We start from the raw sequence: 45,879 nt of genomic DNA, 5'->3' as shown, positions 1-45,879 counted from the left end.
TTGCGCATGAGGCAGTCGATGGGACGTGTCGGCTCTTGTTACGATAATGCTGCTGCGGAAAGCTGGTTCGCTGTCCTCAAAGCGGAGATCGGAACGACCGTCTGGGAGACCCGCGAGGCCGCCAGGGCCGACGTCTTCCGTTACATCGAGATCGAATACAACCGCAGCCGACTCCGCAGACACCCCGAGTACGGGTACGTCACCCCACTCGAAACGAGAACCTTGCTCAGGCAAGACCTCACCCCCGCAGCGTAAACACCCGCTGTCCAGGACCCGGGGGGAACTTCACCCGTCGTGGGGACCGTTTTGCGTACGACCGCCCAGAGGGTGCGGCCGTTCAGGCTGGTGGCGACGAGGCCGAACCGATCGGCCTCGGCCACCACTTCCAGGACCTCCCGCCATGACTCGGCGGAGAGCGACTTCGGCACCTCCGCTTCGACCGACGTGTGCCGGGCGTGCTCCTCCAAGCGCGCGAGGAGCCCGACAGCGGTCAGCCGGGCAGCGATGGCCGCCGCGCTGACTCCCGAGGTGGGCACAGGACAGCCTCCGTCACTGACAATCACTTTCAGTGAAGCTAGTTAACTAGATTAGAGCTAGTGGACTAGATTTTCCATATGCCTGAGCAGCCGCCCTATCTCCGCATCGCCGACGAACTCCGGCAGCGCGTCGCGGAGCACGTCTGGGAGCCGGGGGACCGCCTCCCCTCCCGCGCCCAGATCGGCCAGGAGTACGACGTGGGCGAGAACGTGGTGCGACGGGCCCAGGAGTTGCTGATCTCCCAGGGCGTGCTGGAGGGCCGCGCCGGTTCCGGCACGTATGTCGCCGAGCCCAGACAGCGCGTGCGAGTCGTCCGCTCGATGGCGCGCGAGCAGCGCGACGGGTCCCCGTTCCGCGCGGACATGAAGGCCGTCGGCAGGCAGGGCGATTGGGAGAGCAGGACCGACGCCAAGGTGCCGCCCCCGACGGAGATCGCGGCGCGTCTCGGCATCGCCGAGGGCGAGTTGTGTGTGCGGACGGCATACGAATTCCTGGCGAACGGCAGGCCGGTGCAACTGTCGACGAGCTGGGAGCCGTACGACCTCACCGCGGGCACACTCGTCGTCCTCCCTGAGGGAGGGCCTCACGCCGGGGCCGGAGTCGTGAACCGGATGGCCGCGATCGGCATCATCGTCAGCCACGCCGTCGAGCAGCCTGAGCCGAGGACGGCCACGGCCGAGGAAGCCTCACTCCTGGGCATCCAAAAGGCCGCACTCGTCACGCACATCCGGCGGACGTACTACAGCGACCAGGGACGGCCGGTCGAGACTGCGGACATCGTGGTGCCAGTCTCGTTGTGCGAGATCGTCTACGAGATCCCGATCAATCGCTAATCAGTCGCCCCCAACACTTCACGGCGGGCATCATGACGCGCGTGGGGATCGATGTGGAACTGCACTCTGCTCGGCCGGCACGCGGCTGGAAGAAGGCGCGTGCGACGTTCCTTCAAGGGTGCTACGGGCACGCGGAAGCGTTGGCCGACGCGCTGGGGTCGCTTCACTATCTCGGCGTCCCCAGCCGGCTTACCGCCGTCGACCTCTACGGGGACACGGTGATGAACGAACAGGAAGCCGCAGCAGCCCTCAGCGAGTTGCCCGGCTTGAGGGAGCTGTGCGCGGACGAGCGACAACGCGCGGCACTGGATGATCTCGCAGCGGTACTGGAACAGTGCGCGGCCACCCCGGGTAGCTACGTATGGCTCGCGGGCGACTGAGGTGCAGATGCCAGCGTCACAGCGTTTCCCACGAAGGACCGTGCCAACCTGAGCGGTCAGGCCTTTTGTAATCTTGTGAGAGAGATGAGGGGAGAGGCAAATGAGTCGCCGCAGAGAGACCCGTAAGGTCGCCGCAGTCGTGACCGCGACTGTGCGTGAGTGGAGCGACGAGGAGGGCTGGGGTGTCCTCGACTCGCCTCAGACTCCCGGAGGGTGCTTCGGCCACTACGCCGACATTCAGGCGCCCGGCTTTCGCACGCTGTCATCAGGGCAGCAGGTCGATCTCATCTGGGAGGCACCCGGATTCAAGCAGGACGGGTACGACTACCGCGCGGTAAGCATCGTCCCCCGCCCCGTCTGACATCCACGGCTGACATCAACGAGGCCGGACGGCGGCATACGGCAGCACCCCCGAACGACCGCTGGACCAGCCGTCGACGGCGCCCGGGGCGGGTGCAGATCGAACTCCTAAAGCGGGTGTCGCAGGTTCGAATCCTGCCGGGGGCACCAGGGAAAAGGCCCCGGACCGATCATGGTCCGGGGCCTTTGACGGCGAAGTTTGACGGCAAGCGCGGCTCGCTAGCTACCCCTGACGCTGCCTGCACGCTCGGAGCTCTGAGCTGCATCGTGCACAGTGAGCTGCCCTGCGGTGCCAGGCTCCCATCTCGGTTGCCTCAAATGGTCATGAGCGTGAGGCGACCGAGAGAAGAATGCGGGGACGGCCAGCTGCTCATGCCTGGCCACTGTGCGGCACGGGGGTGGGTGTGAAGGAAGATTGGTACGGCACGTCAACTTCCGGCGGTACTGATCGCGTCGGCGTACTGCAGCGAGCCTTACGCTCCCCCGTCGGAGCCACTCTGGTAGTAGGCCTTGCGTGCGCCTTCGCGGCGATGCTGATCACCTTGCTTTTCGGTGATGGTACGCCTACGACCCAGCCGAAGCCCCCTCCGACGTCTATCACGAAAGAGCCCACTGGAGACCCCCTGGCGACCCCGAAACAGACGATGTTCCTGGAGGACGTCAGCAACGACAGGAAGACTCTGGTGCCGGGAGGCTTCTTGTTTCCCGATTCCGCTAGCTCCGCCGTGGGGGGATCAACAAGTGTCTCGGTGGAGCTTTGGATGGATGGAAAGAGCGTTGGCCATACCGGCCCATCGGTGTCTCCACCTGCGGGCAGCGAGATCCGTCATATCCCCGTGGGCGGTGTCGAGGGAGCGTCCCTGACCTCGCTTAGCAGTGAGGTCAAGATCCGGCCGCTCTTCGACTCCAGCGTGAAGCAGATAGTCACGCAGCCCACGGACTCGGCGGTATGGGAGTGGGCAGTCAGCGCGACCGAGCCGGGCACATACAAGTTCGTGCTGCGAATCACCACGTATCAAGGAGAGTCGAACCGAGCCCTGGCAACATCTCATCCCGTTACGATCTTTTTCCATGTGACGAATACTGTTTCTCACAGGGTGAGTTGGGTGCGCGGTGAGCTTGTGGCGTGGGGTGGCGTTGCGGCAGCCGTCGTCGCTCTTCTAGCGTTTAGGACCCCGCTGCTGGCCTTTGCGCGGGCTCGGCGGGACTCGGTGCTGGAACGGCGGCGTCGGGGCGGTGACGGGTACATGTAGCCGCGCGACTTTGTAAGACTTCCTCCAGGTGCCGCACCAACTCCGGCATCATGTTCCTGGCTGCCAGCGCTGGCAGCCAGGAAAGGGCCGGCTCAGGAGAAATTTTCTCCCGGCTGGCCCTTTGTCGTTTCCGACTCCGTGCCACTCGCGTGCCACAACGCCCTGAGCTGCCTTATGGCACTCCCCCGCCGTGCCCAGCATGTGGAGGTGGACGACATACAGGTTCCCGACTCCCCGGTGGCCCTGCAATCCGCTGCCTACGCCGCTCGCATGTCTTTGGCTGACCATGTCCGAGCGAGCGGTCCGGTCCGCGACTGGACCGACGGGACGCGGGCCGAGGCAGCCCGGCTCCAGCAGACACTCGAGTCGGTGGAGACCGCCCTTCAGGAAGCCTTCGAAGCGAGCGACTTGCTGCGGGTACACAGCGGACGCTCCCTGCGCCTGTCCCTCATGAGGGCAACGGCCCTCCTGCTCCCCTCACTTGGAGCTCGTAGCAGAATCATGGGTGGGCCTTCTTGAGGCGTCGCCAGCAGGTGAGGCTGCATGCCAGGGAGACGAAGGCGTCGTGGAGTTCGAGGCGTCGTTCCCATCGGATGGCGAGGCGTTTGAACTGGTGGAGGAGGGCGAAGGCCTGCTCCACGACGTATCGGAGTTTGTGAAGCTCCGCCTGTCGTTCGCGAAGTTCAGCTGTGTGGCGTGCCTGCTACCGGTTGGCCGCGAGAAAGTCCTCCAGGATCTCGACAAACCGCGCCGGCTGCTCCTCGGCCGGGTAATGGCCGCAGTCGTCGAGGACGACCCCCGTGACGTCGTCGGCCGCCAGCCCCATCGTCTGGGCGGCATTCGCGCCGCTCCACAGCGCGCCGCCGAGGGCGAGCACCGGCAGCGTCAGCCGGGTCTTGCTGCGCTGCTCGTTCTGCGCGATCGTCTCGTCCAGCGCCCGGTAGTACGCGAAGCTCGCCCGCAGCGCGCGAGGATCCGCGGTGATCGCGTCGACGTAGACGTCGACGGCGTACGCGGGGATCGCGGTCCGCGTGGCGGCCTTGGTGGCGAACTGCCAGCCGAAGAAGAGCCGCTCCCGTCCCCGGACCAGTTCCTCGTTGAGGTCGGTGAGCCGGTTGAAGCCGAACTGCCAGAGCTTCAGGTTGACCGCGTCCGGGCCGAAGACCGGCGGGGACGGCGTGAGACCTGGGATCACTGCTTCGAGGACGGCGAGCCGGCCCACCCGCTCGGGGTGATCGGCGGCGAGGGCGTATCCGGTCCACGTACCGATGTCGTGGCCGACCACGTCGAACCGGTCGTGCCCGAGCTCGGCCATCAACGCGACCAGATCGGCGGCCAGCGTGCCGGCGTCGTACCCGTCGTCGGGCTTGTCGGAGAGCCCGGCCCCGCGCGAGTCGACGGCGACGACGGTGTGCTGTCGGGCGAGCGCGGGCATCACCTCCCGCCAGGCGTACCAGGTCTGGGGCCACCCGCCGATCAGCAGCAGCGCCGGGCCGTCCCCACCGGTGACCGCGTGCAGCCGCAGTCCGTTCACCTCCACGAGCCGGCTGGTGAAGACGTCAAGGAATCCGTCAGGCAGCCGCAGCGAACTCAAGCTTGTCATGCCAACGACCATACACATCTTTGAACGATCGGTACAAGATGTGTAGACTGACGGACCATGGCAGGCCGCAAGCAATTTGACGTGGACGAGGCGCTACGACGTGCGATGCACGTCTTCTGGCGCTGGGGTTATTCGGAGGCCTCGATCGATCGCCTGGCCGAGGGCACGGGCCTGGGCCGGGGCTCGCTCTACGGCACCTTCGGCGACAAGAGCGCCCTCTTCCGCAAAAGCCTCCAACGGTACGCGCAGACCTACCACCCGCTGTACGAGCAGGCACTGTCCGGCCCCCACCCGAGCCCGAGAGCCGTCGTGGCCGCCTTCCTGCAGGTCGCCCTGAACCGTATCGCCGACCCGACGGTCCCGGATGGCTGCCTGCTCACAGTGTCGGCAACGCAGTTCCCGGCGCTTGACCCGGAGGGACGGGCGATGGTCCGCGCCATGATCGACGGTTTGCGGGCGATGCTGGAGCAGGCGTTGCTGGCGGCGGGGGCCGGTGAGCAGGAGGCTGCAGAGCTGGCGTTGTGCACGCTGGCGACGAACAAATCTCTGGCAGTGCTGAGCCGCGCCGGCTTCTCGGGCGAAGACCTGGCAACCGTCGCGGCAGCCGCCGCAAAGAATGCCAAGGCTCCGCCGAACCGGCCGGCCGAACCGTCGGGGCCGCGATAGGCGGGAACGACTATGTCGCCAATGGATCTGCGGAGACCTTGGGGCAGCCGGCGGCTCGGCAGGAAGTGACTCGGCCAGCCCTCATAGGGGCTGAGCCGACCCTGGCGACGAAATCGTCCCACCGGGGGAAGAGGCTGACCTGAGCCGCCTCGGTCTTCGGGCACTTGAGGGCCGACGGCAGACGGCAGACGGGATGGGAGCTGAGGAGGGTGGCGGTTTGAGGAATCGTGGAACTCGACCGCCGGGTTCACAAGAATGAGGACCCCGTGACGACGCTGCGTCTGCTGTCGGACGTACAAGACACGGAAACAGGGTCCGTCATCAACGCCACGAGCAGCCGCAGCCAGTCACGCCGCACCCGCGGTGCGCGGGTGGGTAACCTCTGGGGTCAGCTTGACACTCCGACAGGTGGTCGAAGGGCAGGGGGCCATGGGGGTTGAGACGCGGGGCAGGTCGGTGGCGGAGTCGGAAAGAGATCCGAGTTTGCTGCCGGTGCTCGGGGTGTTCATCGCGCTGGGCGCGGTGCTGGAACGCTGCCTGTCGCTGCTCGACGGACCGAAGACGTACATACTCTGCGATGACCTTGTCGAGCTGTCCAAAGAACTCGACCGGGAAGCAAGTGTGAACCGGTGGCTCCTGCTGGCCGGCCTGGTGCTGTCCGCGGCAGCACTGGTCGTCTCACGTGTACGCCACTGGCGGGCTCTCCCCTTGCTGACGCTGTCTGCGGTTCTGGCCTTGGTGGTTCTGGCGGACGGTTACGCGGCGCGCGTGGATGCCGTCGCCTCGCAGATCTCGACATCCCAGACCTGCGACGAACCCACGAACCCGTACAACACCTCGCGGGGCTGGTTCAACTGGAGTCCGCTCGGCCCGTGATCTGCCAGGTCCTGACCGAACCCCCAAGGCGGTGACCCGCTGCGCGGCGTGCAGTGCAGCAGCGAAGTACAGCGACCGCTGCCGACCGGCCTCATCCCCAGAGTGACTCAGCCGTTTTCCGCGACCAGCGGAACTGCACCCCCGCTCTACCGGCGGCGCACTCGATCAGACCGGACGGCGGTCTTGGACCGTTGCTCATCAGGGCTATGACCTGCGATGATCCGAGGCCGATCCATGATCACGGGGGAGTCCGGGCATGCAACCTCTGAGGCCAGGCAGTCCCAATACCGCGTCCTTTCGGAAGACGAAACGACCGCGTACTTCCCTGCTGGCCGCGCTCGCCATCACCGCCATCTCCGTTACGGGGTGCGGCAGTTCCGACGATGAAGGACTGCCGGTGCGGGTGGTCAATGAGTCGGCATGGGATGCCCACGTGGTCGGTTGTCCGCTGTGCGGAAAGAGCAGTGTTCTGCTCGAGGGGGATCCCGACCGAACGCCGGGCGAGAGCGGCGGTCAATACTTTGGGTGGTTCGAAAAACGCCCTTGGCCTGTGACGTACAAGATTGTCGTCCGAGGCGTGGAGTCGGTTTGCCCGGTCATCGACCCGGAGCCCGGCAAGACGGAGGACCCGGACAGCGTGGGCACCCGTGACGTCATCTACCTAGTGGACGAGACCGGGAAATGCATCGCGGGCCCAGGGGACATGGACGCCTTCTGACGTCAGCGGCCGGCACCAACAAGGACGAACAGTGGCGGTCGAGGCCGGATCGGGTCGAAGCCGGATCGGGTCGAGGCCGGCTCGCTGCTCGTCTGGATCACCGGTGTCCGCCCCTGGCACGGCAGCAGCCTCCTGGCGTGCCGCGCGCACGGTCGCGTCGAGTCCGGCGGCAACCTACCGCCGGCACTCCTCGTGAGAAGCCGTTGTCGTACCTGGTGCCGTCTCGGCGCACGATCCGCCGCAGCTTCTAGCGGCTGCGGCGGCGGCCCTTGGAGCGGCGAGGGTAGGGGAAGAGCCGCGGGCGGCGCTTGGCAGCCACGTCCTCGATCCAGCCGAAGAGCAGGATCGCCAGGCAGATCAGCGGAACGGCGATCACCAGCGGGGTCCACTGGCTCGCCAGCAGCCACTGCGCGTGGTCGTAGAAGAAGCTGTTGCTCCACAGCGGGTCGATCAGTGGCTCGGTCAGCACCAGTGCGAAGGAGTGCCACAGGTAGACGGTGACCGCGCGGGAGTTGAGCAGCGTGATCACGCCGTTGAACCGCTCCAGCGGTTTGGGCCACTGCTCCCAGGACGGACTCAGGTGGAGCAGCAGCAGCACCGCGCCGAAGGACCAGATGGCCTGGGCGACCGGTACCGCTTCCAGGTCGTGTCCGATCCGCGGGTTGTCCACGGGTGACTGCATGAGCCACCAGTAGCCGAACATGAGCACCAGCGGTGCGATGGACGGCACGATGTACTGCGGGATCCTGCGGAGCAGCCCTTCCTGGTGGGCCATGCCGAGCAGCCAGCAGGAGCCGAAGGTGGTGAAGTCGGTGACGGTTTCCATCAGCCGTCCGGACTGGTCGACCAGTCCGGAGTTGATGAAGACCGCGAGCGCCAGCGGCACCAGCAGGGTGACCCAGGGCAGCTTCCGCATCGCCTTGAGCATGAGCGGCGACAGCAGTACGTACCAGAGGTAGGCGCGCAGGTACCACAGCGGCACACAGATCTGTTCGGCCCAGGAACTCGGCAGGTGTCCGCCGAAGGTGTGCAGCGAGGCCCCGAACGGCGGCTCGCTGAACGGCAGGATCCAGTACGCCAGGTCGCCCCACCACCAGTTGGGGTGATGGCCGACGTCGGGCCTCCAGCCTTCCAGGAGCATCAGCGGCACCACGACCGCGCCGAACAGCCACATCGGCGGCAGCAGACGGCGCAGCCGGCCGCGGATCACGCTCAGCGCCGGCCGGTTGAGGGACCGCACCATCAGCGACCCTGCCAGCGCGAACATGACGCCCATGGAGGGGAAGACGATCGGCAGCCAGTTCCAGCTGAAGTTGTGGTAGACCACCACGCGGACCAGGGCAAGTGCCCGCAGGAGGTCGAGGTAGCGGTCGCGGCCGGGCTTGTGCGCGGCCACCGGGGCGGCTTCCTCGGGCTGCGGGGCGCGCGGCGCGGGAATCACGGCAGGGTCCATCACCCGCAGGGCCATGGTCTCGGAAGAGTTCCGGGTGCCGAAGGCACCTCGTTCCGCGGTACTCATGAAGACGTCGCCCCCGTTGTGACCTGAAGCCCGACCTCACCGGTGCGCTTCAGCTTCTGCCAGCGCAACCGGCCCCCGGTCAGCGCGGTGATGGTGGACTGCAGCAGCACCATGTACATGAGCACCCGGTAGACCACCTGCTGGGCCGGCAGCGTGATCAGATGCCACGCCTTCTCCTTGTCGAGGTGGAAGGACCACCAGGCGCAGACGGCCTGCAGGGTCATCACCGCGAACCAGGCGGCCAGGGTCCTGTACGCGTCGACGAAGACCACGCCGTAGACCATGCCGATGTCGATGGCGGGTGCGAGCAGCGGGGTGACCACCATGAACAGGGCGACGAACGGCAGACCCACCCGGCCGAAGTGGCCGGCCGCGCCGCGCTCCAGCACCGAGTGCCGGTGCTTCCACATCGCCTGCATGGTGCCGTAGCTCCAGCGGTACCGCTGCGACCACAGCTGCTTCATGCTGACGGGCGCCTCGGTCCAGGCCCGGGCGTTCTCGGCGTAGACGACCCTCCAGCCGGCCCGGTGCAGGGCCATGGTCACGTCGGTGTCCTCGGCGAGCGTGTCGTCGCTCATCCCGCCCGCCTGCTCCAGCGCCGAACGGCGGAAGCCGCCCACGGCGCCGGGGATGGTCGGCATGCAGTTGAGCACGTCGTACATCCGGCGGTCGAGGTTGAAGCCCATCACGTACTCGATGTGCTGCCAGGCGCCGATCAGCGTGTCGCGGTTGCCGACCTTGGCGTTGCCGGCGACCGCGCCGACGCGCGGGTCGCCGAAGGGCTGCACCAACTCGCGGACGGTGGACGGTTCGAAGACCGTGTCGCCGTCCATCATGACGATCAGGTCGTACGAGGCGGCGGCCACACCGGTGTTGAGGGCGGTCGGCTTGCCGCTGTTCGGCTGCCGGATCAGCCGCACCATCGGCAGGTCGAGCTCCTCCACGATTGCGGACGTGTCGTCGGTCGACCCGTCGTCGACCACGATCACTTCGATGGGGTAGTCGCTTGCCGCCAGGGAAAGCAGGGTGTTGGTGATGCACTCCTGCTCGTTGTACGCGGGTACCACCACGGTGACCGGTTCGGTGACCGGGTCGCCCCAGGAGAAGTCCTTCTTGCGGGTGCGCCGCACGTGGACGGCCGAGAGCACCAGCATCAGCGCGAAGCGCAGCATGACCAGTACACCGACGACGGCGAGCAGGCCGACCAGCCACGGCAGCAGCCCCACCGAGAAGGTGGTGCACCACAGGAACGCCTTGCCGACCCACAGGCTGTAGTTGCCGACCTTGGTGTTGGCGGAGCCGGTGCCGAGCGCCTCGGCGGTGGTCTTGAAGGTGTAACCCTGGGCCTTGAGCTTGTCGATGATGACCGGCAGCGCGGCCAGCGTCTGCGCCCGGTTGCCGCCCGCGTCGTGCAGCAGGATCATCTCGCCCTGGCCGGGGAGGTCGGGCATGGCGGACTTGACGATGGAGTCGACGCCGGGACGCTTCCAGTCGTCGGTGTCCTTGTCGATGAAGACGGTCAGGTAGCCCTCCGACCCTGCCTGCTTGGCCACCGGCCACGACCAGTCGTCCAGCGCGTCCACGGTGGAGGAGTAGGGCGGGCGGAACAGGCTGGAGTGGATGCCGGCGACGCCGGCCAGCGCGAGCTGGGTCTCGCCCAGCTCCCAGGTGAGCCGGCTGCCGGAGTGCAGCGCGAGGTCGGGGTGGGTGAAGGTGTGCAGACCGATCTCATGGCCGTCGGCCACGATCTGGCGGATCAGCGCCGGGTTGCGGGTGACCATCGAGCCGGTGACGAAGAAGTCGGCGCGGACGTTCTCCTCCTTCAGCACCTTGAGGACCTTCGGCGTCCACTGAGCTGACGGCCCGTCGTCGAAGGAGAGGACGACGGTCTTGTCCGGGATCGTGTAGCTGACCGGCTTGCTGTTCTTGCCGCCGCGTGCGTCGACGACCGGGCCGCCCTCCAGCACGCTGGTCGGGACGGTGCCCTTGTCCACCGAGATGGCGATGCGCTCGTCGTGGAAGACCTCGTTGTTCGCCATGCCCCGAAGCACCATCAGCGCCAGCAGGGTCGCCAGTACGGTCACCGGCAGAAAGAAGCGCAGAGGAGGTGCGGCGAGTCGGCGCGGCCGCGCGATGGACTGCCGGGGGCGTTGGTGCCGGGTGCGGGACATGGACTTCCTGGTCGATCGCGTCCGGCTACTGCGCGGTGACGTCGGACACGGAGCTTGACGCTGCCGTACCGGCCGCAGGGGTAGCGGTGACTGACGCGGTGGCGTCGGACACGGAGCTTGACGCTGCCGTACCGGCCGCCGGGGTAGCGGTGACTGACGCGGTGACATCGGACACGGAGCTTGACGCTGCCGTACCGGCCGCCGGCGTGGCGGTGACTGACGCGGTGGCGTCGGATGCGGCCGCTGGGGCGGTGGTGCTCTTTCCGGGCTTGGCGGCGCCGGGAGCCGCGGGCAGCGGCGCGTTCAGGTACTGGCTGGGCGGTGTGGTGTTCGCGGTGCCGGGGACCATGAGCGCGGGCGCCTGCGAGTGGGTTCCGATCAGGCCGGAGATCATCGCCACCACGAACCCGGTGCAGATGATGCCCAACAGCCAGCCGAGACCGCGCAGACGGCGGCCGCGCAGACCGGACTGGTCCACAAAGACGGGAGCCGACTCGACCTCCGTGGAGGCACTGGTCATCGACAGCCTCGAGCTTCCTTCATCGTTGCCAGCTCGGCGCTGCCAAAAGTAGTGAGTAGTGCGGAAAAAAATGATCAATGTGCGAGGAAAGGGAGATTATCCGACCCACCCTCGATCTTGTAACAAGATTAGTATGAAGATTCGGTGAATGTCACGCGGGTCTCGTAGAGTTCCGGCGAAGTAGCTTGCCTTCTGCTTGAACGGACCTTCACCCATGGCCATACCCCGCCGCCGCAGCCGCCTGACGCTCGCCGCGACCCTCATGGTCGCCGTCGCGTTCCTGGTGAATGCCTGCGGCGGCGCGGCAAGCGAGGGCGGCGTCAAGGCGGGTACGGCCACCGTCCCGGCCGCGCGCTTCCAGGTCTCGTCCATGCTCAGGCCGTCCGGCCGCGCGCTGGGCGTTGTCGACGACAAGACACCCTGGCAGTACGGCATCGTCACCGCCTTCACCAAAGAGGCCGGGCGGGCCCCCGACATCCGCGAGTACTACAGCTCCTGGGGCGACGACTTCGACGCGGAGGGCAACACCTTCCTGTGGCGGCACGGCCAGCTGCCCATGATGGCGCTGGTGCCCTCCGCCATCTCGCTCGCCGACATCGCCAAGGGCAAGGACGACGCCTACATCCGCCGACTGGCGGGCCAGATCGCCGCCTACGACGGCCCATTGGCCCTCTCCTTCGCCGGCGAGATGAACGGTCCGTGGAACTCCTGGGGTCCCAAGCACACCAAGCCCGCCGACTTCGTCGCGTCATGGAAACACGTGCACGACATCTTCACCGCGCAGGGCGTCACCAACGTGATCTGGGTGTGGACTCCGCACGTGGTCGACTCGGGCACCACCGCCAAACTGCGTCCCTACTACCCGGGCAACGCCTACGTCGACTGGGTCGGCCTCATCGGCTACTACGGGCCGATCGACGGCGTCGCCTTCTCCAGCCTGTTCACCCCCACCCTGCGCCAGATCTCGGGCTTCTCCGGCAAACCGGTGCTGATCGCGGAAACCGGAGTGGCGGAGAGCGAAGGCAAGGAGGCGCACATCCGTGACCTGTTCCGGGGCGCCACGAAAGCCGGCGTCATCGGGCTCGTCTGGTACGACCAGCGCAAGGACTGGCCGGGCGGCAGGCAGCTGATGGACTGGCGGATCAGCACCTCGGTGGGTGCGCTGGCCGCGTTCCAGGTGGAGTCGGCCCGGAGCAGCTTCGGTCATTCGTTCAAAAACGGCTGATCCAGAGCAAGCAGGGGAAGCCGGGCGCAAGCCCGCAAGGAACGACATTTATCATGGCGCATCACTGCGGCTGGCGCTCGCGGATGCCCGACCAGGGGAGATCACGGAGATGACGACGGAATCGTCGCCGGGCCAGGGGGCTCCGCAGGAGGAGCACGGCTGGGCCTTCCGGCCCCGCCAGTCGGCTGCCCGCCCGCAGCCGTACCGGGAACAGCAGCAGACGGAGCCGGACCTGCCGTGGGACGTCCGATCGCCGGCCGAGCCGCACGGCAGATCCTCCGGCACGCGGTGGGATGCCACCATGCCGCTGCGGTTTCCCGAGCCCGGCGCCGACGCCCACGAGGCCATGCGCGGCCCCCGCGCCGACACCCACGAGGCCATGCCCGAGCCGGGGCGCCGGATACCCCCGCACACCCGGCGCGGCAACGGACCGGCGGACCAGGAGTCCGGATACCCGTCAGCGGCGACCGCCGTCCTCGACCGGGCGGCCCTCCGCCGCCCCGAGCCTGTCGCCGCGCAGCCGCAGCCCCCTGCGGGCGCGGGCGGCAAACGGGCCGGGAAGACCAAGTGGGTGGGCAGGACCGCGCTCGCCCTTGCCGTCCTCGCCGCAGGCGGGGCCGCCGTCGTGCTCAAGCAGGAGGACGACGCCACCGTTGCCTCGAGGCAGCTGACGCAGGCGTGGCAGATACCGGCGCCCGCCACCGACGACGCGCTGATCGGCAGCTGGCTCACCGACAAGCTGCTCGTCCGGGCCGGCAGCCGAGGCGGCCTGCGGGCCTACGACCTCACCGACGGCAAGCAGGTGTGGCGCGCCGCGTCCTTCGCCGGCGCCGCCAAGCTCGGCACCGTCCCCTGCGCGATGTCGCCGACGCTCAGCGCCCGCGGCATCGGCACGGTCGCCTTCGGCAAGGACGGCAGCACCTGCACCTGGCTGGCCGGCGTCAAGGCGTCCACCGGCAAGATCCTCTGGTCCATGCCGCTGACCAGCACCAAGCACCGTTCGGCGGCGACCGCCGCGACCTACCTGCAGGGCGATGTCGCGACCATCGTCAGCGAGAACTTCCTCGGCGGTGTGGACGTCCGCACGGGCAGCCGCGTATGGGGCTACAAGGCCCGCGGTCACTACTGCAACGCCTACGACTGGGGCACCGACGGCGCCGTGCTGGTGGACGACTTCTGCCTCGACCAGAAAACCAGGTTCACCCTCACCGCGTACGACGGCAGGACCGGGAAGGTGATCTGGCGGAAGCCCGAGAGCGCCCACTCGGATGTGACGCACTTCCTGTCCGGCTCTCCGCTGGTCGCCGCCGTCCACACGGCGCGCCAGGACGCCGTGCGGGTTTTCGACACCACCGGGACCGGCCGCAAACTGGCCGTGGGCGACGACGAGCTCACGACCGGCAACAACACCGGCGCCGACCACTCCGTCCGGCTCTACGGCAACGTCCTGGTCACCCCGGCCTCGTCCGCCGGCAGCACGGTGATCGACGGCTTCGACACCACCACCGGCGCCAAACTCTGGACCCAGCGCTCCGCCGCGCTCGCCATCCCCGCGTCCGGCGCGGACGACAAGGTGTACGCCGTCACCACGTCCGACTCCCCGCAGCTCATCACCATCGACCCGCGCACCGGACGCACCACCCCGGTCGCGGGCCTGCCGGTGGGTACCGGCAAGTGGAGCTTCACCTCCGGCACGGTGTACGTCACCTCGGACGGCGACGTGCTGGTACTCAACGCCCTCGGGTCGAACGGCGGCGTGCGGCTCTACCAGTAGGGCCTCTCCCTGATCATGGGGAGGCGTACCAGGCCGGCGTCGGGGGACGCGAGTACGTCCGCGAACCAGGTGCGGGGCAGGACCGGTTCGGCTCGAAGTGACGGACCTCGATCGGGACCGCGGTCACGCCTCAAGGCAGGTGCACTGCGAGCCGCCGTCCTGGACCGGTGGACGGCGCCTCGCCGAGTGACTCGGTCCTGTCGCTTCGTCAGTCGCCGGTTTCCGCGTTGTCGTAGGCGGCGGTCATGGGGACCCAGCCGGCGGGGTTGCGGTACCAGTAGTGCGGTAGCCCCTCGATGCTGGTGGTGCGGAACGGGCGGCCGTGGTCGTCGATGCGCACCGTGCCGGTCCGGCCCTGTGAGGACCAGTCGAGGTCGAGGTACCAGTCGCAGGTGCAGGCCTCGGTGAGCGCGGAGAGCTGCAGGACCTCCGGCTCCTGCAGGGACACCCGGTAGGGGAAGTCGAGCGCGGGGGCCGGCCTGTCCGGGTCGTTGCCGGGCATCGAACGGGCCACGGGTCGGTTCGCGTCGAGGTCCACGGAGAAGTAGCGGGGGATGAGGACGGCGCCGCAGCCTTCGTACATGGAATAGGCGATGCCCCGGCGGGCGTCGGGGGTGGTGCGGTTGACCACGCGCACATGGAGTGCCTCCAGGACGACTGCGGCGGAGCCGCGTCCCTGCACCGAGATCCGCAGATCGGTGGTACGCCCGTGCACCGCCCGCTGGGACGCGGCCCACGCCGCGGCGTCCCCCGGCGTCGGCGGCGGCGGGACCTGTTGCGGCGGCTTGGCGATGACGTAGTTGTGGTCGCATTCGAGTTGCCAGATGTGGGAGTTGGCCGTCCAGGTGAGCGGGGCCGACGGTGGGACCGCGCCGGTGCTCGCCGGGTCCTTCCGCGGGCCGCCGCCGCTGAGCGTGGCCGACGCGGAGGGTTTCGGTGTGGTGTGAGCCGAGGCTTGCGGTGGGACCGCGCCGGTGCTCGCCCGGTTCTTCCGCGGGCCGCCGCCGCTGAGCGTCGCCGACGCGGAGGGTTTCGGTGTGGTGTGAGCCGAGGCCGACAACTCACCGCCGCCAGAGGGGGGTCCGGCAGCGGATGTGGTGAGGCCGGCGAGCGCGACGGCGAGCGAGGCCGCCAGCGCTATCGATCGCACGCGCCGTCGTCGGGGGCCCCCGGCATGGGGCTGCCGGTCGGCCGACGAGGCCGGCCCCGGGTGCGGATCGGCCGACGAGATCGACTCGGGGCACGGATCGGCCGACGAGGCCGGCTCGGGACACGGATCGGCCGACGAGGCCGGCTCGGGACACGGATCGGCCGACGAGATCGACTCGGGGCGCGGATCGGCCGACGAGATCGACTCGGGGCGCCGGACGGCCGGCGAGGTCGGCTCGGGGGCCTCGGCGGCCGGGCTGCTGTGGCTCGCGGATGCGGTCGGTGCCGCGGTGCTCGTGGTGTCGTGGGGCGTCGGCGCCCGCCGGGCATCGGACGGGCGTGGTCGTTGCCGTGCCGCGACTGCCACGATCCACCGGCGGTGCATCTCCACGCGTTCCTCGGAGGAGGCTCCGCAGAGGGCGGCGAACCGCTCGATCCCGGCGAAGTCCAGGGGGACCGTCTCTCCGGCGCAGTAGCGGTGCAGCGTGGAGGCATTCATGCCCAGACGGCGGGCCAGCCCCGCATAGCTGCGGTCCGTGCGCTCCTTCAGACGCGTCAGCAGTAACGCGAACTCCGCTACGTCATCGTGGATTGCATCCATGTGGTCCGTACTCGCATCCATCCGTCGGCCTGTGCAGTCATGTCCCGATCCGGGGCGGCATCCCAGGCACTCCCCGGTACCTGCACGTCAATACGGCTGTGACGGTTCCAGGGTTGCGAGACGTGAGGAGGACCTGGAGGCGTACAGGGAGCGCTTCGGCGGTGAGAGCGAGCGCCTGGGGCGGGCCAGGATGCGGGACGGCCCCGGCGCGCCGTGCGCCGAGGTCCTCCCGTACCCCGACCTGGGCCGGTCCGGGTGTGGGGTTACTTGGTCATCGAGCGGGCGAAGTAGCGGTATTTGGCCGCCAGTCCAACGGTCTTGGGGCCGATGGAGACGACTTGGTTCGTGGTCAGGCCCTTGGTGCCCGACCTGAAGTACCAGAGGTTGCCCTCGTACCAGTTCTCGCTGTCCGTGCCGGTGGCAAGCTCGCTTCGTCCGTCACCGTTCATGTCGAGGAGGGAGACCTGCGAGCCGAACATGTCGTGCGACTCGTTGACTCCCGGCACTCCGGCGGTGTTCTGGTGCCAGGACACGGCGCCGGTCGCGGTCAGTCCCCTGGACGAGCCGCGCAGCACGGTCACCGCGCCGGTCGTGCTGACGCCGGAGATGCTTTCCTGCATCACTCCGATCGCGACGTCGGCGTAGCCGTCGCCGTCGACGTCGCCGGTGTCCAGGCTGTAGCCGAACCGGTCGTACTTCTCGCCGGTGCCGGGCACGCCGACGGTGTCCTGGCTGATGCGCACCGGCTTGCGGGTGGTGCTCACGCCCCCCGCACTGCCGTACTCGACGACGACCGAACCGCCCACGACACCCTTCGGCTGGTACCCCTCCAGCCCGGCACCGAGGACGACGTCCCCGTAGCCGTCACCGTCGACGTCCGCGATGCTCCCCGAGTTGACCATGGTGTAGAACACCTTGGCGGGCCCGAAGCCGTTCTTCGAACCGAGGACCAGGGAGGCGTCGGCCCTGTCGCCGCGTCTTCCCACGGAAAGCAGGTCGGGCACGTGGTCGCCGTTGACGTCCCCGGCCGCCAGACTTCCAGGATCGATCTTCGTGTCCACGACGCTGGTCGAGGCGTTCGTGCCGTCCCGGCCGAACGGGCCCCGGAACAGCCTGGTCTCCTCGCTGCCGTCGCCGCCCACGCTCCCGGCGGCGACGAGGTCGTTCTCGCCGTCGCCGTCGAAGTCGCCCACGATCATCGGGCTGGAGTGCTTCGACGTGAACGAGAGGGGCGTGCGGCCGGACAGTGCCTTGGGGCCGCCCCAGAAGATCGACACCGCCGGGGCCAGGCGGTCGAAGCCCACCACCAGGTCGTCGTAGCCGTCGCCGTCCAGGTCCCCCGTTGCCATCGAGTCGCCGAAGCCGGAGTTGTAGCCTCCGTCGCTGGAACCCGGATTGGCCACCAGCACCTGGTGCCGGGAGGCGCTGAGACCTGTCTTCGTCCCGTACATGACCGCGACGTAGCCGTTCGCCGAGACGGCCAGGTCGCCGTAGCCGTCCCCGTTGAAGTCGGCCGACTTGCCGGCCGCCGGTGCCTTGGAACCCGGCACGGCACCGGCGGGAGCGCCCGCGCCCAGCACGGCCGTACCCAGCGACGCGGCCGTGACGGTGGCCAGCACGGCCAGCTTTCGAACTCTGCTCATACGTCCGCCTTTTCATCCCTCATCAGCCCACGGACATGTGTCGTTCAGATCAGGGCTGCGCCACAGTGACCACCGAAGGTGGCGAACGGTTGTACGACAGGGCGGCGTCGGTAACCGATCCGTCGCCCCAGGCAGAGCCGAGCAGACGCGGCCCTGGCAGCCCCGAGGTGCAGGTGGCCCCGGCTCAACGCCTGTTTCAACCCCTCCACCGGACCCGGCTTCTCCCGAAGGCGCAGGGGAAAGGCCCCGGACCGATCGTGGTTCGGGGCCTTTGGCATCCGCGGTCGACACCCGCGGGCGGGTGGGTGCGGGAGACCCGGGGAGCGGCGACCGGCATCCCCGGCAGCCGGCGATCCGTCCGGGTTCCCGCACTTGTCGCGGCGGTTCGTGCGACAGGGGCTCCTGTCGTCAGCGCCGGATCGTCGTCAGCGCCAGATCGCCTGGACCGAGTCGAACTGGACCCAGGTGATCGGGTTGCCACTGTTGGCGCCGTAGATGGTCACGGAACCGGCGGTGTTCACCTCGAAGCGGCAGGCGTTGATGCCCTGGCTGTTGTTCCGGGGGGCCGTGGCACGGATGTATCCGGTGGGCAGCGTCATCGACGCGGGCAGCGTGGCGATCTTGGTGTCCGCGCTGAGGCTGCAGGTGATCGCGCCGCGGGCCTGGAGGAACGTGGTGCCCAGGATGGTGACGGTGCGGACCTGCGGAGTCGCACCGGTCTGCGGGGTGATGCCGGACTCCAGCACCAGATCGGTCCACGCGGTGGCGTCGACGGCGGCCGCGGCCGCGGGGGTGGCGGTGGCGAGGCCGGTGACGGCGACAGCGGCGGGCAGGCCGAGGGCGGCACCGAGGATGCTACGGCGGCTGTGGGACATGGTCGTTGGTCTCCTTGACGAGGCCGTGTGCGGAAGAAGGGCGGGTGGTGAGCGGCGCGGTCAGCGCCAGACGGCGCTGAAGTTGTCGAGCTGCGCCCAGGTGATGACGTTGCTGGAGTTCCCGCCGAACAGGCGCAGCTGGCGGTCGATGCCGGCCTCGGCCCGGGCGACGCAGTAGCCGCCGACGTTGTTGCGCGGAACGCTGCAGCGCGTCGCCATGCTCGGGGAGAGGGTGTCGGGCAGGGTGCCGATGACCGCGTCGGCGTCGAAGCTGCCCTTGATCCCGCCGCTGAGCTGCAGCGTCGTGGTGCCGCTGACGCTGATGAGGCGTCCCTTGGGGGCGTTCTGGTCGGCGGTGACGCCGGAGGCGAGAGGGATCGTCTGCCAGTCGGTGAGCACCTTGACGCCGTCGACCTCGGGGGCCCCGGAGAACGACGCGATGGTGCAGGTGCGCGGTCCGGTGTCCTCGCAGGCGAAGCCGAAGTGGAGATACGGCACGCCGCTCACGACCTCGACGGTGATGCCCTCGGGCTCGCGCCATTCGAGACCCGGCGCGGCGGTGATGAACTGCCGGTCGAGGACGTTCCCGGTGGCCCACTCGAGGGCGGTGATGTAGGTGTTGCCCGGCGCCGGGTTGGTGCTGCTGTAGGCCTCGCCGTTGAGCAGGTACAGCACGCCGCTGTGGGACGCGTACCCCTGGAAGGTGCCCAGTCCGGTGGGCTGCGCCAGGCGCTGGAGAGGCGTGAAGACCCCCGCCGCCGCCTGCGTCAGGTCGTACCGCTCGAAGTACGTCTGGTTGCCGTTGATGGTGAACCGGACGATGAGTTCGTTGGTGCTGCGGTCGATGGTGGGGGTGACGAAGAGGGCCCCCGTCGCGGGCGTGTACGGCGTGCTGTGCAGGGAGGACCCGTAGTCCAGCACCGTCCCGGACCGGAAGTCGAAGTTGGTGACGGCCGTGCCGAAGCCCTCGTTCTTCGAGTTCTTCACGGACGCGGTCTCGGTCCACAGGCGGATGACTCCGCTGCGGTTCTCGACACCCAGGTTGACGCCGTGGCCGAAGCCCCGCAGGTACATGTACCCGGTGATCGCGCCCGACCGGTTGAGGCGGGTCACGCACATGTCGCCGTGGAGGTTCCGGTCGTCGTAGGACACCGGACCGGACTCACCGCTGAGGGTCAGCCCCCCTTCCATCAGCTGGAGGGTGAAGATGTCGCCGGACACCGGGTCGATGCCGAACGACTGCATCACGGTCTCGTTCTTGAGCGGGCGCCGGTGGAGCAGCTTGCCCACCGGTCCCGCGATGTCTATCTGTCCTGCAAGAGTCACGCTCAACGACGCCGCTCCATCCGCACGTTACCGTGCCGTCACATTCAAGGTGGCGCAAGTGTCGCATGGGTGCTGTCAGTTCAGGCGTGCGGTGGTGGCGCGCCATGGTGTCCGACCGGCGGCCGGGCCCCCGCAGTCGGCCGGCAACCCGCGGCCACCACGACAGTGACGGTTAGTCATGAGCATGCTGTTAGGCTCCGGTCACGCGTGTGGGGGGAGCGGCCGGGGGGCCGGGGAACGCCAGGGCAACGTCGTACGTCCCGCCATGCCTTCTTGTTGCCTTCAGGAGGAACCGTGGCCCGATTCGGCCGTCGCCGACACGGAAACCGACTCAGAGCGGCTCTCGACGCAGGCTCAGCACGTCGCGGTGCTCCAGTGGCACGTACCGCGGCCGTCCTCGCGACGGCGCTGGCCCTCAGCATCCCGCTCGCCTCCGTGCCGTTCCCGGCGGCGGCCGCCCCGCAGCCCGGTGCGGCCGGAGAGCTCGTGCTGCCCGCCGCTCCGCGTGCCGTCCCCAGAGCCACACAGATCCTCAACGCGGGTGCCGGCGGGTTCCTTTGGGCCCAGGAGGGCGACGACCGGCTCCTGTGGACGGACTACGCGACCGGCGCCACGACCGCACTGGAGCAGCGGCTGGACGTCCCCGTCCAGTACGACATCGACAGCGGCCACTTCAGTGCGGCCGCCTCGTTCCGGACCGGCTACTACGGCAAGGGGTCCGACACCGTCGCCCTCTACTCCGAAGAGGACGCACAGGTCACCCTCCTCCGCGGCGCGGGCACCTCGCAGGACACCCGTGTGGTGCCCGTGCCCGAGGGCCACACCTACCAGGGCACCTTCGGCGACACCGTCCTGACCAGCAGCAGCACCGGCGGCAACGGAAACCCGAACGCCTACCAGTTGTGGCGCGTGCAGGGCGGAGGCGAGGTCGCGCAGACACCCGTGACCGGGCTGCCGGACGGCGCGGGAAACGTGTTCGTCGAGGACGGCGACGCCCGGTCCGTCATCCTCCGCTACGACACCGGTGACAACGAGTCGGGCTGGAGCCACTGGGGCATCGTCGACCTCGCCACCGGCGTGTTCAGCACGCTGCCCGACCGGGTCGACCCGGAGAACGGCTGGGAGGTGACCGGCTTCCGGCTGGGCACCGACTCCGTCCTGCGGCTGCGCGGCGGGCGCAGCAAGGCGGACGTGTACGACCGTGACGACCTGTCCGCCGCGCCGCGTACCTTCGACACGGGTTCCCTGAGCTACCAAGCCGCGTACGGGATCATCGGCGACAAACTGCTCGGTGTCGAACCGGTGTCGCCCGGCGACAACAAGTACCGGGGCCAGCCGCTGTGGGCCCTGACCTCGGACGGTACGGACACCGACCTGACGAAGGTCATGGATCCGGCCGCCCAGCAGATCGTCCAGGCGCCGGACGGCTCCGTCCTCGTGGCGGGCGCCGATCGGTACGTCGAGCAGGGCGACCTCGACTGGGGTGTGTACCGGATCGGCCGGGCGGCCGACGGCTCGGTCACCCGCAGCCGTCTGACCGCCGTGCAGCCGATGCCCGCGCAGATCAACGGCCTCTCGCTCGGCAGCGGCATCCTCACCACCGCCGACAACAGCACGCTGTACGAGCCGAACACGATCCTCGGTGCCTATCGCAGCACCTGGCTCACCACGAGCGGCACCCCGAGCGTCGTCAGGACCAGCGTGGACGGGTTGGTCAGCGGTTGGGACGGCGACTGCACCGGCGGTGCCACCCGCTGCATCAAGATGTTCGCCGACGGCACCGGCCGCCACGGCCGGCGCGACTCCACCGAGTCCGGCCTCACCATGCTGCGCGCCAACGGCGCCACCGGCTGGGGCCCGACCCTCGACACGGGCGACGACAGCCCTGAACTCCAGGACCTCTCCGGGCGGTACGCGGTCGTGGACGGCGCCTCCTCCGGCAACCAGTACATCGGTGAGTTCGCCGACGGTTCGGCGGGCAAGGTCCTGCAGAAGCGCGACAGGGTCGCCGCGGCCGTCTGGGGCGACACCCTGTGGAGCGGCGCCGGCACGGGAGGCAAGGTCACGGCCACCCGGCTACCGTCCGGCACCGCGGTGGAGTCCTTCACCACCCGCAACGGCTGTACTCCGTCCAGCCTTCAGGCCGTGGGCCGCTGGGTGTACTGGACCTGTGTGGACGACTGGGGCACCGTCAAGGGTTCGGGCGTCTACGACCGTACGGCGAAGCGCACCGCCACCGCCCCGGCGGGCAGGGTCCTGCTCGGTGACGGCTACCTCGTCGAGCGCGTCGGCAACACCCAGTCGGTCAGCGGGCTGAAGCTCGTCGACCTGCACGGCGGGCTGCCGTCCAGCGGCGACTACACGGATCTGCCGAGCCGCAAGCTCGCCGACTGGACCGACCTCGGCCGGGACAACGTGGGGGTGGGCACGACCTGGACCGTGGACCGTTTCGGCGGTGGCGTCGCCTACGCCGACCGCGAGCAGCGCGTCCACCTCGTACCGACCGGCGTTCCGGCATCCGCGCTGTCGGCCATCGACTCCACGGTCACCGCCGGGGCGGCGAGCTGGTCCGGCGCCTGGTGGCTGTCGAAGCCCGCGGCCTCCTGGAAGGTGACCATCCGCCGCAAGTCGTCCGGCGCCACCGTGCGTACCGTGTCGGGGTCCGCCGCCGGCGGTTCGCTGAAAGCGGCCTGGGACGGCAAGGACTCCGCGGGCCGTCTCGTCACCAACGGCGCCTACACCTGGACGCTCACCGCTCAGCCCGCCGACGGACAGGGTGCCGCCCTCGCCCTCTCCGGGGCCATCGGGGTGACGGCCGGAGCGGCGGCACCGCGCGACTACGCGGGCAAGGACGGCGTCGGCGACCTCCTCACCCTCGACTCCTCCGGCACCCTCACCATCCAGCGCGGCACCGGCACGGGCACGCTGGGCAGCAAGGTCTCCGGTTCCGGCTGGCCGACCACCGCGAGGTTCGTGCCCTTCGGCGACCTCAGCGGTGACCGCTGCAACGACGTCCTGGTCCGGCTGAGCAGCGGAGCCCTGCGCGCCTACCGCCCGGCTTGTGGAGCGGCACCGACGCCCTCGACGCCGTACACCTCGCTCGGTACGTCCGGCTGGAGCCAGTACGACGTGCTGACCTCGCCGGGGGACGTCACCGGCGACGGCCGTCCCGACCTGATCACGCGCGAGACGTCCACCGGAGCGGTGTACCTGTACACGGGGACGACCGCGGGGACCCTGTCGGCGCGGGTGAAGCTGTACGGCAACTGGAAGACGTACAAGAAGGTCGTCGGGGCCGGTGACCTGAACGGGGACGGCATCGGCGACCTTCTCGCCCAGGACACGTCGAACAACCTGTACCGGTACTACGGCAAGGGCAACGGCACGTTCGGGGCCGGCGCGAAGGTGTTCTCCGCCTGGGGTTCCTCCTACAACGCGATCGTGGGAGTCGGCGACATCACCGGCGACGGCAGGGCGGACCTCGTCTCGCGCGACACCGGCGGCAACCTGTACCGCAACGGCGGCGACGGCAAGGGGTCGTTCGGCGGGCGTACGAAGATCGCGACGGGCTGGCAGGGGTACCGGGCCGTCATCTGACGAAGATCGACCTCCTGACGCCCGCCGGCGGCCCCGGGCAGGTCGGTGGTGGAGTCGACGAGCGGCCCCGACAGCATGCTGTCGGGGCCGCTCCACGAAGCGTCGGTTCTTCTTCGCGGGTCGGAAACGGCGTGCCGTGTCCCTATGCGGCACCACTGATCTCGGGGGCGATGAAGCGCCGGTGGAGCGGGCTGAAGGCGGTCTCGGGTTCACCGGTCAGGCCGGCCTTCTGGATCGCGGGTGCGAGCCGTTCGGCGAAGAAGGCCTCGAACGCCTCCTGGGATTCCCAGACGTCGGTGACGTGCAGTCCCTGGGCGTCGAACCAGGCCACATGCATCTGACCACCGGCCGCCGGCACCTGTTCCCAGTCGACCGCGTCCCGCACGGTGTCGTACTGCTCCGGCGTGACTCCTGCCCAGTGCATCGACATCACCATTGCCATGTCCAGCCCCTTACTGCTCGTAGTGGCCTACGCCGTTCTCGGACCAGCAAACATCCACTCGGGGCCGCACACACCTCCACGACGGCCAAAGGCGTTCCCCCGCCGGTGCCGAGCACCGAGATCGTTCCACCCGCCGAGCCGCACCGGACAGAGCGCGCGGAGGCACACCGGCGCCTGCGAAAATCCCCGTACGCTCCAGAACAGGATTCGGACAAAAGGAAGTTGGGGTGGGATGGGAGACGGACGGCGGCGTCCTGACGCAGCGGATCTCGTGGTGGCCGGCTGCGGATGGCTGCTCATCGTGGCCGCCATCGCCTCGCCGGGGCTCCTGCTGAACGACGGGCCGCTGACGGCGTACATGGTTGTCGTCGGCGCCGTGACCGGGCTTCTGTGGGTCCGCAAGAGGCTGTATCGCTGACGGCTCCCGTCGGCCCTCGGCCCCACCGGGCCCCGCCTCCGTGCGGAGAGGGGACCGGGTCCCTGCGCCGGAGAGTTCGACACCGGCGGGGATGGGCGGTTGTGGCCCCCTGTCGTACAACTTTCCTTGATTCAGGGAGAGTTCACCTCTGGCTGCCGTCCTCCTGGTGCGGACGGCTCCGGGCGCCGGCTCTCCGGAGGGACGGCGCGACGACGGAGCAGCGAGGGGGCCAGGCTCAGCGTCACGGCGACCGAGGCGGCGGCCATGACTGTCATCGCCGTTCCGGGCGAGGCGAGTTGGGCGATACCGCCCGCCAGTGCCGCGCTCACGCCCTGCATCGTGAGCATGCCCGCCGTGTGGAGTCCGAGGGCGTGGCCGCTGAGCTCGTCGGGGATCAGGGCCACCAGCCGCTCCTGCTGGATCAGACTCGACCCGAAGCCGATCGAGGCGACGGCGACGAGGCCGGCCGCCACGGCCACGCCCGGACGAAGGACGAAGAAGAGGTACGGCGTCGCGAGCAGCAGCAGGAACGGGACGCCCAGACGGGCGCGTACCCGTGGTGACAGCAGACGGCCTGTCGTCACGTCCCCGACGAACATGCCGAGGGCCGCGAAGGCGAACAGCGCGCCGGCCCGGCTCGGCGCGTACGACACGTACAGCGATTCGCAGCCGACGACCAGGCCGTTCGGCACCCAGAGCAGGAGATAGAGGGTGCGGCGTTCCGGTGAGGAGAAGAGGCGGGCGTTCGTACGCCAGGTCCGGGCGATGGACGGGCGGCCCAGGGCGCGGGGTGCGCGGGGTGTCAGGCCGAGCCGCGCCGTCAGGGCCGCCGCGAGGTACAGCCCGGCCGCCAGCAGGAGCGTGACGCGCGGGGACAGCAGGGCCACGAGGACGCCACCGGTCGCGTATCCGGTGATCTGGGCGATCCCGCTCATCATGTTGAACACCGAACGCCCCAGCAGATAGCCCTCCTTGGCGAGGATCTCGTTCAGCAGGCCCCACAGGACCCCGCCGCCGAAGGACTGGATCAGGCCGAGGAGCAGGAGAACGGCGAAGATCGCCCAGATCGGGAGACCGGGGATCGCCACGGCCGCCGTGCCGAGCCCGAAGAGGAGCGCGATGCCCGCCACCGTCGCGCGCGGCGGCAGCCGGTCGGCGGCCGAGAGCATGGTGGTCGCGCCGACCATCTGGGCGAGCGAGGGGCCGAACATGCTGAGCGCGGTGAGCAGCGGCGAATCGGTCGCCCGGTACACCAGGGTGCCGAGGGCCAGACCGCTCACCGTCGAGGCGGCGGTTCTGAAACAGGAGGACAGGAACAGCGGGGTGAACTCCCGCGTGCGGAAGAGCTCGGAGTAGCTGCGCATGCGGGGAGTCTGGGGGGCCGTACGAGCGGTCGATATTGTTTCGCACAGGGGCGAAACATCGAGGAAGCAGGGTGCGGGCATGGGCTGGTGGCAGGTGAACGCCGACACGCTCGCCGGCAGCCGTTTCGTGCTGTCGCCGCTCGCCGAGACGTTCGCCTGTCTGAAGCTGCTGCACGCGGGGGCCGCCACGCATCCCGGTGAGCGCGCCTGGCTGGGCGTCCATCTGCCGGCGTACCGGGAGCGGCTGGCCGCCGACCCCGTCACCGCGCTCCTCGTGCGCTGCGGGCTCGGGCCGGAGTGGATCGCCGACTTCCTGACCCCGACCCCGTACGGCGACGAGACCTTCGAGGCCGAGGTCGCCCGGGTGCGGGAGGCCTCGAACCAGGACGCCCGTGCCCATCTCGCCCGCTCGGTGGGCGGCCCGCTGCCCGCCGGTCTCGCGGACCGCGACGATCTGCCCGAGCGGGCCGCCGCGCTGCTCACCGCCGTCTGGGAGGAGTCCGTACGTCCTGACTGGGAACGGCGGCGGCGCGTCCTGGAGGCCGATGTGGTGGCGCGGACCGCGCAGCTGAGCCAGGGCGGCTGGGCGGCGGCCCTGGACGGGCTGCGGCCGGGGACACGCTGGCTCGGCGGCAACCGGCTCCAGGTCAACCTCCACGAGTACCCGCCGCGCGAGATCTCCGGCGCCCAGCTCGTCTTCGTGCCCGTCACACCGAAGGCCGGATGGGTGTCCTGGGAGGAGTCCCGCCGCTACGCCGTCGTCTACCCGTGCACGGGGGCGCTGGCCGACGTACGGGCGGCGGCGGTGCCGGAGAGTCTCGGGGTACTTCTCGGGACGGCCCGCGCCGGTGTGCTGGTCCGCCTCGACTCGCCCCTGTCCACCAGTCAGCTGGTCGCCGTGACCGGGCAGGGTCTGGGGTCGGTCGGACGGCATCTGCGGGTGCTGCTGGACGCGCGACTCGTGGAGCGGCGGCGGGCCGGACGGTCGGTGCTGTACTCGCGGACGGCCGCCGGTGAGGTGCTTGTCACAGCGCAGGGCGAGGGACGGACCGGCGGGACCGGCGGGACCGCCATCTACCGGAGTTAGCATCCGCTTATGACTACTGACAACTCTGTGCTCGACGTCGAGATCGGAGCCCTCCAGGGGGGCTCCGCCGATCTGTCCCAGTACGCGGGCAAGGCCGTCCTCATCGTGAACGTGGCCTCCAAGTGCGGACTGACCCCGCAGTACGCCGGTCTTGAGCAGCTGCACGCGCGCTACGCCGACCAGGGCTTCACCGTCCTCGGCGTGCCCTGCAACCAGTTCCTCGGGCAGGAGCCCGGCAGCTCCGAGGAGATCGCCGAGTTCTGCTCCGCGACCTATGGCGTGACCTTCCCGATGACCGAGAAGGTCGAGGTGAACGGCGACGCGCGGCACGGGCTGTACGAGCGTCTGGTGGGCACCGCGGATGCCGAGGGGCACTCCGGCGACATCCGCTGGAACTTCGAGAAGTTCCTGATCGGGCGGGACGGCAGCGTCGTCGGCCGCTTCTCTCCGAAGACCGAGCCGGAGTCGGCCGAGCTCGTCTCCGCGGTCGAGAAGGCGATCGGCTGAGCCCTGCCGTTGACCTTGCCCCTGGGGCAAGGGGGAGCGTCCTTGTCACCGGGCGGAAGGCGCCCGGTGACGGAGGATGACAGGGTGGACAAGGACCTGCTCACCATCGGCGCGTTCGCCTCGCGGGCGCGGCTCTCGGCGAAGGCCCTGCGGCTGTACGACCGGCTGGGGCTGCTGCTTCCGGCATACGTCGACGAGGTCAGCGGCTACCGCTACTACCGCGCCGAGCAGACCGAACGGGCCCGGCTCGTCGCGCTGCTGCGCCAGCTGGACATGCCGCTGGCCCGGATCGCGGACGTGGTGGAGGCGCGCGGTGCCGACGCGGCCGCGCTGCTGGCCGCGTACTGGGACGGTGCCGAGGCCCGGTTCGCTTCGCAGCGGGCGCTCGCCGACTACCTCCGTGGACGTCTTTCCGGGAGGAGTTCCGAGATGTACGAGAAGTTCGCCGTCGAGACCGCCGAGGTGCCCGAGCACGTCGTGCTGACCGAGAAGCGGCACGTCCTGGCGCCCGAGCTGCCGGTGTGGATCCCCGGGTCGCTGGGGCGGCTGGAGGAGGGCGCCCGGGAGGCCGGCGGTGTCACGGGGCCGCCCTTCGTCGTGTACCACGCCGAGGTCGGCGTGGAGAGCGACGGACCGGCGGAGGCGTGCGTGCCGGTCGCCGACGAGGCCGCGGCACGGGCCTGGGCACAGCGGCAGGGCCGGGCCACCGGGGTCGAGGTCCGGGTCGAGCCGGCCCGGCACATCGCCTACGTCCGCATCAGCAAGGCCCAGGTCGCCCACCCGCAGATCCTCGCCGCCTTCGAGGCGGTCGAGAGCTGGGTCACCGAGCGGGGACTGTCCGTCGACGGCCCGTGCCGGGAGATCTACTTCGCCGACTGGGACGCGGCGGGGCCCGAGGACGCGGTGTGCGATGTGGCGTTCCCGGTGAAGCGAAGTGACCGAAGTGACGCGAAGTGAAGTGGCGTGAGGCGGCGTGAAGTGAAGTGAGGCCAGGGCGTGGCGTGGCGCGACTGCCGCGCCGCGCCCACCTTCGTGTGGTGCAGCACCCACCTTCGTGTGTCATTGCGGCGCCTCACCCGGTGTCCGTGTACGAGTGGGAGTTTCGGTGGTCTCGTCCGCTCTCGGGAGTTCGCTGTGCCTACTGTCACTTCCTCGGTCAACGTTCTCGCCCCGCCGCCGGGAGGAGGGGAATCCACGGAAGTGGCGGAACACCGGCTCTGGTGGGAGGGCTACGCGTACACCGCCCGGATCGCCCGGCACGGCACCCCCGTCACGGAGCCGCTGCTCGTGCTCGGCGGGTCGGACCAGACGCGGTACTCGTGGATGCGGCACGAGCGGTGGCTCGGGGAGCTCGGCACCGTCGTCACGGTGGATCTGCCCGGGTTCGGGGACGCGGACTTCCTGCCCGCCGAGCACGGGATCGACTTCCTCGCGGAGTGCGCGGGGCACATGCTTCGCGAACTCGGGCTCGGCCCGGTGAACCTCTACGCGGGGTGCTACGGCGGTGCGGTCGGGCTCCGGCTCGCCCAGCGGAGTCCGGAGCTGCTGCGCCGGGTCGCCGTGCAGGGGGTGTCGGACCACATTCCGGGCTGGTTCGCCGAGGCGCTCGTGGGATGGGTGCGGCTCTTGGAGGAGGGCCGCGTCGAGGAGACCGCCGAGGAGTTCGTACGGTGCTTCGTGCCGCCGCCCGGCGACCGCACCGTACGCAAGCACGCCGCGCTGACCCGGCTGATGTACCAGCAGTTCGCGGCGCAGACCCCGCGCGACGTCGCCGTGACGGTCGAGCGGAACCGGCGGCTGCTGGCCCACGAGTGGTACCGGCGCGCGCCCGTCCCCGCCGTCCCGTATCTCGTGTTCACCGGCGAGCACGACACGCTCGCCACGCCCGACCTGGTCCGCTCCGTGGCGGCGGACCTGCCGGGCGCGTGCTTCACCACGATCGCGGAGTGCGGCCATCTGGCCCATCTCCAGCGGCCCCAGGACTTCTGCGACCTGCTCGTCCGGTTCTTCCGCGACCAGCGACCGGAGGACGCGGGCCTGCCGTACTGCGGGCCGTTCGAGCGGTTCTAGTGCCTGTTGCGGCACCGGCGGCAGGGGCTCAGCGCAACTCCTCCGGGCACGGTGTCCCGCGCGGGAGCTGGTACGGCGCCGCGAGCCGGTAGGTGCCCGGCTTCGGGGCCAGCAGCTCCGTCCACGTGTCGCCCGCCGCGGTCTCCTGCGTCGCCATCAGACAGCCGTTGAGGTTGTCGTACGTCTTCGGGGTGCCGTCCGCGCGGCCCTTCGACGCCTTCGTCTCCTGCGGCGGCTTCAGGCTCTTTCCGTCCTCGTCGACGATGCTCAGCCACGGCGAGTACGGGATGCGGATGAGGATGCGGCCCGCCTCCTTCACCTCGATGGTCAGCTCGCCCTGCTCGGCCAGGTCGACGACGGCGTGCGGTTCGGCGAGCGGGGTGGGGTCGGTGACGGTGAAGAGCTGCCAGTTGGCGTCGCCCCAGATCTGCCGGAGATAGGGCATGCCCCGCTGGACGAGCTCACGTTCGCGCTGGCCGCCGTCGCCGTCCGGTTCGCCCTTGGGCAGCACGACGTAGCGGATGGCCCAGCGTTGCAGCCACTCGTGGTAGTTCGCGGAGTTGAGCGTGTCGTCGTAGAAGAGCGGGTTGCGCTCCATGTCGGCCTGACGGTTCCAGCCGCGGGCGAGGTTCACGTAGGGGGCCAGGGCGGACGCCTCGCGGTGCGAGCGGGCGGGGACCACCTCGACGCGGCCCTTCTCGGCGTCCACCACCTGGAGCTGGTTGACGAGCGGGGCCAGCTCGCGCGCCCAGGACGCCGCCGGGGTGGTGTGCACGATGTCGTCGACCGTCTTGAAGCCGATCCATCCGTTGAATCCGACGAAGGCGACGACGACGGCGTACCACTTGCGCGACTTCGGCACGGTGAAGGGCAGTGCGGCGATCAGCGCGACGCCCGCGAAGAGCATCGCCAGGCGGGTGATGTTCGAGCCGATCTGGGAGCTGATCAGCCAGACGAGGACCACTGAGAGGCCGTACACCGCCGCCGTGATCCGGACCGTCGTCCACTCCTTGGGGACCAGGAAATAGACCGAGACCGCGCACGCGAGCGGCAGGATGACCGAGAAGAAGGTCATCGGCTGGGTGCCCGAGAAGGGGAACAGCAGGGCCGAGAGCCCGACCACGATCACCGGAGCGATACCGAGGGCGTAGGCGCCGGGGCGGCGCTTCTGGAGGAACATCGCCGCCGCCAGCAGGCCCACGAAGAGTCCGGCGACCGGCGAGGCGGCCGTCGCGAGCGCGGCGAGCGGCGCGGCGCACAGGGCCTTCGCCCAGCGTTTGTAGCGCCAGCGGTGCGGCCAGCAGAAGACGACGGCGACCGCGGCGAGCGCGAACATCGTGCCGAGACCGTAGGTCACGCGACCCGAGATGGCGTTGCAGAAGAGTGCGAAGACACCCGCGAGCACCGGAGCCATCGGGTTCCGGACGGCTCGGCTGCGGACGAGGATCATCGTCAGCAGGCCGGCCGAGAGCGTCCCGGCGATCATCATCGTCGTGCGGACGCCGAGCACCGACATCAGATACGGCGACACCACGCTGTACGAGACCGGGTGCATCCCGCCGTACCAGGCGAGGTTGTACGCCGAGTCCGGGTGCCGGCCGACGAACTCCGCCCACGCGTCCTGAGCCGCCAGGTCACCGCCACTGTTCGCGAACGTGAAGAACCACACAATGTGGAGTACGCCGGCGAGGGCGGTGAAGAGAAGGACGGGATAGCGGCGGAAGAGGTCCAGCAGCTTGCCGCCGCCCGGCGCGAGCGCCTCGGTCCCACCGGGACCCTCGGCATCGCCACCGCCCGCGGCCGCGTCTCCGGCTGCATCTGCGTCTACATCTGCGTTTACGCCTACGCCTACGTCACGGACCGCCTCGCGGGTGCCGCCGTGCAGCGGTATTCGCGGGCCCGTTCCCTGGCCCGGATCGGCGTCGTCGGCGTGTGTCGGCTCCGCTGTCGCCACTGCAAGGTACTCCCCGTGTCCCGTTGTCCGTTCTGGGCCGGGACCCGCGGCTCGCGAGCAGCCCCGATTAGCGCGACGCTAGCACGCACACCGCCGGACGGCTCCCGAGTGGGGCGCCGTCCGACGGAGTACGGTGCGGGTGCCGCTCCCCGCTGTACGTCACCGATGCGTGCGCTCGTACGTCATCGGTGTGCGCGTCCGCTCAGCCGACGCGGGTCAGCTTCGCACCGAGGCCGGGCTCGGCGAGGTCGGACCTGAGCGCGACGGGGATCGTCACGGCGTCGCTGGAACCGTCGCCGACCCTCAGCTCGCCGACGACCGTGCCTGCCTTGCCGGTGTGCGGAACCGCCGACCTGCCCTCGCCGATCGACAGCTCGGTCTTCAGACCGGGCCAGCCGACCGCCGTCATGTTCCTGGTGGCGACGACCGGGGTCCGGCCGCCGAGCTGGTCGTCCACATAGCCGACGACCTGGCCCTTCTTCACCACCATGGCGGTGGTCAGGCTCTTCTGGACCTTGTCGATCAGCTTCTGGCTGTTGACGAGCGCCAGGTGGAGGCTGTCCCAGACCTTGCCGGTGCCGGCGTTCTGGTTCATCACCGCGCCGTAGATCGTCTGCGTCTTGCCGTTCACGGTCTTGGTCGCGGCCCACACCAGGTTGCCGCCCGCGGGCGTCGACGAACCGGTCTTCAGGCCGATCACACCGACCTGCTGCACCAGCAGGTCGTTGTTGTTGTAGATCGGCGTGTCAAGACCGGGGATCTTCGCGCTGGCCATCCCGACGATGCTGCGGAACACGTCGTTCTTCATGACCTTCTTGGCCAGCTTGATCTGGTCGGTGGCCGTGCTGACCGTCGTCTTCTGCAGACCGCTCGGGTCCGTGTACGTCGAGTTCGTCATGCCGAGGTCCTTGGCCGCGGCGTTCATCTTGGCGACGAAGCTCGCGTTGTCGGAGTCCCAGCGGGCCAGCAGCCGCGCCACGTTGTTGCCGGAGGGGATCATCAGCATCTGGAGCATCTGGCGCTCGGTGAACTGCTGGCCCTTCGACATGGCCGCCGTCGACTCGTCGGGCAGCTTCGACTCGTCCTCGGCCTGCTGGTCGACCGTGATCTTCTCGCCGTCCTCGTTCCCCTTCAGCGGGTGCTCCTGAAGGACCACGTACGCCGTCATGATCTTGGCGACGCTCGCCGTGGGGGACGGGGTCTGCTTGCCGTCGGTCCCGAGGCTGCCCACGCCGTCCACCTCGATCGCGGACTGACCCTGACCGGGCCAGGGCAGGTCGAGGGTGCCGCCGTCGAAGGTGTACGTCTGGTCGGCGGTGAGCGCGAGACTCGGCGTCGGCAGCGGACGGAAGGCCTGCGCGACTGCAAAGATCACCACGAGCAGCAGGACCAGCGGCGTCCAGATCTTGACCCGCCGCACGAGCGTCCGGACCGGGGTCTGCGGCGGCGGCGGAGTGTTCGTCAGCTCGGCCAGCAGGTCCAGCGGAGGCTTCGGCGGAAGCGGCAGCTGGGTGGTGCGCTCGGGGCCGACCTGCTGGATCGCCGCGGTGGCCGCCGCAGGCCTGTCGGTGCTCCCAGGGGCGGGCGCGGGCTTGTCGACGGTCCCCGGGGCGGGAGCGGGCCTCGGCCGGGCCGGGGCGCCGGGCTCGTCGAGCGGCTTGAGGGCGACGAACCTGCTCGTGCGCTCGGGATCATCTACGGGCTTGGCGCCCCGCTCGTCGGCCGGCCGCTCCGTGGCCTTGGCGGCGGGCTTGGCGCCCCACTTGGCCGCCGGCCGCTCGGTGGCCTTGGCGGCAGGCTCGACGGAGGCGTCCGTCTCCCCGGACGTGGGCTTCTCCGCTGCCGGGCGCCGGGTGGCGCCGCCCAGCTTGAGCATGGTGGTGGGCTGGTCCACGGCCGGAGGCCGCGGGGCCTTGAAGATGGCGGTCGGCTGATCGACGGGGGGCTCGGGGGCGGATTCCGTGTCCGGGGTCTCGTCGGTCTCCGTGTCCGGGGTCTCGTCGGTCTCCGTGTCCTGGGTCGCGTCGCCGGAGCCGGAATCCGAGTCGTTGTCGGCCCGACCCTCGGGCGCGGTCCGAGGCTTGTCGGCGGCGGACTCGGGCAGGTCCTCGGTCGCGGATACGGCCACTCGTGCGGAGGGGGCCGCGGGCCGGTCCTCGCGCTCGTCGTCCGGCGCGGCGTCGGGCTCGTCCTCGGGGGCGGCCTGGATCTCGTCCTCGACCGCGGGCTCGGGGACGTCCTCGACCTCGGGCGCGGCCTTGGAGGCGGCTTCGGCGGCCTCGGAGGCGGCCTGGGAGGCGGCTCGGGACGCGAGGGCGGCGTCCAGCGCCGACTTCGGGCGGGGCTCGTCCTCGGGCCCGTGCGCCACGGGAGCCTCGCCGGAGGCGGCTTCCGGCTCCTGGTCGGCCTCGGGCTCCTCGTCGGTGTCGATATCGATGTCGAGGTCGGCGGCGGGTTCGGCGGCGGCCTCCTCGTCCGTGTCGGACGCCACGTCGGAGGCGTCGGAAGCGTCGGACGTGCCCCCGGCCCTCCCGGACGTCGCGGGCTCGCCCGACTCCTCGGCAAGCTCCGCCTCGGCGTCGTCAGCCGGCTCCGCGCCGTCCGTGTCCGCCTCGGTCCCGTCCACGTCGGTCCCGTCGGCGTCGGTGTCTTCCGTGTCGGTGTCTTCGGCGTCGTTCGTGGCGCCGTCACCGCCCTCGGCTCCGTCGGCGCCCTCGGACCCGGCATCGGTGTCGGACCCGGCGTCGGTGTCGGTCGCGTCCGCCGGAGCGGGCTCGTCCGGTCCGGCGACCCACGCGGCCACCGCCGCGCGCAGCCGGGTGTCGCCCTCGACGGTCCTGCCGCCGGCCGCGTCGGCACCGTCGGCGGACTCGGAGGTCCGCTCCGGCTCCGCCGTGCGGGAGGCGTCCACCGTGCGGGAGGCGTCCGCCGACAACGCCTTCGTGGAGAACACCGCCGTCGCCTGATCCACCCGTACCGTGGCGGCTCTGTCACGGGCCATCGCCATTCGGGGGTCGGCCGAGGCCGAGCTCTGGGTCGACGTCGACGCCGGCACGCCCGACCGCGCCGGACTCGGAACCGACGCCGGGGTCACCGGCGTCGCTTCTGCCGACGACGCCGACGACTCGTGCTGCTTCGACCTGTCGGGGGACTCGCCCGCCACCGATGCCTCCTCCATGCGGCGCACGCCCTCCGCGCGCCGAAAACGAACCGTCAAACCCTTGAACCGCCGCCCGGACACCGCTGTCCGAACCATGTACCAGTGTCCTGTGTGAGGGCTTGACTCCTGCGGTAGACGAGAACGACATACCTGCCGGTTCCCTCATATTCCGGTCACGCGCCCTCGACAGACCAATGTGAGAGGGGTCACCCTGTCATTCATCCACGCGGGGAGGCATGGATGGGCAAGAGCCGCAGAACAATTCCGGAGGAGCTTCTGCTGCTGGCGTTGGACCCGACCACGGGTACCACCGCGCAGCCGCAGTCGCTCGACCTCGGCCTGGCCGGAGCACAGCTAGTGGAGCTGGCGCTGGCCGGACGGATAGCCCCAGACGGGGATCGTATCGCCGTGGTGGTGCCACGGCCGACCGGAGATCCAACACTGGACTGTGCGTTGGAACTGCTTCGCCGACGCGGAGCACCCGTACGCGCGGTCAACTGGATTGGCGGACCCCGCCTGGGGCTCCGCCAGACCTACCTTTCGCATCTGGAGAGGTGCGGCATGGTCCATGCCGTGGCCGGCCAGATGTGCGGGGTGCTTCCGACGACTCGCTACCAAGCGACGGACACGGATATCAGCCGGGAGATCAGAACCCGGCTGGACAACGCGATCCGCACCGGCGTCCCGCCGGACCCGCGGACCGCGGCGCTCGCCGCGCTGGCCCATGCGGTCGGTCTCGGCAAGCACCTGTATCCGGGGAACGAGGGACGTTCGTCCCGCTCCCGGCTGCGGGACCTGATCAGGCACGACCCCATGGGCGGCCTCGTGGCACACGCCGTGATGGACGTTCAGAACGGTGTGGCCGCACAGCCACGCCGCAGCCCGGCACCGGCAGGCCGTCCGGCCACCGCTGGAGTCAGGTCCGCACCGGAGACCGCGCGCGGTGTTCCGATGCAACCGCGTCATGGTTCGATGGCGCGCGCCGTGGCGCACTGAGCCGCAGCCCCACGGCGGCCCGCACCACAGCAATGCCGGCAGTACCGCAGCACCCGCAGTTCCCACAGCACCCGCACCGCCAGCACCGCCGCAAGACATGAGCGCCGCACCGCAGTCCCCATGATCCGGTTCGGGAGCCGGCGGCTCGCGCGGGGTGGCTGGGACCGTACGTCCGGACGACGACACGGTCCCAACCGCCCCGCGCGACCGCATCCGAGGGGAGCATGTCTCCAAGGGGACCGCGTCCGCCTCCGCAGCCAGTAGGCCCGGGTGGCCTCAGCGGCGATCTCCCGTATCTCTCAAGGGAGTTCGCGGGGTCCGGGAGGACCGCGCACGGCCGCGTATACACGCCGAATCTGCGAACTTGCGCCCACCCGGCGCATATACGCCGTTTCCCAGCGGTAGAAAGCACCTTGGTGGCAATCTGCTCAACAGCAGATACGCAAAGTACAGGCCCGCAGCCGGAGGTGCACGTCCCGTGGCGTCAAGTGTCAATCCCACCGTCCGGCGACGCCGGCTGGGCCAGGAGCTGCGCCGGCTCCGCGAGCTCAAGGGCATGACGGCCGAAGAGGTCGCCGAGCGCCTGCTGGTCTCGCAGTCGAAGATCAGCCGTCTGGAGAACGGCAGGCGCAGTATCAGCCAGCGCGACGTCCGCGATCTGTGCGGGGTCTACGAGGTCGAGGACCACCGGATCGTCGACTCGCTGATGCAGATGGCCAAGGACTCGCGCCAGCAGGGCTGGTGGCACTCCTTCGGCGACATCCCGTACAGCGTCTACATCGGCCTGGAGACCGACGCCGCGAGCCTGCGCGTCTACGACCCGCAGGTCGTCCCGGGTCTGCTGCAGACCCGGCAGTACGCCGAGGCCCTGATCGCGGGGGCGCTGCCGGAGACCGCGCCCGCCGACATCGACAAGCGCGTTCAGGTGCGGCTGAAGCGGCAGGAACGAATCTCCGCCCCGGACAACCCGCTGCGCCTGTGGACCGTCCTCGACGAGTCCGCCCTGCGCCGGGCGGTCGGCAACCGTTCCCTGATGCGCGACCAGCTGGAGTACCTCGTCGAGCAGTCCCAACTGCCGCACGTCACCGTGCAGGTGATCCCGTTCGACATGGGGGCGCACCCGGGCCTGAACGGCCAGTACGCGATCCTGGAGTTCCCCGACGCGGCCGACTCCAGCGTCGTCTACATCGAGGGCGTGACCAGCGACCTGTACCTGGAGAAGGCGAACGACGTCCAGAAGTACAGCGTGATGTACGAGCACCTGCGGGCCCAGGCCCTGAACGTGGAGCAGTCGCGTCACTTCATCGCGGAGATCGCGAAGGACTACGCGCGCTGAGCGGTCCGGGGCGGCCTCGCGAGGCCGCCCCCGCCGATGAGCGGCCGGACCCTACACTGTCGCCGCCCCGGCACGGAAGACCCCCATGGAATATGCCATCCAGTCGAGTGAATAGTCGCTTCGTCGGCCGATGTTGGCGAGTAGCGTCGATCACGCCACCGAGCAACAACGTTGGCGCAATCCGGACCGCGGCTTTCCTGACGGATCCGCAGTCCGGTGACAGCGCGTCGACGGCTTCGTGGCGGCAACTCATCGAAGAACGACTGTTTTCTGGAGCGATCATGGCAATTCAGCAGGGCGCCACCGACACCTGGACCAAGTCTTCCTACTCCACCGGCAACGGCGCCTGCGTCGAGGTCAAGTCCCCGGTTCTCTCGGCAATGGCCGTACGGGACTCCAAGGTCCCCGCCGGACCCACGCTCGCCTTTCCCGCGGACGCGTGGAACACCTTCGTGGCCGAGGTGAGCCGAGGGTCTTCCGACCTCGTCTGACCCCACCATGACCGACACAACTTCATACGCTCCACCGACAGAGCCCTCTCGACCGGCCCGCCGTCCTGGCCGAGGGGGCTCGGCCCCCTTTTTTTGGGCTCGGTTCGCCTCCGGGGCGCAGAAGCCGGTGCGGACGCGCCCCTTCGGCTCACTCGCCGTAGGGCACCCTTCTAGCGCAGGCGGTCCACGTACGTGTCCGTTCCGGGCACCGTGGGGATGAACGGGGCCACCAACTCCACTCGTCCCAGGCCAGATTCGGCCACCGCCTCGTCCAGGCCCTTGAAGGCCTCCCAGCACTCGCGCGGATCCGTCTCCAGGAACCACAGCAGTGTCAGCCGGGTATCCACGCCCTCGACCTGCTTGACGTAGGTCATCCGGTCGCCGGGGAGCGGGGTCGGCCGGAAGAGGGTGACGAGGGCGGTGGGTGAGCCGGCCAGTCGCCCGGGGAGGTGGCGAGAGCGCAGCCATTCCAGCAACTCGGCCCGCCGGTCGATGGATTCGGCGTCGACCACCTCGACCACGAGGCCCGCGTAGGGGTGGTCGAGGGCGTGGAAGTCGCGGGGGCCCGCGGCGCCGTCGCGGTAGACGGTGGCCTCGTGGTCCTGGAAGGCCGTGAAGACGTGCGTACGGTCCTGGTAGACGCGGCCGTCGCGGTTCAGCCGCTTGTTGATGCCGACGGTCCACTTCATGTGGTCGTCGTAGCGGCCGTCGGTGACCCAGTAGGTGGAGAGGTAGCAGCCCGCGGTGACCGGCTGGGCGACCGCCGACTTCTCGGGGTAGCGCAGCAGTTGGAGGTCGCGGGTGGCCACCCAGCGGCGTCCGGCGTACATCCAGGGCATGGCCATCGCGCCGGCGTAGTAGTGGTCGTCCTCGTACCAGCGGTTGTAGGCGTACTCGTGGCCCGGGTGCGGTTCGACCATGGTGATCAGGGCGTGGCCCGGGTGGACGCCGTACGGGCCGAGGGCGGCCAGTTCCGCGTAGGTCTCGCTGCGGGTCTCCTCCGACATGACGAACCCCTTCCTCGGTTCAACGTGCGCGGGACTTCCTTCCTCCGCCGGACGCCCATACTCTGACGCTCCGTCAGACAATGCGCCAGAGCTGGGGAGGTCTCGGATGTCACTGCTCACCGGCAGGACCGTGGTGGTGTCGGGCGTCGGGGCCGGACTCGGCCATCAGGTCGCGGCGGCCGTGGTGCGCGACGGAGGCGACGCGGTGCTCGGGGCGCGCACGGAGGCGAATCTGGCCAAGTCGGCGGCCGAACTGGACCCGGACGGCGCGCACACGGCGTTCCGCGCGACGGACATCACCGACGAGGGACAGTGCGACGCGCTGGCGGCGCTCGCGGTCGAGCGTTTCGGGCGGATCGACGCGGTGGTCCATGTCGCCGCCTGGGACAGCTACTTCGGCGGTCTGGAGGACGCCGACTTCGCGACCTGGCAGTCGGTCATCGACGTGAACCTGCTCGGCACACTGCGGATGACCCGCGCCTGCCTGCCCGCACTGAAGGAGCGCGGCGGTTCGGTCGTCATCATCGGCACGCAGTCGTCGGTCGCCGCGCCGAGCCAGGTACGGCAGGCGGCTTACGCGGCCTCGAAGGGCGCGCTGACGAGCGCGATGTACTCCCTGGCACGGGAGCTCGGGCCGCACCGGATACGGGTCAACACCGTGCTGCCCGGCTGGATGTGGGGCCCTCCCGTCGAGGCGTACGTGCAGTTCACGGCGTACACCGAGCAGGTGCCCGAGGCGGACGTCCTGAAGCGGCTCACCGAGCGGATGGCCCTGCCCGAGCTGGCCACGGACGGAGACGTCGCGGACGCCGCGGTGTTTCTGGCGTCCGACCGGGCGCGGGCGATCACGGGCCAGTCGCTGCTCGTGAACGCGGGCGAATTCATGCGGTAACGCGGGCGAACCCATCCGGTTACGTGGGCGAACTCGTGCGGTAGGCGGTACGGCCGGCGCGACCCCTCTCCCAGGCGCACGGGACCCGCATCCCGTACGGCTGTCGACTTGTCCTTGCTGTTGTGGGTCTGACGAAGTGCCCGCTCATGGTGTGGTCCACGTCACGAGCACGACAACCGCCCGACAGGTAAAGTGGAAGCAAAATCGTTCTGCTTTCTGATCTGTGTTCATATCTGTGACCGCGCAAGGTCTTGACCGGCCGGTCGGACCAGCGGTTCAATCCCCGAAGTCCCCGCTCCCGCACGGGGCGCCGCTCGCCCCCAAGCTCTCGGCTTCGCTCGAGCAGGGGGACCCCCAGGCGTACTGGCGAAGTGCCGTCCGGTATCTGCAGGTTCACAAGGCGGACCCCTGGAGGGGGCACATGAACGGTCTCGACTGGGCCGTCCTGGTCGCGTATTTCGGTGTGATGACCGCGATCGGGGTCTGGTCCCACAAGCGTGTGGACGATGTCAGCGACTTCTTCACCGCGGGCGGCAAGATGCCGTGGTGGTTGTCCGGCATCTCGCACCACATGTCGGGCTACAGCGCGGTGATGTTCACCGGCTACGCCGGCATCGCGTACACCTACGGCATCACCTCGTACGTCACCTGGGCGCTGCCCATCGCCATCGGCGTCGCCATCGGCGCCAAGGCCTTCGCGCCCCGGCTCAACCGGCTGCGCTCACGGCTGCACGTCGCCTCACCCCTCGAATACCTCAAGGACCGCTACAACGTGCAGACGCAGCAGGCGCTGGCGTGGTCCGGCATCCTGCTGAAGATCGTGGACGTCGGCGCGAAGTGGGCGGCCATCGCCACCCTGCTCAGCGTCTTCACCGGCGTCACGCTCACCCAGGGCATCATCATCACCGGCGGCATCACGGCGGTGTACTGCACCATCGGCGGGCTCTGGGCGGACGCCCTGACCGAACTCGGCCAGTTCGTCATCCAGTTGCTGGCCGGTCTGTCGATGCTGGTCATCGCGCTGAACAAGATCTCCGACCAGGGCGGTCTCTCCAAGGCACTGGACTCGCCGAAGCTGCACGGTCACGCAAACGGGTTCGCGGGCCCGTATCTGACGGTGTTCTTCATCGCGTACCTGTTCATCAAGCTGTTCGAGTACAACGGCGGCATGTGGAACCAGGCCCAGCGCTACATGGCCACCAAGAACGCCAAGGAGGCCACGCGCTCTGCGTTCCTGTCCGCCGGGTTGTGGTTCGTGTGGCCGGTCATCCTGTTCATCCCGATGTGGCTCTCGCCGCTCCTCGTCACGGCGCAGAAGCCGGACGGCTCCGACGCGTACGGCCTGATGGCCGACCAGCTGCTGCCGCACGGCCTGTTGGGCCTGGTCGTCGTCGGGTTCTTCTCGCACACGATGGCCATGTGCTCCTCGGACGCGAACGCCATCTCGGCCGTGTTCACGCGGGACGTGATGCCAGTGTTCTCCAGGGCCGCGCGTGCCTGGGACACCCGTGCGGGGCTCATCGCGGGCCGCGTCACCACCGTCGGCTTCCTCGGCTTCTCCATGGCGGTGGCGACCCAGGTCAACTCCCCCACGTTCAAGGACATCATCACCATCGTCATCAAGTGGGTGGCGGGGCTCATGGGACCGATCGCGATCCCGTTCATCCTGGGCCTGCTGCGGCCGTTCCGTAAGTCCGGTCCGACGGCGGCCCTGACGAGCTGGGCCTGCGGTCTGCTCGCCTTCTTCTTCGTCAACTACAACCTGGACTTCTCCCAGCGCACGGACGTGAAGCTGGAGTACCAGGTCTCCGTCCCGATGGCCATCTCCCTCGTCCTGTACATCCTCATCGGCTTCCTGAGGCCCGAGGACACCCCGGAGCGGGACGCGATCATCGAAATGATCAACACGGACGACGACGGATCGGCCACCGCGGCGATCCCGGCCCCGGCGGGGGCACCGGACGAGGTGGTGGGCACTCCGGTGACGGACTAGGGCGGCGAGAAGGACGACAACCGCTGAAGGGACCGGGACGTACGGGCCGGGGGACGTACGGGCCGGGGACGTACGGGCCGGGGGACGTACGGGCCGGGGGACGTACGGGCCGGGACGGCTCAGGCGCGCGGGTAGCGGGCGAGCCAGCCCGGGGACGAGCCGGCGGGCCCGTGCAGGGCGGGCCCCTGGGTCATCTCCATCGCGAAGTCGTCCGCGAGGACCAGCACCGTGGGACGGCCCTCCAGTTCGGCCAGCCAGGCCGGCGGAAGGGCCGTCTCGCCGTGCAGGGCGCCCAGCAGTCCACCGGTGAGCGCGCCGGTGACGGCGGAGGGCCCGCCGTGGTTGACCGCGAGGCACAGTCCGTGCCGGACGTCCTCGCTGACCAGCACGCAGTACACCGCGACGGCGAGCGACCCCTCGGCGGAGCCGTCCCCGGCGAGTTCCTCGACCCGGGCCGGCGAGGGCATCCCCTGCCGTACGGCGCCCAGTGCGTGCTGGAGCGCTGCGGCGACCGGCTGCTGCCCGGGGCGGGTCGCCAGGAGCGCGAGGGCCTGCTGCACGGCCGCGTCGAGGTTCTCGCCGCGGGCGAGCGCGTGGACGATCACGGCGTACGCGCCCGCCGTCAGGTAGGCCGAGGGGTGGCCGTGCGTCTGCGCGGCGCACTCGACGGCGAGTTGCATGACGAGCTGCGGCTCCCAGCCGACGAGCAGCCCGAAGGGCGCGGAGCGGGCGGCGGCCCCGGGGCCCGGCTCACCGGGGTTCTTGGGCGCGTCCAGGGTGCCCATGATCTCGTCGGCGAGGCCGAGCAGACAGGCCGGGGCCGGGTCGCGGCGGGCGTAGAGCCACTCCTCGCGGGCCAGCCAGCCGTCGTCCTTGCGGCGTTCGTCGGGCCCCCAGTCGCTCTGGGTGGCCGCCCAGCGGCGGTAGGCGCGGTGCACGTCGGACGGCGGGTGCCAGGCGCCGGTGTCGCGGCGCACCTGGGCGCGGACGAGCCCGTCGACGCTGAACAGGGCGAGCTGGGTGAGGTGAGTGACGGCGCCGCGCCGGCCGTACGCGGGGGCCAGGTCGAGGAGGCCCTCCGCTCCGTACGCCTCCCGGATCCCCTCCAGGGAGAGTCCGTCGAGCGGCGCGCCCAGGGCGTCGCCGACGGCCGCGCCCAGGAGCGTCCCGCGGACCCGGCTGCGGAAGTCCTGCTGCTCCCCACGACCCCAGACGGCACCGGCTGTCGCACCCACCGAGACCTCCTGCTGCACCGTCCCCACATCCGACAGCTCAGCACTGTAATCGAACGGGAACGGTCGGTTGAGGCTGCGGATCCATATACGGGACGTGGTCCCAGTGGTCCCAAGTGGTCCGGTATGGGCGCCGTTCGGCAGAAACGCGGTCTGGTCCGGCAGCCGTTCGCAGCCCCGCCCCACTTCGCCGGTCAGTCCGCCCAGCGCGCCCGGACGGCGTCGCGGGCCGCTGTGACCGTCGCCAGGCGCGCGGCGAGGCGGGAGTGGTCGGTGGCGGGGCTGAGCAGGAGTTCGGCGAGGATGTCCGCGAGGACCGCCAGGTCGTCCCAGTCGGGGTCCGCGGCCAGCACCTCGACCAGCCCCCGGTCGGCGTCGGCCCAGTCCGCGAGGCCCCAGCCGACGATGCACCGGCCCTGCCGGCGTGTGGTCGCGTCCAGTTCCTCCGTGTCCAGGAGTCGTGCCAGTTCACGCCACAAGGGGTCCGCGGTTTCCGGGCCCCGGGACCGCAGTTCGGTCATCGCCAACTGGAACGTGCCCGGTCCCGCGTCCTCCGCGCGAAGCCGCTCGGCGAGGTGCCGGGCCCGCGCCCACTGCCCGGTGTACCGGAAGGCCTCGACGCGCAGGTAGTCGCGGTCGAGGACGATCGCGTCGTCCGGGCTCGGCGCCGGGTCCGCCTCGGACAGCCGGGCCATCGCCTCGTCCCGTCGGCCGCTGTGGATCAGCATCTCCACGACTTCGTAGCGTGCCGCGTCCACGTCCCCGCCCAGGGCGATCCGGCGTTCCCAGTCGGCCAGGGCCCGCTCGGTCCGCCCGGTCGCCAGGAGGACGCGGGCTCGCTGGTCGTACGCGTACGCGTAGTCCGGGTCGACGGCCAGGGCCCGGTCCAGCCAGGTCAGTGCCTCCGCGTGGTCCTTCAGGTCGCGGTAGGCCGCCCCCAGACAGCCCAGCGCCGAGGCGTTGTCGGGATCCCGGTCCAGCACGTGCCGGAAGACGGAGATCGCCTCCTGGTGTCGGTCGTCGATCCGGTGGGCGTTGCCCAGCTCGATCTCGATCCAGTCGGCGTCCGGACGCGCCGCGAGCGCGCGCCGCAGGTCCTCGTGCGCGCCGGGCACGTCCTCCAGCCGCCGCCTCACCCGTGCCCGCATCACCAGGCCCCAGGCGTAGTCGGACTCCAGCGCGACGGCACGGTCGAGATCGGCCAGCGCCTGCGCGCTGTCGCCCAGCTCGTGGCGGCACACCCCGCGGCCCGCCAGGGCCGAGGGATAGTCGGGTCTGAGGCCGATGGCCCGGTCGAGTTCGGCGACGGCCTCCTCGAAGCGGCCCGCGAGCCGGTAGGCGTCGCCCCGTTCCGAGGCGACCCAGGCGGAGTCCGGCTCGAGGCGGGCCGCCCGGTCCAGGTCGGCGAACGCCTTGTCCCAGTCGTCCGTGTCACGGCGCAGCCGGGCCCTGCGGACGAGCGCCCACAGGTGAGTCCCGTCGATGCTCAGCGCGCGGTCGAAGTCGGTGCCGGCCGCGTCGAACTGGTCGAGGGCGTGCCGGCACACCGCTCGGGAGGCCAGTGGGTCGGCGTTCGTGGGGTCGAGGGCGACGGCCCGGTCGAAGCCGGTCACCGCCTCCTCGAAGCGGCCCGCCAGACGGTGCGTCTCCGCACGCTCCGCGATGATCCATCCCGTGTCGGGCCGCAGTTCGTCCGCCCGGTCGAAAGCGGCCAGCGCCGCCGGGTAGTCACCGAGCAACTGGTGGGTGAACCCACGGCCGTAGTGCACGCGCGCCTCGTCCGGATCGATCTCGATCGCCCGGTCGTACTCGGCCAGCGCCCGCTCGTACTCCCCGCCGTTCCGCAGTTCCCTGGCCCGCACCCCGTGTGCCAGGGCCCGCCCGGGACCGTCCAGTGCGGGGCGGGCCAGCAGCAGATCCATCGCCCCGGCCACCCCGTCCTCGTCGTCCGCGAGGGCCTCGGTCAGTCCCCGGCCCAGGTCGCGCAGGACCGGGTCGCCCGCCGCGTCTCCGGCCTCCTGGAGCATCCTGGCCCAGCCGCGCCCGACCACGTGATCGACGCGGCAGGCCTCGACCAGGTCGCGCAGGGCGTCACCCAGCGCCGCGAGCGGCCGGGCGCACAGCCGGTGGTACGACTCCTCCAGCAGCATCAGCCGCCATGGCTCGTGCCTCCACACCTCGTCGGGAGCGATCAGGCCGTTCCCCGCCTCGGCACGCCAGCGGCCGAAGACCTCCGCGAGCCTGTCGTGCCGTTCGGTCCAGCCGCGTGGCGAGTGGCGCCGCTGCAACCGGAGCATCGGCTCGCGGACCAGGTCGTGATACCGGAGCCGGTCGCCGCGGCCGTCCACGAACGGCAGCCCGCGCAGCCAGCCGAACAGAGCGTCGGCGTCCTCGTCGGCGCAGTCCACGGCCGCCCGGAACACGTCCAGGTCGAGGCGACGGGGAAGGGCGCAGGCGAGGGCCACCGCCCGGCGGACCGGCTCGGGTTCCCACTTCAGGAAGCGTTCGACGGCCGTGGCCGATGGGTCGCCGATGTCGTCGGGGTCCGCAGGTCGCTGCTCGGCCAGGGTCGAGACCAGCAGGGGCAGTCCGCCCGTGAGGCGCAGTACCTCCTCGACCACGGGTTCCGACACGACCCCCTTGTCCGCGAGGAGCCCGCGCGTCTCGGTCTCCGTGAACGGTGCGAGGGGCAGGTCGGTGACGAAGTCGGTGAAACCGCCCCAGCGGAAGGTGTCGAAGGGGTGCTGACCGGCCGTCACCACGATGACCGTGGCGGGCAGCATGCCGTGCTCGCGGGTCGTCATCACCGCGTGGAGCCATGGGTCGAGGAACGGTCCTGTCCGCTCGTAGGTGTCGAAGAACAGGACGGTCCACGGCACGGCGGACGCGGCCTCGGAGAGCTCTTCGAGGAGGACCGGGGTGAGCACGCCCTGCGGCGACAGGACCAGCCGTACGTCCTCCTGGTTGCGCAGGCGGGCGCTGAGTCCGGCCCGCAGCCTGTCGGCGCCCTGGGCGAGTTGGGCGGGGTCCAGGACTCCGGCGAGGGCGCCGACCCCGGGGACCATCCCCAGCCCCACCAGGCCGGCCCGCGCCACCGTCAGGCTGCCCGCCGAGGGGGTGCTCCGCTCGGGCTCCTGCGGGGCGAGGACGGCGGCCTCCGCCTCGTGCCGCCGCTCGTGGTACGCCGCCAGCAGCCGGTCCAGCTCCTTGAACCGGTGCCCCTGCCCGGCGAACTGGCGGCTCATCGCCGCCATGGCCTCGGGCAGACTGCCGACGTTCTCGTCGAGGTACGCCGTCAACGCAC

The 45,879-nt window shown here is 70.0% G+C and carries 37 protein-coding genes and 1 pseudogene (1 of these 38 cut by a window edge); 21 read left to right on the top strand and 17 right to left on the bottom strand.

Features of this window, described 5'->3' with window-relative positions; translation table 11 throughout:
• On the top strand, nt 1-255 hold a 255-nt coding region (locus ACFYR3_RS24990), incomplete at its 5' end, for an integrase core domain-containing protein (RefSeq protein WP_389284760.1).
• A 26-nt stretch (nt 256-281) separates the two neighbouring features.
• On the opposite strand, the pseudogene ACFYR3_RS24985 reads toward ACFYR3_RS24990, so the two are convergent.
• Nucleotides 282-536 (bottom strand): annotated as a pseudogene (locus tag ACFYR3_RS24985) (hypothetical protein); the annotation flags it as partial.
• 78 nt (nt 537-614) lie between these two features.
• Here ACFYR3_RS24985 and ACFYR3_RS24980 point away from each other — a divergent pair.
• The 4 genes from ACFYR3_RS24980 to ACFYR3_RS24965 all read left to right on the top strand — a co-directional run bounded on the left by ACFYR3_RS24980 (nt 615) and on the right by ACFYR3_RS24965 (nt 3,363).
• On the top strand, nt 615-1,370 hold the full coding sequence (locus ACFYR3_RS24980) for a GntR family transcriptional regulator (RefSeq protein WP_389284759.1): 756 nt from the start codon (nt 615-617) through the stop codon (nt 1,368-1,370).
• A 41-nt stretch (nt 1,371-1,411) separates the two neighbouring features.
• Nucleotides 1,412-1,750: a hypothetical protein gene (locus tag ACFYR3_RS24975; protein WP_389284758.1), complete on the top strand. Its 339-nt coding sequence runs from the start codon at nt 1,412-1,414 to the stop codon at nt 1,748-1,750.
• Nucleotides 1,751-1,850: 100 nt separating this feature from the next.
• On the top strand, nt 1,851-2,111 hold the full coding sequence (locus tag ACFYR3_RS24970) for a cold shock domain-containing protein (RefSeq protein ID WP_389284757.1): 261 nt from the start codon (nt 1,851-1,853) through the stop codon (nt 2,109-2,111).
• 529 nt (nt 2,112-2,640) lie between these two features.
• The gene (locus ACFYR3_RS24965) at nt 2,641-3,363 is read left to right on the top strand and encodes a hypothetical protein (protein WP_389284756.1); all 723 of its coding nucleotides are present in this window, start codon (nt 2,641-2,643) and stop codon (nt 3,361-3,363) included.
• 499 nt (nt 3,364-3,862) lie between these two features.
• Here ACFYR3_RS24965 and ACFYR3_RS24960 read toward each other — a convergent pair whose 3' ends face one another.
• Complete coding sequence (locus ACFYR3_RS24960) at nt 3,863-4,003, bottom strand: hypothetical protein (RefSeq protein ID WP_389284755.1); 141 nt, start codon at nt 4,001-4,003, stop codon at nt 3,863-3,865.
• A gap of 63 nt (nt 4,004-4,066) precedes the next feature.
• The gene (locus ACFYR3_RS24955) at nt 4,067-4,966 is read right to left on the bottom strand and encodes an alpha/beta hydrolase (RefSeq protein WP_355847412.1); all 900 of its coding nucleotides are present in this window, start codon (nt 4,964-4,966) and stop codon (nt 4,067-4,069) included.
• Between the two features lie 57 nt (nt 4,967-5,023).
• On the opposite strand from ACFYR3_RS24955, the gene ACFYR3_RS24950 reads away from it, so the two are divergent.
• From ACFYR3_RS24950 to ACFYR3_RS24940, 3 genes are all read left to right on the top strand, one after another.
• The gene (locus tag ACFYR3_RS24950) at nt 5,024-5,632 is read left to right on the top strand and encodes a TetR/AcrR family transcriptional regulator (RefSeq protein ID WP_355847409.1); all 609 of its coding nucleotides are present in this window, start codon (nt 5,024-5,026) and stop codon (nt 5,630-5,632) included.
• Nucleotides 5,633-6,040: 408 nt separating this feature from the next.
• The gene (locus ACFYR3_RS24945; protein ID WP_355847406.1) at nt 6,041-6,508 is read left to right on the top strand and encodes a hypothetical protein; all 468 of its coding nucleotides are present in this window, start codon (nt 6,041-6,043) and stop codon (nt 6,506-6,508) included.
• A gap of 550 nt (nt 6,509-7,058) precedes the next feature.
• Nucleotides 7,059-7,226 carry a hypothetical protein gene (locus ACFYR3_RS24940; protein ID WP_355847403.1) on the top strand — a complete coding sequence of 56 codons (168 nt, stop codon included), beginning with the start codon at nt 7,059-7,061 and terminating at the stop codon, nt 7,224-7,226.
• A 247-nt stretch (nt 7,227-7,473) separates the two neighbouring features.
• Here ACFYR3_RS24940 and ACFYR3_RS24935 read toward each other — a convergent pair whose 3' ends face one another.
• Genes ACFYR3_RS24935 through ACFYR3_RS24925 form a run of 3 tightly spaced genes read right to left on the bottom strand, consistent with a single transcriptional unit; the run spans nt 7,474 to nt 11,436 of the window.
• Nucleotides 7,474-8,745 (bottom strand): acyltransferase, encoded by a 1,272-nt coding sequence (locus ACFYR3_RS24935; RefSeq protein ID WP_355847400.1) that lies wholly within the window; start codon nt 8,743-8,745, stop codon nt 7,474-7,476.
• Nucleotides 8,742-10,916, bottom strand: a complete 2,175-nt coding sequence (locus tag ACFYR3_RS24930; RefSeq protein ID WP_356780289.1) for a glycosyltransferase — start codon at nt 10,914-10,916, stop codon at nt 8,742-8,744. Before ACFYR3_RS24930 ends, ACFYR3_RS24935 begins: the two co-directional genes overlap by 4 nt.
• A gap of 25 nt (nt 10,917-10,941) precedes the next feature.
• Nucleotides 10,942-11,436, bottom strand: coding sequence for a hypothetical protein (locus tag ACFYR3_RS24925; protein ID WP_389284754.1), 495 nt, complete (start codon nt 11,434-11,436; stop codon nt 10,942-10,944).
• 214 nt (nt 11,437-11,650) lie between these two features.
• Here ACFYR3_RS24925 and ACFYR3_RS24920 point away from each other — a divergent pair, with 214 nt between their 5' ends.
• Nucleotides 11,651-12,661: a glycosyl hydrolase gene (locus ACFYR3_RS24920; protein ID WP_355847391.1), complete on the top strand. Its 1,011-nt coding sequence runs from the start codon at nt 11,651-11,653 to the stop codon at nt 12,659-12,661.
• Between the two features lie 109 nt (nt 12,662-12,770).
• A complete protein-coding gene (locus ACFYR3_RS24915; RefSeq protein WP_389284753.1) occupies nt 12,771-14,435 on the top strand; it encodes a PQQ-binding-like beta-propeller repeat protein in 1,665 nt (554 codons plus the stop codon).
• A gap of 208 nt (nt 14,436-14,643) precedes the next feature.
• Here ACFYR3_RS24915 and ACFYR3_RS24910 read toward each other — a convergent pair whose 3' ends face one another.
• The 4 genes from ACFYR3_RS24910 to ACFYR3_RS24895 form a co-directional block, all read right to left on the bottom strand.
• Nucleotides 14,644-16,185, bottom strand: coding sequence for a helix-turn-helix domain-containing protein (locus ACFYR3_RS24910; protein WP_389284752.1), 1,542 nt, complete (start codon nt 16,183-16,185; stop codon nt 14,644-14,646).
• Between the two features lie 263 nt (nt 16,186-16,448).
• Nucleotides 16,449-17,828 (bottom strand): FG-GAP and VCBS repeat-containing protein, encoded by a 1,380-nt coding sequence (locus tag ACFYR3_RS24905; RefSeq protein ID WP_389284751.1) that lies wholly within the window; start codon nt 17,826-17,828, stop codon nt 16,449-16,451.
• A 425-nt stretch (nt 17,829-18,253) separates the two neighbouring features.
• The gene (locus ACFYR3_RS24900; RefSeq protein WP_355847379.1) at nt 18,254-18,703 is read right to left on the bottom strand and encodes a hypothetical protein; all 450 of its coding nucleotides are present in this window, start codon (nt 18,701-18,703) and stop codon (nt 18,254-18,256) included.
• 60 nt (nt 18,704-18,763) lie between these two features.
• A complete protein-coding gene (locus ACFYR3_RS24895; RefSeq protein WP_355847441.1) occupies nt 18,764-20,029 on the bottom strand; it encodes a hypothetical protein in 1,266 nt (421 codons plus the stop codon).
• A gap of 375 nt (nt 20,030-20,404) precedes the next feature.
• Here ACFYR3_RS24895 and ACFYR3_RS24890 point away from each other — a divergent pair, with 375 nt between their 5' ends.
• A complete protein-coding gene (locus ACFYR3_RS24890) occupies nt 20,405-23,626 on the top strand; it encodes an FG-GAP-like repeat-containing protein (RefSeq protein WP_389284750.1) in 3,222 nt (1,073 codons plus the stop codon).
• Between the two features lie 142 nt (nt 23,627-23,768).
• Here ACFYR3_RS24890 and ACFYR3_RS24885 read toward each other — a convergent pair whose 3' ends face one another.
• The gene (locus ACFYR3_RS24885; protein WP_355847373.1) at nt 23,769-24,068 is read right to left on the bottom strand and encodes a hypothetical protein; all 300 of its coding nucleotides are present in this window, start codon (nt 24,066-24,068) and stop codon (nt 23,769-23,771) included.
• Between the two features lie 232 nt (nt 24,069-24,300).
• Here ACFYR3_RS24885 and ACFYR3_RS24880 point away from each other — a divergent pair, with 232 nt between their 5' ends.
• Nucleotides 24,301-24,486 (top strand): hypothetical protein, encoded by a 186-nt coding sequence (locus ACFYR3_RS24880; protein ID WP_355847370.1) that lies wholly within the window; start codon nt 24,301-24,303, stop codon nt 24,484-24,486.
• 131 nt (nt 24,487-24,617) lie between these two features.
• Here the strand turns inward: ACFYR3_RS24880 and ACFYR3_RS24875 are convergent, their stop codons facing one another.
• Nucleotides 24,618-25,850, bottom strand: a complete 1,233-nt coding sequence (locus tag ACFYR3_RS24875; protein WP_389284749.1) for an MFS transporter — start codon at nt 25,848-25,850, stop codon at nt 24,618-24,620.
• 79 nt (nt 25,851-25,929) lie between these two features.
• Here ACFYR3_RS24875 and ACFYR3_RS24870 point away from each other — a divergent pair, with 79 nt between their 5' ends.
• The 4 genes from ACFYR3_RS24870 to ACFYR3_RS24855 all read left to right on the top strand — a co-directional run bounded on the left by ACFYR3_RS24870 (nt 25,930) and on the right by ACFYR3_RS24855 (nt 29,514).
• Nucleotides 25,930-26,937: an ArsR/SmtB family transcription factor gene (locus tag ACFYR3_RS24870; protein ID WP_389284748.1), complete on the top strand. Its 1,008-nt coding sequence runs from the start codon at nt 25,930-25,932 to the stop codon at nt 26,935-26,937.
• A 9-nt stretch (nt 26,938-26,946) separates the two neighbouring features.
• Entirely contained in the window at nt 26,947-27,444 is a 498-nt protein-coding gene (locus ACFYR3_RS24865; RefSeq protein WP_356780308.1) for a glutathione peroxidase, read from the top strand.
• 66 nt (nt 27,445-27,510) lie between these two features.
• Entirely contained in the window at nt 27,511-28,401 is an 891-nt protein-coding gene (locus ACFYR3_RS24860; protein ID WP_355847359.1) for a MerR family transcriptional regulator, read from the top strand.
• Between the two features lie 177 nt (nt 28,402-28,578).
• Nucleotides 28,579-29,514: an alpha/beta hydrolase gene (locus ACFYR3_RS24855; protein ID WP_355847356.1), complete on the top strand. Its 936-nt coding sequence runs from the start codon at nt 28,579-28,581 to the stop codon at nt 29,512-29,514.
• A gap of 28 nt (nt 29,515-29,542) precedes the next feature.
• Here the strand turns inward: ACFYR3_RS24855 and ACFYR3_RS24850 are convergent, their stop codons facing one another.
• Together ACFYR3_RS24850 and ACFYR3_RS24845 are read right to left on the bottom strand one after the other, a co-directional pair.
• On the bottom strand, nt 29,543-31,468 hold the full coding sequence (locus tag ACFYR3_RS24850) for an MFS transporter (RefSeq protein WP_355847353.1): 1,926 nt from the start codon (nt 31,466-31,468) through the stop codon (nt 29,543-29,545).
• 202 nt (nt 31,469-31,670) lie between these two features.
• On the bottom strand, nt 31,671-34,469 hold the full coding sequence (locus ACFYR3_RS24845; RefSeq protein WP_389284747.1) for a D-alanyl-D-alanine carboxypeptidase: 2,799 nt from the start codon (nt 34,467-34,469) through the stop codon (nt 31,671-31,673).
• A gap of 399 nt (nt 34,470-34,868) precedes the next feature.
• On the opposite strand from ACFYR3_RS24845, the gene ACFYR3_RS24840 reads away from it, so the two are divergent.
• The 3 genes from ACFYR3_RS24840 (at nt 34,869) to ACFYR3_RS24830 (ending at nt 37,451) form a co-directional block, all read left to right on the top strand.
• Nucleotides 34,869-35,624 (top strand): GPP34 family phosphoprotein, encoded by a 756-nt coding sequence (locus ACFYR3_RS24840; protein WP_355847347.1) that lies wholly within the window; start codon nt 34,869-34,871, stop codon nt 35,622-35,624.
• 478 nt (nt 35,625-36,102) lie between these two features.
• Nucleotides 36,103-36,960 carry a helix-turn-helix transcriptional regulator gene (locus tag ACFYR3_RS24835; RefSeq protein WP_355847345.1) on the top strand — a complete coding sequence of 286 codons (858 nt, stop codon included), beginning with the start codon at nt 36,103-36,105 and terminating at the stop codon, nt 36,958-36,960.
• Between the two features lie 281 nt (nt 36,961-37,241).
• Nucleotides 37,242-37,451: a DUF397 domain-containing protein gene (locus tag ACFYR3_RS24830; RefSeq protein ID WP_355847342.1), complete on the top strand. Its 210-nt coding sequence runs from the start codon at nt 37,242-37,244 to the stop codon at nt 37,449-37,451.
• Nucleotides 37,452-37,621: 170 nt separating this feature from the next.
• Here the strand turns inward: ACFYR3_RS24830 and ACFYR3_RS24825 are convergent, their stop codons facing one another.
• Entirely contained in the window at nt 37,622-38,458 is an 837-nt protein-coding gene (locus ACFYR3_RS24825) for a hypothetical protein (protein ID WP_389284746.1), read from the bottom strand.
• 106 nt (nt 38,459-38,564) lie between these two features.
• Here ACFYR3_RS24825 and ACFYR3_RS24820 point away from each other — a divergent pair, with 106 nt between their 5' ends.
• Nucleotides 38,565-39,350: an SDR family oxidoreductase gene (locus ACFYR3_RS24820; protein ID WP_355847336.1), complete on the top strand. Its 786-nt coding sequence runs from the start codon at nt 38,565-38,567 to the stop codon at nt 39,348-39,350.
• Nucleotides 39,351-39,771: 421 nt separating this feature from the next.
• Nucleotides 39,772-41,343, top strand: a complete 1,572-nt coding sequence (locus tag ACFYR3_RS24815; protein ID WP_355847333.1) for a sodium:solute symporter family protein — start codon at nt 39,772-39,774, stop codon at nt 41,341-41,343.
• 119 nt (nt 41,344-41,462) lie between these two features.
• Here the strand turns inward: ACFYR3_RS24815 and ACFYR3_RS24810 are convergent, their stop codons facing one another.
• Together ACFYR3_RS24810 and ACFYR3_RS24805 are read right to left on the bottom strand one after the other, a co-directional pair.
• A complete protein-coding gene (locus tag ACFYR3_RS24810) occupies nt 41,463-42,578 on the bottom strand; it encodes an ADP-ribosylglycohydrolase family protein (protein ID WP_355847330.1) in 1,116 nt (371 codons plus the stop codon).
• Between the two features lie 191 nt (nt 42,579-42,769).
• Nucleotides 42,770-45,879, bottom strand: partial view of a tetratricopeptide repeat protein gene (locus tag ACFYR3_RS24805; protein ID WP_389284745.1) — the 3' portion only. It continues 214 nt past the right edge of the window; 3,110 of the gene's 3,324 nt are visible here — the last part of the coding sequence; the start codon falls outside the window, past its right edge — the gene reads right to left on this strand; its stop codon occupies nt 42,770-42,772.

It is taken from the genome of Streptomyces sp. NPDC005784, from assembly GCF_042871525.1.
Lineage (GTDB): Bacteria > Actinomycetota > Actinomycetes > Streptomycetales > Streptomycetaceae > Streptomyces.
Note: the sequence above shows the minus strand (reverse complement) of the source record. Positions and strands in the feature narration are given on the sequence as shown.

Coding starts and splice junctions, on each gene's coding strand:
- ACFYR3_RS24900 (WP_355847379.1), bottom strand. CDS start 18,703: ATGTCCCACAGCCGCCGTAGCATCCTCGGTGCCGCCCTCGGCCTGCCC.
- ACFYR3_RS24915 (WP_389284753.1), top strand. CDS start 12,771: ATGACGACGGAATCGTCGCCGGGCCAGGGGGCTCCGCAGGAGGAGCAC.
- ACFYR3_RS24965 (WP_389284756.1), top strand. CDS start 2,641: ATGCTGATCACCTTGCTTTTCGGTGATGGTACGCCTACGACCCAGCCG.
- ACFYR3_RS24880 (WP_355847370.1), top strand. CDS start 24,301: ATGGGAGACGGACGGCGGCGTCCTGACGCAGCGGATCTCGTGGTGGCC.
- ACFYR3_RS24870 (WP_389284748.1), top strand. CDS start 25,930: ATGGGCTGGTGGCAGGTGAACGCCGACACGCTCGCCGGCAGCCGTTTC.
- ACFYR3_RS24970 (WP_389284757.1), top strand. CDS start 1,851: ATGAGTCGCCGCAGAGAGACCCGTAAGGTCGCCGCAGTCGTGACCGCG.
- ACFYR3_RS24925 (WP_389284754.1), bottom strand. CDS start 11,436: ATGACCAGTGCCTCCACGGAGGTCGAGTCGGCTCCCGTCTTTGTGGAC.
- ACFYR3_RS24875 (WP_389284749.1), bottom strand. CDS start 25,850: ATGCGCAGCTACTCCGAGCTCTTCCGCACGCGGGAGTTCACCCCGCTG.
- ACFYR3_RS24930 (WP_356780289.1), bottom strand. CDS start 10,916: ATGTCCCGCACCCGGCACCAACGCCCCCGGCAGTCCATCGCGCGGCCG.
- ACFYR3_RS24905 (WP_389284751.1), bottom strand. CDS start 17,828: ATGAGCAGAGTTCGAAAGCTGGCCGTGCTGGCCACCGTCACGGCCGCG.
- ACFYR3_RS24820 (WP_355847336.1), top strand. CDS start 38,565: ATGTCACTGCTCACCGGCAGGACCGTGGTGGTGTCGGGCGTCGGGGCC.
- ACFYR3_RS24830 (WP_355847342.1), top strand. CDS start 37,242: ATGGCAATTCAGCAGGGCGCCACCGACACCTGGACCAAGTCTTCCTAC.
- ACFYR3_RS24950 (WP_355847409.1), top strand. CDS start 5,024: ATGGCAGGCCGCAAGCAATTTGACGTGGACGAGGCGCTACGACGTGCG.
- ACFYR3_RS24955 (WP_355847412.1), bottom strand. CDS start 4,966: ATGACAAGCTTGAGTTCGCTGCGGCTGCCTGACGGATTCCTTGACGTC.
- ACFYR3_RS24980 (WP_389284759.1), top strand. CDS start 615: ATGCCTGAGCAGCCGCCCTATCTCCGCATCGCCGACGAACTCCGGCAG.
- ACFYR3_RS24865 (WP_356780308.1), top strand. CDS start 26,947: ATGACTACTGACAACTCTGTGCTCGACGTCGAGATCGGAGCCCTCCAG.
- ACFYR3_RS24935 (WP_355847400.1), bottom strand. CDS start 8,745: ATGAGTACCGCGGAACGAGGTGCCTTCGGCACCCGGAACTCTTCCGAG.
- ACFYR3_RS24920 (WP_355847391.1), top strand. CDS start 11,651: ATGGCCATACCCCGCCGCCGCAGCCGCCTGACGCTCGCCGCGACCCTC.
- ACFYR3_RS24845 (WP_389284747.1), bottom strand. CDS start 34,469: ATGGCCCGTGACAGAGCCGCCACGGTACGGGTGGATCAGGCGACGGCG.
- ACFYR3_RS24840 (WP_355847347.1), top strand. CDS start 34,869: ATGGGCAAGAGCCGCAGAACAATTCCGGAGGAGCTTCTGCTGCTGGCG.
- ACFYR3_RS24910 (WP_389284752.1), bottom strand. CDS start 16,185: ATGGATGCAATCCACGATGACGTAGCGGAGTTCGCGTTACTGCTGACG.
- ACFYR3_RS24885 (WP_355847373.1), bottom strand. CDS start 24,068: ATGGCAATGGTGATGTCGATGCACTGGGCAGGAGTCACGCCGGAGCAG.
- ACFYR3_RS24815 (WP_355847333.1), top strand. CDS start 39,772: ATGAACGGTCTCGACTGGGCCGTCCTGGTCGCGTATTTCGGTGTGATG.
- ACFYR3_RS24825 (WP_389284746.1), bottom strand. CDS start 38,458: ATGTCGGAGGAGACCCGCAGCGAGACCTACGCGGAACTGGCCGCCCTC.